At 33.6% G+C, this 57,671-nt stretch carries 51 protein-coding genes (2 of these 51 cut by a window edge); 29 read left to right on the top strand and 22 right to left on the bottom strand.

Features of this window, described 5'->3' with window-relative positions:
• The 6 genes from BUE22_RS21670 to BUE22_RS21645 form a co-directional block, all read right to left on the bottom strand.
• Positions 1–710, bottom strand: the 5' portion of a protein-coding gene (locus tag BUE22_RS21670) for a sugar kinase (protein WP_042566536.1). It extends 313 nt beyond the left edge of the window; only the first 710 of its 1,023 coding nucleotides appear in the window; the start codon lies at positions 708–710; its stop codon lies off the left edge, out of view.
• 158 nt (positions 711–868) lie between these two features.
• Positions 869–2,272 (bottom strand): glucuronate isomerase, encoded by a 1,404-nt coding sequence (gene uxaC, locus BUE22_RS21665; protein ID WP_073398057.1) that lies wholly within the window; start codon positions 2,270–2,272, stop codon positions 869–871.
• Between the two features lie 24 nt (positions 2,273–2,296).
• A complete protein-coding gene (locus BUE22_RS21660; protein ID WP_073398056.1) occupies positions 2,297–3,088 on the bottom strand; it encodes a gluconate 5-dehydrogenase in 792 nt (263 codons plus the stop codon).
• Between the two features lie 4 nt (positions 3,089–3,092).
• Complete coding sequence (gene kduI / locus BUE22_RS21655; protein ID WP_084540310.1) at positions 3,093–3,929, bottom strand: 5-dehydro-4-deoxy-D-glucuronate isomerase; 837 nt, start codon at positions 3,927–3,929, stop codon at positions 3,093–3,095.
• 88 nt (positions 3,930–4,017) lie between these two features.
• Positions 4,018–5,334 carry an MFS transporter gene (locus BUE22_RS21650; protein ID WP_073398054.1) on the bottom strand — a complete coding sequence of 439 codons (1,317 nt, stop codon included), beginning with the start codon at positions 5,332–5,334 and terminating at the stop codon, positions 4,018–4,020.
• A 62-nt stretch (positions 5,335–5,396) separates the two neighbouring features.
• Positions 5,397–6,842: an MFS transporter gene (locus BUE22_RS21645; protein WP_073398053.1), complete on the bottom strand. Its 1,446-nt coding sequence runs from the start codon at positions 6,840–6,842 to the stop codon at positions 5,397–5,399.
• Between the two features lie 455 nt (positions 6,843–7,297).
• Here BUE22_RS21645 and BUE22_RS21640 point away from each other — a divergent pair, with 455 nt between their 5' ends.
• A complete protein-coding gene (locus tag BUE22_RS21640) occupies positions 7,298–8,242 on the top strand; it encodes an alpha/beta hydrolase (RefSeq protein ID WP_243396827.1) in 945 nt (314 codons plus the stop codon).
• A gap of 317 nt (positions 8,243–8,559) precedes the next feature.
• On the opposite strand, the gene BUE22_RS21635 is transcribed toward BUE22_RS21640, so the two are convergent.
• From BUE22_RS21635 to BUE22_RS21625, 3 genes are all read right to left on the bottom strand, one after another.
• Positions 8,560–9,990, bottom strand: a complete 1,431-nt coding sequence (locus BUE22_RS21635) for a PepSY-associated TM helix domain-containing protein (protein ID WP_073398051.1) — start codon at positions 9,988–9,990, stop codon at positions 8,560–8,562.
• Between the two features lie 74 nt (positions 9,991–10,064).
• Complete coding sequence (locus BUE22_RS21630) at positions 10,065–11,294, bottom strand: DUF4374 domain-containing protein (protein WP_073398050.1); 1,230 nt, start codon at positions 11,292–11,294, stop codon at positions 10,065–10,067.
• 28 nt (positions 11,295–11,322) lie between these two features.
• Positions 11,323–13,710: a TonB-dependent receptor gene (locus BUE22_RS21625; RefSeq protein ID WP_073398049.1), complete on the bottom strand. Its 2,388-nt coding sequence runs from the start codon at positions 13,708–13,710 to the stop codon at positions 11,323–11,325.
• A gap of 107 nt (positions 13,711–13,817) precedes the next feature.
• On the opposite strand from BUE22_RS21625, the gene BUE22_RS21620 reads away from it, so the two are divergent.
• The 9 genes from BUE22_RS21620 to BUE22_RS21580 all read left to right on the top strand — a co-directional run bounded on the left by BUE22_RS21620 (position 13,818) and on the right by BUE22_RS21580 (position 24,405).
• Positions 13,818–14,849 (top strand): helix-turn-helix domain-containing protein, encoded by a 1,032-nt coding sequence (locus tag BUE22_RS21620; RefSeq protein ID WP_073398048.1) that lies wholly within the window; start codon positions 13,818–13,820, stop codon positions 14,847–14,849.
• A 944-nt stretch (positions 14,850–15,793) separates the two neighbouring features.
• Complete coding sequence (locus BUE22_RS21615; RefSeq protein ID WP_073398047.1) at positions 15,794–16,108, top strand: hypothetical protein; 315 nt, start codon at positions 15,794–15,796, stop codon at positions 16,106–16,108.
• A 228-nt stretch (positions 16,109–16,336) separates the two neighbouring features.
• Positions 16,337–17,026, top strand: coding sequence for a hydrolase (locus tag BUE22_RS21610; protein WP_042565590.1), 690 nt, complete (start codon positions 16,337–16,339; stop codon positions 17,024–17,026).
• A 235-nt stretch (positions 17,027–17,261) separates the two neighbouring features.
• The gene (locus BUE22_RS21605; RefSeq protein ID WP_073398046.1) at positions 17,262–19,046 is read left to right on the top strand and encodes an amidohydrolase; all 1,785 of its coding nucleotides are present in this window, start codon (positions 17,262–17,264) and stop codon (positions 19,044–19,046) included.
• A 6-nt stretch (positions 19,047–19,052) separates the two neighbouring features.
• Positions 19,053–20,420 carry an alginate export family protein gene (locus BUE22_RS21600; RefSeq protein ID WP_073398045.1) on the top strand — a complete coding sequence of 456 codons (1,368 nt, stop codon included), beginning with the start codon at positions 19,053–19,055 and terminating at the stop codon, positions 20,418–20,420.
• Between the two features lie 53 nt (positions 20,421–20,473).
• The gene (locus BUE22_RS21595; protein ID WP_073398044.1) at positions 20,474–21,034 is read left to right on the top strand and encodes a 2'-5' RNA ligase family protein; all 561 of its coding nucleotides are present in this window, start codon (positions 20,474–20,476) and stop codon (positions 21,032–21,034) included.
• Positions 21,035–21,384: 350 nt separating this feature from the next.
• Positions 21,385–22,308 (top strand): helix-turn-helix domain-containing protein, encoded by a 924-nt coding sequence (locus BUE22_RS21590; RefSeq protein WP_073398043.1) that lies wholly within the window; start codon positions 21,385–21,387, stop codon positions 22,306–22,308.
• A gap of 413 nt (positions 22,309–22,721) precedes the next feature.
• Positions 22,722–23,447 carry an SDR family oxidoreductase gene (locus tag BUE22_RS21585; RefSeq protein ID WP_073398042.1) on the top strand — a complete coding sequence of 242 codons (726 nt, stop codon included), beginning with the start codon at positions 22,722–22,724 and terminating at the stop codon, positions 23,445–23,447.
• A gap of 193 nt (positions 23,448–23,640) precedes the next feature.
• A complete protein-coding gene (locus BUE22_RS21580; protein ID WP_042565596.1) occupies positions 23,641–24,405 on the top strand; it encodes an SDR family NAD(P)-dependent oxidoreductase in 765 nt (254 codons plus the stop codon).
• A gap of 78 nt (positions 24,406–24,483) precedes the next feature.
• Here BUE22_RS21580 and BUE22_RS21575 read toward each other — a convergent pair whose 3' ends face one another.
• The 5 genes from BUE22_RS21575 to BUE22_RS21555 all read right to left on the bottom strand — a co-directional run bounded on the left by BUE22_RS21575 (position 24,484) and on the right by BUE22_RS21555 (position 28,011).
• Positions 24,484–24,954: a hypothetical protein gene (locus BUE22_RS21575; RefSeq protein ID WP_042565597.1), complete on the bottom strand. Its 471-nt coding sequence runs from the start codon at positions 24,952–24,954 to the stop codon at positions 24,484–24,486.
• Positions 24,955–25,174: 220 nt separating this feature from the next.
• Positions 25,175–25,615, bottom strand: coding sequence for a hypothetical protein (locus BUE22_RS21570; RefSeq protein WP_073398041.1), 441 nt, complete (start codon positions 25,613–25,615; stop codon positions 25,175–25,177).
• A 99-nt stretch (positions 25,616–25,714) separates the two neighbouring features.
• Entirely contained in the window at positions 25,715–26,188 is a 474-nt protein-coding gene (locus BUE22_RS21565) for a PepSY-like domain-containing protein (RefSeq protein WP_073398040.1), read from the bottom strand.
• A gap of 87 nt (positions 26,189–26,275) precedes the next feature.
• Positions 26,276–26,974, bottom strand: a complete 699-nt coding sequence (locus BUE22_RS21560; RefSeq protein ID WP_073398039.1) for a LytR/AlgR family response regulator transcription factor — start codon at positions 26,972–26,974, stop codon at positions 26,276–26,278.
• Positions 26,971–28,011 carry a sensor histidine kinase gene (locus BUE22_RS21555; protein ID WP_073398038.1) on the bottom strand — a complete coding sequence of 347 codons (1,041 nt, stop codon included), beginning with the start codon at positions 28,009–28,011 and terminating at the stop codon, positions 26,971–26,973. Before BUE22_RS21555 ends, BUE22_RS21560 begins: the two co-directional genes overlap by 4 nt.
• Positions 28,012–28,176: 165 nt before the next feature.
• Here BUE22_RS21555 and BUE22_RS21550 point away from each other — a divergent pair, with 165 nt between their 5' ends.
• From BUE22_RS21550 to BUE22_RS21525, 6 genes are all read left to right on the top strand, one after another.
• Positions 28,177–29,562, top strand: coding sequence for a TolC family protein (locus tag BUE22_RS21550; RefSeq protein ID WP_073398037.1), 1,386 nt, complete (start codon positions 28,177–28,179; stop codon positions 29,560–29,562).
• A gap of 10 nt (positions 29,563–29,572) precedes the next feature.
• A complete protein-coding gene (locus tag BUE22_RS21545; protein WP_073398036.1) occupies positions 29,573–32,857 on the top strand; it encodes an efflux RND transporter permease subunit in 3,285 nt (1,094 codons plus the stop codon).
• Positions 32,847–33,932 (top strand): efflux RND transporter periplasmic adaptor subunit, encoded by a 1,086-nt coding sequence (locus BUE22_RS21540; RefSeq protein WP_073398035.1) that lies wholly within the window; start codon positions 32,847–32,849, stop codon positions 33,930–33,932. Before BUE22_RS21545 ends, BUE22_RS21540 begins: the two co-directional genes overlap by 11 nt.
• 608 nt (positions 33,933–34,540) lie before the next feature.
• Positions 34,541–34,927 carry a hypothetical protein gene (locus BUE22_RS21535; RefSeq protein ID WP_073398034.1) on the top strand — a complete coding sequence of 129 codons (387 nt, stop codon included), beginning with the start codon at positions 34,541–34,543 and terminating at the stop codon, positions 34,925–34,927.
• A 242-nt stretch (positions 34,928–35,169) separates the two neighbouring features.
• The gene (locus tag BUE22_RS21530; protein WP_073398033.1) at positions 35,170–36,405 is read left to right on the top strand and encodes a restriction endonuclease; all 1,236 of its coding nucleotides are present in this window, start codon (positions 35,170–35,172) and stop codon (positions 36,403–36,405) included.
• A 403-nt stretch (positions 36,406–36,808) separates the two neighbouring features.
• Positions 36,809–37,543, top strand: coding sequence for a hypothetical protein (locus BUE22_RS21525; RefSeq protein ID WP_073398032.1), 735 nt, complete (start codon positions 36,809–36,811; stop codon positions 37,541–37,543).
• A 187-nt stretch (positions 37,544–37,730) separates the two neighbouring features.
• Here BUE22_RS21525 and BUE22_RS21520 read toward each other — a convergent pair whose 3' ends face one another.
• Positions 37,731–38,279, bottom strand: a complete 549-nt coding sequence (locus BUE22_RS21520; RefSeq protein ID WP_073398031.1) for a type 1 glutamine amidotransferase domain-containing protein — start codon at positions 38,277–38,279, stop codon at positions 37,731–37,733.
• 293 nt (positions 38,280–38,572) lie between these two features.
• Between BUE22_RS21520 and BUE22_RS21515 the strand changes: the two genes are divergently transcribed.
• The 5 genes from BUE22_RS21515 to BUE22_RS21495 all read left to right on the top strand — a co-directional run bounded on the left by BUE22_RS21515 (position 38,573) and on the right by BUE22_RS21495 (position 41,611).
• Positions 38,573–38,761, top strand: coding sequence for a hypothetical protein (locus tag BUE22_RS21515; protein ID WP_073398030.1), 189 nt, complete (start codon positions 38,573–38,575; stop codon positions 38,759–38,761).
• A 488-nt stretch (positions 38,762–39,249) separates the two neighbouring features.
• The gene (locus BUE22_RS21510; protein ID WP_073398029.1) at positions 39,250–39,750 is read left to right on the top strand and encodes an SRPBCC family protein; all 501 of its coding nucleotides are present in this window, start codon (positions 39,250–39,252) and stop codon (positions 39,748–39,750) included.
• Between the two features lie 192 nt (positions 39,751–39,942).
• Positions 39,943–40,737 (top strand): helix-turn-helix domain-containing protein, encoded by a 795-nt coding sequence (locus BUE22_RS21505; RefSeq protein WP_073398028.1) that lies wholly within the window; start codon positions 39,943–39,945, stop codon positions 40,735–40,737.
• Positions 40,738–40,823: 86 nt separating this feature from the next.
• Positions 40,824–41,246: a DoxX family membrane protein gene (locus BUE22_RS21500; protein WP_073398027.1), complete on the top strand. Its 423-nt coding sequence runs from the start codon at positions 40,824–40,826 to the stop codon at positions 41,244–41,246.
• A gap of 20 nt (positions 41,247–41,266) precedes the next feature.
• Entirely contained in the window at positions 41,267–41,611 is a 345-nt protein-coding gene (locus BUE22_RS21495) for a dimethylsulfonioproprionate lyase family protein (protein WP_073398026.1), read from the top strand.
• A 156-nt stretch (positions 41,612–41,767) separates the two neighbouring features.
• On the opposite strand, the gene BUE22_RS21490 is transcribed toward BUE22_RS21495, so the two are convergent.
• The 7 genes from BUE22_RS21490 to BUE22_RS21460 form a co-directional block, all read right to left on the bottom strand.
• Positions 41,768–43,186, bottom strand: a complete 1,419-nt coding sequence (locus tag BUE22_RS21490) for a gluconokinase (protein WP_073398090.1) — start codon at positions 43,184–43,186, stop codon at positions 41,768–41,770.
• Positions 43,187–43,191: 5 nt separating this feature from the next.
• Positions 43,192–44,508, bottom strand: a complete 1,317-nt coding sequence (locus BUE22_RS21485; protein ID WP_073398025.1) for a gluconate:H+ symporter — start codon at positions 44,506–44,508, stop codon at positions 43,192–43,194.
• A gap of 54 nt (positions 44,509–44,562) precedes the next feature.
• On the bottom strand, positions 44,563–45,462 hold the full coding sequence (gnd, locus tag BUE22_RS21480; protein WP_073398024.1) for a phosphogluconate dehydrogenase (NAD(+)-dependent, decarboxylating): 900 nt from the start codon (positions 45,460–45,462) through the stop codon (positions 44,563–44,565).
• 115 nt (positions 45,463–45,577) lie between these two features.
• On the bottom strand, positions 45,578–46,018 hold the full coding sequence (locus BUE22_RS21475; RefSeq protein WP_073398023.1) for a cupin domain-containing protein: 441 nt from the start codon (positions 46,016–46,018) through the stop codon (positions 45,578–45,580).
• Positions 46,019–46,063: 45 nt separating this feature from the next.
• Positions 46,064–46,459, bottom strand: coding sequence for a hypothetical protein (locus tag BUE22_RS21470; RefSeq protein WP_042565436.1), 396 nt, complete (start codon positions 46,457–46,459; stop codon positions 46,064–46,066).
• A 21-nt stretch (positions 46,460–46,480) separates the two neighbouring features.
• Entirely contained in the window at positions 46,481–46,660 is a 180-nt protein-coding gene (locus BUE22_RS21465; RefSeq protein ID WP_042565435.1) for a type II toxin-antitoxin system HicA family toxin, read from the bottom strand.
• A 205-nt stretch (positions 46,661–46,865) separates the two neighbouring features.
• Positions 46,866–47,879, bottom strand: a complete 1,014-nt coding sequence (locus tag BUE22_RS21460; protein WP_073398022.1) for a zinc-binding alcohol dehydrogenase family protein — start codon at positions 47,877–47,879, stop codon at positions 46,866–46,868.
• 224 nt (positions 47,880–48,103) lie between these two features.
• Here BUE22_RS21460 and BUE22_RS21455 point away from each other — a divergent pair, with 224 nt between their 5' ends.
• The 8 genes from BUE22_RS21455 to BUE22_RS21420 all read left to right on the top strand — a co-directional run.
• Positions 48,104–48,331 carry a DUF2683 family protein gene (locus BUE22_RS21455; protein WP_073398021.1) on the top strand — a complete coding sequence of 76 codons (228 nt, stop codon included), beginning with the start codon at positions 48,104–48,106 and terminating at the stop codon, positions 48,329–48,331.
• On the top strand, positions 48,321–48,620 hold the full coding sequence (locus BUE22_RS21450) for a type II toxin-antitoxin system RelE/ParE family toxin (RefSeq protein ID WP_073398020.1): 300 nt from the start codon (positions 48,321–48,323) through the stop codon (positions 48,618–48,620). The genes BUE22_RS21455 and BUE22_RS21450 overlap by 11 nt, the downstream gene beginning before the upstream one ends.
• 288 nt (positions 48,621–48,908) lie before the next feature.
• Positions 48,909–49,832 carry an SMP-30/gluconolactonase/LRE family protein gene (locus BUE22_RS21445; RefSeq protein ID WP_073398019.1) on the top strand — a complete coding sequence of 308 codons (924 nt, stop codon included), beginning with the start codon at positions 48,909–48,911 and terminating at the stop codon, positions 49,830–49,832.
• A gap of 515 nt (positions 49,833–50,347) precedes the next feature.
• Positions 50,348–50,941, top strand: coding sequence for a TetR/AcrR family transcriptional regulator (locus BUE22_RS21440; RefSeq protein ID WP_042565432.1), 594 nt, complete (start codon positions 50,348–50,350; stop codon positions 50,939–50,941).
• 322 nt (positions 50,942–51,263) lie between these two features.
• Positions 51,264–52,403, top strand: a complete 1,140-nt coding sequence (locus BUE22_RS21435) for an efflux RND transporter periplasmic adaptor subunit (protein WP_371198031.1) — start codon at positions 51,264–51,266, stop codon at positions 52,401–52,403.
• Positions 52,404–52,414: 11 nt separating this feature from the next.
• Complete coding sequence (locus tag BUE22_RS21430; protein WP_073398017.1) at positions 52,415–55,585, top strand: efflux RND transporter permease subunit; 3,171 nt, start codon at positions 52,415–52,417, stop codon at positions 55,583–55,585.
• A 131-nt stretch (positions 55,586–55,716) separates the two neighbouring features.
• Positions 55,717–57,135, top strand: a complete 1,419-nt coding sequence (locus tag BUE22_RS21425; RefSeq protein ID WP_073398016.1) for a TolC family protein — start codon at positions 55,717–55,719, stop codon at positions 57,133–57,135.
• Positions 57,136–57,669: 534 nt separating this feature from the next.
• Positions 57,670–57,671, top strand: a 2-nt sliver of a protein-coding gene (locus BUE22_RS21420; protein WP_042565429.1) for a DoxX family protein. 379 nt of this gene lie beyond the right edge of the window; only 2 of the gene's 381 nt are visible here; only part of the start codon is in view: it crosses the right edge, with 2 bases visible at positions 57,670–57,671; the stop codon falls past the right edge of the window.

The raw sequence follows: 57,671 nt of genomic DNA, 5'->3' as shown, positions 1-57,671 counted from the left end.
GCAACGGTTTTTAAATTCGGAATCAAATCAAATAACTTCGTATATAAAACCGGAAGTGATTTTTCATCCTGATAATTTGGATTTACTTTCGGAATTCCCAACATAAAATATGCCGTATCAATATCTCCTAAAATAACATTACTATATTGCAGCATTTCTGGCATAACATCGCTTGGCGCTTTGCCATATTGCCACAATTTTGATCTGTAATTTAAGTCGCATGAAATCATTATTCCCATTTTGTGTGCCACTTTAATCGCTTCTAAACAAGCTTCAGCGGCACTTTGAGAAATCGCCGGCGTAATGCCGCTCCAGTGAAACCAGGTAGCACCTTCCAGAACTTTTTCCCAGTCAACCAATCCTTTTTCAATAGTTGCCATTGAACTGTGTGCGCGGTCGTAAACAACGTTACTTCCTCTTGTGCCAGCTCCTGTTTCAAGAAAATAGATTCCTAAACGTTCTCCTCCAAAAATTATATTTTTAGATTCTACATTCATTTTTCGTATTTCTCTCAACGCAGATCCGCCAATTTCGTTTTCAGGCAATCTTGTTACAAACTCAGCATTTAAGCCATAATTTGCCAAAGACACACAAACATTAAACTCACCGCCACCATAAGTAGCTCCAAATGCTGTAGATTGTGCAAAACGCAGGTGTCGCTCTGTCGAAAGACGTAACATAATTTCACCGAATGCAACTATTTTACTCATATTATTTTATTGTTTTTACCAGTAAAAGTTTTTCTTTTTACCATTAAGAAATTAAGAAAATAAAGTTTTAAGATTAATCAAACTTAACACGTATAGTATAAACTCTTTCTTCTTGCTTCTTTATTCTATTCTCTATATTCTATTCTCTATATTCTCAATTAAAATTTGAAATATTCCTTTGCGTTGTTGTATGAAATATCAGCAACCAGTTTTCCAATCCATTCCATATCTGCAGGAAGTTCACCTCTTTGTATTTCATCTCCTAAAAGATTACATAAAATACGTCTGAAATATTCATGTCTTGGGAAAGATAAAAAGCTTCGTGAATCTGTTAGCATTCCAACAAAACAACTAATTAATCCCATGTTTGAAAGCGCATTTAATTGTTTTGTCATTCCGTCTTTCTGATCTAAAAACCACCATCCTGAACCAAACTGAACTTTTCCTCTAACGCTTCCGTCGTTGAAATTTCCAATCATCGTAGCCATAACTTCGTTATCAGCCGGATTTAGGTTATAAATAATCGTTTTTGTCAATTTATCTTTACTGTCTAATGTATTTAAAAACGAAGACAGTTTTTGTGCCTGTGGATAATCTCCAATAGAATCCCAGCCTGTATCAGGTCCTAAAATTCTGTGCATACGCGCATTATTGTTTCTTAAAGCACCTAAGTGAAATTGCTGAACCCAGCCAAATTCGTGATAAGTTTCAGATAAAAACAATAAAATAGCACTTTGAAATTTCAAAGCTTCTTCTGGCGTTATCGTTTGGTTTTCTCTTTTCTTTTTGAAAATTGAATTTATTTCACTTTCTGTAAAGTTTTCAAAATAAATCTGATCTAAACCGTGATCGCTTAATTTACAGCCATTTTGGTTAAAGAATTCGATTCTTTTTCTCAATCCAGTTTGTAAGTCTGCGTAAGTATTAATCGCAATTCCGGATACGTCCCCCAACGTATCCAGATATGCGTTATAGCCATCATTTGAAATAAGGATAGCTTTATCAGGTCTGAATGCCGTACTCATTTTTGTTCCAATCGGGTTTTTAGCCAGTTTCTGGTGAAACTCTAAAGTATCAATTGGGTCTTCTGTAGTACAAACCAATTCAGCGTTTACTTTTTTAAGTAAGTTTTGTGTGCTATATGCTGCAGAATTTATTTTTTCTGAAGTTTCGATATAAATTTTCTCTGCTGATTTTTCATTCAGTAAATCATAAATATCAAAATAACGCGCCAATTCTAAATGTGTCCAGTGGTACAAAGGATTACGCATCGTGTAGGGAACGGTTTTTCCCCAGTTTAAGAACTTATCTTTATCAGAACCATTTCCGGTTACAAACTGTTCGTTGATTCCCAATGTACGCATTGCACGCCATTTGTAGTGATCTCCGTTGATCCAAACCTGCGTAATGTTGTCAAAGATTTTGTCTTCGGCAATAAACTGCGGATTAAGGTGATTGTGGTAATCTATAATGGGCTGATTTTTTGAGTAATTGTGGTATAACTCTTCAGCATATTTATTTTCAAGTAAAAAATTATCGTTTATGAAAGTCTTAGCACTCATGTCTTTTTAATTATAATTGAGAATTTATTCTTCGTTTGACGGTTTACCAATTGTAGCCAGGATTCCTCCATCAACAAATAAAATATGACCGTTAACAAAATCACTTGCTTTTGAAGATAAGAAAATTGCAGCTCCTGCTAAATCGCTTGGATCACCCCATTTAGCAGCCGGAGTTCTGCTGATAATAAAATCATTAAACGGATGTCCGTCAACTCTGATCGGCGCTGTTTGTTCAGTCGCAAAATAACCCGGTCCAATTCCGTTGATCTGAACATTGTATTTAGCCCATTCTGTTGCCATATTTTTAGTCAGCATTTTTAAACCGCCTTTTGCAGCAGCATAAGCACCAACTGTATTACGACCCAATTCGCTCATCATAGAGCAAATGTTGATGATTTTTCCTTGTCTTCTTTCGATCATTCCTTTGGCAACATGCTTGGAAACGATAAATGGAGAAACCAAATCAATATCAATTACTTCTTTAAAATCAGCAACTTCCATATCGATAAGCGGAATTCTTTTGATGATTCCAGCGTTATTAATCAAAATATCTATTGGTCCAACTTCGCTTTCAATTTTAGCAACGGCCGCTTTAACTTCCTGCTCTTCGGTTACATTAAATCTATAACCAACAGCATTAATTCCTTCACTTTTAAGTTCAGCAACAGCATCATCAATTTTTTGTTGAGATGAATTTCCGTTTACTACAATTGTAGCACCGGCTTGTCCTAAACCTTTTGCCATTGCCATTCCCAGTCCGTGTGTACTTCCTGTAATAAGGGCAACTTTTCCTTTTATATCAAATAAGTTTGTCATATTCTTATCTTAAATCAGTGATTTTACAAACATCCATATCTCCATAATCTAAATTTTCACCGGCCATTCCCCAAATAAAACTATAATTTGAAGTTCCTGAACCTGAGTGAATTGACCAAGGCGGAGAAATTACTGCCTGATGATTGTTCATCCAGATATGTCTTGTTTCCTGAGGCTGTCCCATAAAATGACAAACCGCCTGATTTTCCGGAATATCCAAATAGAAATAAACTTCCATTCTACGATCGTGTACGTGTGCCGGCATGGTATTCCAAACACTTCCCGTTTTTAATTCCGTCATTCCCATTTGTAATTGGCAGGTTGTTACAACACTACCGATAATCATTTGGTTTACCGTACGGTGATTTGCCGTTTCCATTGTTCCAAGCTGTAATTTATTTGCTTGTTCCAAGCTTACTTTTACAGTTGGATATGTTGTGTGTGCCGGAGCAGAATTAATATAAAATTTAGCCGGATTTTTGCTGTCATCACTTTTAAAAATCACTTCTTTATTTCCGCTTCCAATGTATAATGCATCTTTAAAACCTAATTCATAAGATGTTCCGTCAACCAAAACAGAACCGCTTCCGCCAACATTTATGATTCCCATTTCTCTTCTTTCCAGAAAATATCCAGCTTTAAGCGGATCGATCGTTTCAAGAGTTAAATCTTTTACAGGAACTGCAGAACCTGCAATATAGCGGTCGTAATGAGAGTACGTTAAAACAATTTCATTCTCCTGCATTAAATCATCAATTAAGAATTCATTTCTCAATTGTTGTGTGTCATATTGTTTAACAGCTTCTGGGCTTGACGCGTATCTTGAACTATATTTTGTCATAATTTTTATTTTAATGTAATCGATTGCACAAAATTATATTTTTATCTTCAAATATCATAATACAAATGAAAAATTATTTGTGTTGATTTTACACTTCTACTTTTTTCATCCTCGGAACTAAAATATGCATAATCAGCCAGGCCAGCAAATACGATGCTCCGCAGATGCAAAACATAATAAAATATCCGGTTTCGATTTTTCCTAATTTGGTATAATAGACGAACATATTTTTTTGAATCAATAAAGTTAGTAAAATTCCGCCAAGGGCACCGAACATACCCCCTATTCCTGTAACTGAAGCTGTTGCCTTTTTAGGAAACATATCTGAAACAGTTGTAAAAATATTAGCACTCCACGCCTGATGTGCAGAAACCGCTAAACCAATTACCAAAATGGCCCACCAAATATTGATTGCTCCTAAATACTGAGAAAACAAAACCGGTAAAACAGCAAAAGCATAAATTAGCATACTGGTTTTACGCGCTTTATAAGCCGGCCATCCCTTATTTATTAGTTTCAACGGCAACCATCCGCCGCCAATGCTTCCTATACTTCCAATAACGTAAACCAAGGCACAAGGCCAGATAATTTGAGTTGCCGAAAGTTTATATTGTTTCATTAAAAAATCGGGCAGCCAGAACAAATAAAACCACCAAACAGGATCTGTCAATAATTTTCCAATGGCAAAAGCCCAAGTCTGGCGAAAGCTAAGCAATTTAAACCATGAAACCTTTTCTGTATCTTCAACTTCAACTATTAGAGCTTTATCTGAGTTTATATATTCTAATTCTGCTTGCGATAAACGTTTTTGCTTTTCGGGAATTTCATAATAGATGAACCATAATACGAGCCATACAAAACCAATTATTCCGGTTAGGATAAAAGCCCATTGCCATCCGTAATTCGCTGCAATAAAAGGCACTGATAAAGGCACAATGATCGCTCCGATATTACTTCCTGAATTAAAAATTCCTGTTGCCAAAGCTCTTTCTTTCTGCGGAAACCATTCGGCTGTGGCTTTAATGGCGGCAGGAAAATTTCCTGCTTCTGTAATTCCTAAAAACACTCTTGCAATTAAAAAACCTCCTGTTCCAGTAGCAAGTGCGTGACCAATAGCTGCTAAACTCCATAAACCTGTTGCAATTGCATACCCAATTTTGGTGCCTAGTTTATCAATAATACCACCTGCAACGAGCATTCCGAGTGCATAGGCAATTTTAAATGCTAATTCAATATTCGAATAATCTATAACCTCCTGTTCCGGTGTCCAATGAAAGGCTTCTGCTAAAAAAGGTCTTAGGTAACTTATTACATTTCGATCTAAATAATTTACAGTTGTAGCAAAAAATACTAAACTGCATATTGTCCAGCGATATTTTCCAATTGCCTGATTAGCTTCATTCATAGGTTTTGGTTGGTTAGGTTAGTTGGTTATTCTATAGCATATAATTTTTAAAGATTGTAATTTTAAAGATTTGTAATAGGGCTGTATTTTGGTACTAATGATTTCATTACAATCCAACCGATTAAGTAACAAACGGCACAGATAGAGAAAATTATAAAATATCCGGCTTCAATTCCCTTAAAACCCATAAAAGCCATTTCTGTTTCTTTTGCATGATCAAATAAAAGTCCTGATCCTTTATTAATTAAAGTTGAACCTAAACCTCCTGCCAAACCACCAATTCCGGTAATAGTTGCAATTGCTTTTTTAGGAAACATATCGCCTACAGTAGTAAAAATATTAGCCGACCATGATTGGTGTGCTGCTCCTGCAATACCAATAATTATTACCGGAATCCAGTAACTTATATATCCTAAAGGCTGTGCAATTAAGGCTAATAACGGAAAGAAGGCAAAAATTAACATTGCTCTCATTCTTCCTTCGTACGGATTCATTCCTTTTTTTTCTACAAAATAAGTTGGCAGCCAACCTCCAATAATAGAAAGTAATGTGATCATGTAAAGCACAAATAATGGTAAAGCAGCTTGTGTAGAATCCATACCGTAAACAGAACTTAAATAAGCTGGTGTCCAGAACAAAAAGAACCACCAAACGCCATCTGTCATGAATTTACCAAAGGCAAAAGCCCAGGTTTGTTTGTATTTAAAACAATCTACAAAGGATACTTTTGTTGTAGTTTCAGGAATATAACCTACAATTTTAGCATCGGCAATATCATCTTGTTGTATATATTCTAATTCTTCGGCGCTAACTCTTGGGTGTCTCTCCGGTTTATCGTACATAAAAACCCAAAATCCCATCCAAACAAAACCAAGCGCTCCAATAATAATGAAAGCCATTTCCCAACCAAATGATTTTGCTATAAAAGGAATCGAAATTGGCGCTGCCAAAGCTCCAACAGTTGCACCGGCATTAAAAATACTGGTAGAAAATGCTCTGTCTTTTTTAGGGAAATATTCTGCAGTTGTTTTGATGGCAGCAGGGAAATTTCCGGCCTCACCAATTGCAAGGATAAAACGGGCAAAAATAAATAAGCTTACACTTACGTTGATGACCATTCCGGTATCATTTATATTTTTAATGATTTCCTTGGCTCCTTCAAAACCTACAAACCAGTTTCCGGTTATGATTCCTGAAGTTGCAATTCCGCAAAATGCATGCAGACACGCACCTACAGACCAAATTCCGATAGCCCAAAGAAATCCTTTTTTAGTATCTAACCAATCCACAAATCTTCCTGCAAACAAAAGAGAAACTGCATAAAAAATAGAGAATAGCGCTGTGATATTCCCGTAATCGTTGTTTGTCCAATGAAATTCAGGAGCTATAAAATCACTCCATGTTAAAGAAAGTACTTGTCTGTCGAGATAATTAATAGTTGTTGCGAAAAATAATAATGCACAAATACTCCAGCGATACTTTCCGGTGTTTTTTTTGATTTGATTCATAATAATGTAATGGTTAGGCTAGTAAAATGTTAAATATTTAAAACTTTTTAATCTCACAAATGTAGTTTGGGTTAGGTCTTCATCTTTAACCACATAACTTCTTTTGTGCAACAAAATTTCAAATAATGTAATCGATTGCACAAATATAGTTTTTAATCTTAATATTCCAAATAAATTATATAAAAAATTATTTTAATACTCTAAATAAACATTTCATATAAAAAAAAGAACTCAAATTTACACATTAAACAATATATATGTTAAAACCGTATATGTAAAATTCATCCGATTTAGGTGTCAAAATAGTACTAAAATCAGTACTTCAAAATCAATTTATAACAACTATTCTTATCGAAAAAGAAATAATACTTTTAAGGATTCTTAAACACTTTAAATCAATAAAAAAATATAAATTTGACTAACACCTTATAATAATCTATTAAAAACTCTATACATTGAAAAAATTAACAGCCTTTATCGTAAAAAACTCATTTTTAAGCTTGATTTTTATTATGGGAATTACAAATTTGTCACAAGCGCAAAACCAGGTTATCCCTCTTTGGAAAGTAATTCCACAAGAAATTAAAGCTCCTGATTATACAGAAAAAGAAGACATTAAAGATGGAAAAGTACAAAGTACAAGTCAGGTTTCAATACCTACTTTAAGTGTTTTTTTACCAAAAGGAATCAAACAAAACCAAACTGCAGTGGTTATTTTTCCTGGTGGCGGATATACACATCTGGCCATTGATAAGGAAGGAACTAAAGTTGCTGAATGGTTTAATGCTCAGGGAATTGTTGCTTTTGTTTTAAAATACAGATTGCCTAACAATTTAATTATGACGAATAAAACTGTTGGTCCATTACAGGATGCACAGGAAGCTATTCGAGTGATAAGACTAAATGCTGCCGTATGGAATATTGACCCAAATAAAATTGGTGTAATGGGATTTTCTGCCGGGGGACATTTGGCTTCGACTTTATCAACTCATTACGATGACAGGGTTTATGAAACTAGTTCAAAAATAAGTGCACGCCCAGATTTTTCACTTCTGATTTATCCTGTAATTTCTATGGAAAATGACATTACACACAAAGGATCTCAAATTAGTTTATTAGGCGAAAACGCTTCACAACAGGATATTGATTCATTTTCTAATGAAAAGAGGGTTACTGCACAAACTCCACCCGCTTTTTTAATACATGCTACAGATGATAGTGTTGTTTTACCAGAAAATAGCATTAATTATTATTTGGCACTTAAAAAAAATGGAGTTACAGCCGAGTTACATTTATATGAAAAAGGAGGTCATGGTTTTGGTTTAGGCGTAAATGATACAAGCAAATTCTGGACAAAAGCCTGTGAGGAATGGCTTAAAAGTAATGGATATAAGAATTAAAGTATTATTTTTTCTCGCAGATTTGGCAGATTGAGCAGATTTCTTTTTAATATCTAATTATCGTGTGTCACCCTGAGCGGAGTCGAAGGGCGCTCCAATTGGAACGTGGGCTTCGACTCCGCTCAGCCTGACAATACAATATAGATATAACGAGCCATCAAAGAATCGAGATGTCAACGTAAAACTTATTTTTTAAAAATGCTTACATTTTTAAACAAATTGTATAAAACCGTTTTAAAACAAAAAGGCAAAACCCATAAAGTTTTGCCTTTTTTAATCAAAAAAAAAAGAAATTAAAAAACAATTGAATTATTATTTTAAGCAGTTAATTCTTTTTCTGCTCTATTTTTTAGTTTAGAAACCGGAATTTCTTTAGTAGCAACTTTAGGTTTTGCGGGTGATTTTTTACCGAATTTCTGTTTTCCCCACCAGATCATAAAACCTGTAATAGGTAAACTTGCTGAGATTAAACTGGCGAAAAAAGCCAAAAATTTTCCTGTAAGTCCAAGCACGCTTCCAACGTGAATATCATAATTCATTCTCCGAATTTTATCCGGTATATTGGCCTCAATATATTTTCCTGAAAAAGGCGTTTTTATAGAGATTTCCTTTAAAGTTTGCTGATCAAAACTATAACGATCCATATTATAGAAAGTATGTTTTTGTTTGTAAACAAAAGCTCCAATTGCATCTGCAGGTTTATCGGGAACAGTAACTAATATTCCGGCTGCCTGAGGATTTTGTTTTGAAAGATTCAATAACACTTTATCAACTGTAGTAATATTAAAAGCTTTAACAATCGTTGTATCTGATTTTGGAGATTCCCTGTTTTCTGTTAATGGTTTTCCGCCGGATGTTACCCAATATAAGGATTTACTCCACCAGCCAAAACTCCACACTAAACCGGTAATCGAAATAAACAAAAGAAAAATCATGCTGTAAAAACCCAATACATTATGTAAATCATAATTTAAGCGTTTAAAACTAGCGGATAACTTGATTTTAAAACTTTTATCTCTTATTGATTTAATCCATTTTGTGGGCCACCACAATACAATACCTGAAATCAATAAAAACACAAAAATCAAAACAGCGACGCCTACAATTGGTCGGCCAATATCGTATGGCAGCCACAAAGCACGATGTCCGTTCAGTATAAATCTAAAGAAATCAGGAGATTCACTTCTTGAAACAGATTTAATGTTTAATACTTCTCCTGTGTAAGGATTCATATAAACACTGGTAAAAATACCGCCTCTTCTTCTTTTAGATTTTTCTTCTTTACCTTTTTCCTTGCCTTTCCCTTTTCCTTTTTCTCTTTCTTTACCTTTTTCGTTGTCGCTTTTTGCAACATCTTTTTGGTTTCTTCCCTTACCTTCTCCTTTTTTATGTTCTGCTTTTCCTTCTCTGTCTTTGCCTTCTTTTTTCTCAGTAAAATAACCTACTATGGCGGCATCTTCTTTTCCTCCAAAAGTTACGCTTGTGGCATGTTTTCCTTTCATTGTTTTATCGGCAATTGTTATCAATTGCGAGGGCAATAAAAAAGCTTGTTCTTGTGGTTTTACAAATCTCCAGTCTTCAATAAAATCTTTTATTTCACTTTCGAAAACATAAATACAGCCTGTAAGACTGACAATAACTACAATTATTCCAGACGCTAATCCTAGCCACAAATGCAGCCAGGCCATAACGCGCTTAAAAAGTGATTTTTTACTTTTTTTCTTATTTGGATTTGAAGAAGAAAACATATTTTGACAAGTATAATTAAGGTAAATAAAAAAAGCCGAAAGCCTTTACAGGAAAGGCTCACGGCTAAAAAAAATTAATATTTTAATTTAGCAATAGCAGTAATTTGTCCACCTTCTACTTTCATACCTCTTGTAGCAACACCTGTTGTACCGTTGATTGTATAAATCCAGTTTCCTTCAGGAGTATTGATACCAATAATAGCAGCGTTACCATCTTCTGTAGTGATATTATAACGGCTTGTTGCAGATGTTAATGTTGCAGGGGCATTTGTTACCCATGTAAATGTCTGGTTGTAAACATCGGCTACAGCCAATTTAACAGCTCCGTTATTTTTACCCGCATTTCCGTACATCAACAATAAAAATTTGCCTTTGGAAATATAACTTGTAGAAGAAATTTTATATCCGCCAGACTTTTCTTCAACATTAAAGAAATAAGACTGATCAAACTCTGTAGTTCCTTTTTTGATTTTTACAATCGCAGATGGTTTTGTAGAAGTCAAAACTGCATTACTAGTAGCAATCGCACCAGAGAAACCGTAAGCATCACCGTTTTCATCCTGAAATAATCCGTTTGTAAAATAAGCTCCCAAATAACTTGTACGGTTATCTTTTATTACTTTTTCTAATTTAAGTTCAGGATAGTTGTAAACGGCAACCCAAGTACTATCAGGGTTTACTGTTCCAAAGTTATCAACTCCGTCTCCTTTAATACTCATATATGGCATGTATACTTTATCACCAACTTGTGTTGCCCAGGTAAAGAAAGCTCTTTCTCCGTTTCCGGCAAGAACTTTAGTATCCTGCTGTGCTTCGCCGGTAATAAGTGAGTTTACTGCATCAATTTTATACATTGAAGCAATAGAAGCACCACTTCTTGGTACTTTAATTGTTAAAATATCCTTGTTTACAGCAGCAAAAACGTGTACAGTTTCTGCCTGAAAATCAGATTTTTTAACCAATTTCCCTTCAGTGTTTAAATTGTAAGTCGTTACAGCTCCGGGATTTCCTTGTCCGTAAAGTAAACTGAAAAAGTTATTTTGAGCAGTGATGTAGTAACGGTAAGTTCCGTCTTGTTCTACCCCGTTTCCAATAGTCGTTATCGATCCTGTAGAAACATCATCTGCTGTCAATAAATAATCTGCAACTCCGGTAGCTCCGGTTGTTGCTGTAATAATATATTTAGTTTTTCCGGTATCGCTTCCGCCACCTGTATCGTTTCCTGATTTATCATCACTGCTGCAAGAGAATGATGTAAAAGCAATTAATGCTGAGAATAAAGCTAAAGTGCTAAATTTTTTCATGTTATTATGGTTTGAATTATTAAATTATTTATTTGGATTTTGAGAAAAAATATCTCAGTTTAATATTGAAAGCCCTACTTGGTTTTTGCAATGAAAAATTGTCGTAAAGTTTATTGTCCAATACATTTTTACACTCTAAAGCAATATTGTATTTTCCATTTGCAAAAGTGTAAACAGCATTTAAGTCGTGATTAAACTGTTCCGGAATATCCAATTTATCATCACTTCCCATACTTGGCCAGTACAAATAATAAGCATGAACATATAGAAGATTATATCCAAGAGAAAGATTATTTCCTTTTTTTAAAAAATCAGGGAAAATATAACTTGCATCTGCATTTCCAAACAAATATGGCATATTTGGAACTCGGTCTTTGTAAACCGGAGATACATAGTCCTGATTCGGTTCGTATTCTGTCATATTGCGAATATTTTGATACGTTGCATTAACACCGGCGGTAAATCTGCTTCGGTACGAATAACGAATCTCTCCATCAATTCCGTGATTGGTAACACGCCCCTGGTTAACATTTGTAGTCATCGTTTGATTATTATTCAATGTTGGACGAATAAAATCAGTTGCATTACGATACAGCAAATTCATATCAAATGTTAAGGCATTTACTTTATTAAAACTAGTTTGGTAAGCAAAACCAATATTAAAATTATCGCTTGTTTCAGGTCTCAAATCAAGGTTTCCTTCCAGATTATCATTGACATTTCCAAAAACTTCATCAGTGGTTGGTAAACGATAACTTTTTTCGAAAGAGCCTTTTACCTGAAGATTTTTTCTTATATAATAGCTCGAAGCGCCTCCAAAGCCATACGAAGAGGTTTTATCTTCATATTGTTGATAAGCAATATCTCCTGCATTTCCACTTGGATTATAACTTCTTGAATATGTTGTTTTTAGAGTATAACCCTTTACAAATACAGAACTGCTCCATTTTTGATTGTAATCAAATTTATACCCGGCACCAACAACATTTTTTTGTATTTTTTTAGGTTGCTGATATACTAGTGATTCCGGAACAAGCTCATCACTTTCTTTTCTGTCAGAATTATTAAAAGTATTATTTAGAGAGAAGGAATGTCTTTCACCCAGACTGTATGTAATGTTTGTCGTGGCAATTGCGTTATTATTTTTAAATATTCTTAAAGTACGGCTACGCTCTGCTCCGTTACCGGCATATTCTTTATAATCTCCAAACCAATTGTATCTTCTAAAAACGGTGTCAATATTTTGTTCCTTACCAAAATTATAATTACCGGTAACATTGACATTTAAGTTTTTGGTAAACAAATCTTTTACCTGGTATTTAAATGTGGGCATTAATGTCGTTCCTCTTTCATGCATTTTCCCAAAAACACTTTTCATTCTGGCTCCAGTCTGAATATCAGCTTTATTTTCACCTGCAGTCAAACCAAACAGCAGCTTATCTGCATATTTTTTTCCAGTAATACCAATGTTTACAATTACGGTTTCATTTTTATAATGGTCGTGAAATTTTCGAACACGCTGATTAGGAAAATAAGCACCTGTATTTAAATCAGCTATATCAACATTAACCCAATAATTATTATCCGAGTAATTTTGAAAAGCATTAATTTCGGCAGTAAAACCACTTTTGGCAGTATATCCGGCATTTAATGTTGAACGGTGCGTATTAAACGACCCAAAAGAATAAGAAGCATCAAGATAAGTACGAGGTTTGCTATTGGTTACAATATTCACGGCACCTCCCAAAGCATCTCCTCCTAACCAAATTGGCACAACACCTTTATAAACTTCTACTCTATCTGCAAGATTTATAGGAATATTATTCATTTGAAAAGAAGATCCAAAATTATCCATAGGTACTCCATCAATAAAAATCTTTACCTGATTACCTGTAAAACCGTTTATAGAAAGCTCTGAACGGGATCCTACACCTCCGGATTCACGAACACGAACTCCCGAAACTCTGTCTAGAGCATGTGCCAAATCGAGCGTAGAATTATGTAGTTTTTTTGCATCAATAGCGGTAACATTATAAGCTTGTTTATTTACTTTTTCAACCTGTGAACGACCTAACACGGTAACACTTTCTAACTCATTCAATTCACTTTCTAACTGAAACTGAGCATTTACATCTTTGTCTGCAACTTCAATACTTTTTTTATAGTTGGAAAAACCAATTGCGGTAATTTTTAAAGTGTATTTTCCCGGCTTAATATTCTTGAAAGTAAAGTTTCCGTTTTCATCAGAAATCAGACTTAAGTCAGTTTTTTCTATAAATATTGTCGCATACGGAATTGTCTGACCAGAATTTTCTTTGACCTGTCCGGAAACCGAAACACCTTGATTTTGCTGGGAAAATGATAAGAACGAAAAGAGAAAAATTATACTTGAAAATAAAAATTTGTGAGTTGTCATATCTTTAATTAGACTAATTATAAATAACTTTGGCACAAAAGTACTCTCAACTGCTCCAAAAAAGTTAGGGAAAAACGGATTATTATTTTGTAAAAACGGATTATATTTTGAAAATCAAATCGACATTATCAGCCTACGAAAAACCAATTATAAAAATTGAAATAAAAGATCATTACGACCCAAAAAGTCATTTATCTGAAGAAAATATACACATCGAAAACGGAGATTTAGAAAATATAAAAAGTACCATTTTAGCGACAGACGGAATGGTTTTAATTGATACTCAGATGTATTTTGAGAAACCACAAACAGAAGTATTTGAAATTAGTGAAGAGTGTATCGTAATGGATTTTATCAATTGCAATAACATTGAAACCGATATTGAGCAGCTGGAAAATGAAAAATATCTTAAAGATAACACACACAATATTTTCTACACCACAAAATTTAAAGGTACTTTTAAAATTCCCGCCTTCGAACAAACCAATTATTTATGCATTATTTTGACAAAAGACTTCTACTATAATATTATAAATGAAGATTGGGAACTGCACAAAAAATTTTCAAAAAACATTCTTCTTAAAAAAGCCACTTATTTAACTTCAAAATATATTGCGTTTACTCCAGCCATTCAATGGATTATATACGAAATTAAAAGCTGTACACGTCAGGGAGCTTTAAAGAAAATGTATATTGAAGCTAAAATTAAAGAATTGCTTATTCATCAGCTTGAAGCGATTATTGAGCAGCCGGTACTTAGCGAAATTGTAAATGAAGACGAATACTCTAAACTACAGCAAGCCAAGCAAATTATTGAAAAAGATTGCGCCCATGCCCCTACTCTTACTGAACTATCCAGAATGATTTCGCTAAACGAATTCAAACTAAAAAAAGGTTTTAAAGCTTGTTTTGGAACTACTGTCAAGAGTTATATTATCAAACTCAGAATGGAAAATGCAAAGGAATTATTTAAAAGTAAGGGATTGACAGTAAGTGAAGTTGCTTATAAATGTGGCTATAAGGATGTTTCACATTTTTCGGCTGCCTTTAAAAGTTTTTATGGCTTTTCTCCGCAAAAAATCAAAATTAACTGGGATATTATCAACTTCTGGATTACCGGAATTCTTTTATTAGCTTAAATAAAAAAGGGTTTTCAAATTAGCTAACGTGTAGCCAATCTAAAAACCCTATAAAAATTAGACAGTATTGTATTTATTTTCAAATTGATACAACGACCACGATCAATGATTTGTCAAATTTTGTCTTAACTAAACTTGTTTTTTCCAAAAAACACTGTAATATAAAAGTAAGAGATATGTAAAAAGTCAAAAACTCACTTATCCTTACTTTCACGGCGCAAAGCTACAAGCTACTTTTTAAAATAGCTTACGGCTTTCCTCATTCTAACATTATTTAAAAAGAAAGTTACTAAGTGGCTAAGGTTCTAAGATGCTAAGATCTTCTTTATTAATATTCTACATTTTTCATTCTTAAGAAATCAACAATTAAAAATTTTAGATTTTTTTCTTGTCCTGGATTAAGTCATCAAGATCTCTTTCACTTATACATTTGTAAAATAAATATGTAGTTCTTAGAAAAATTGATAATTCTTAATTCTTAAAAAGAAATTAAAAACAAAATTTTAGTTCTTGTTCTAGGTTAAGTTATCACACTCTTTTTAACTGCTACATTTGTCAAATAAATTAGTAGTTCTTAGAAAAATTGATGATTCTTAATTCTTAAAAAAGACAATTAAAAACAAAAAATTAGTTCTTGTCCTAGGTTAAGTTATCACCTTCTTTTTAACTGCTACATTTGTCAAATAAATTTGTAGTTCTTAGAAAAATTGATGATTCTTAATTCTTAAAAAAGACAATTAAAACAAAAAATTAGTTCTTGTCCTAGGTTAAGTTATCACCCTCTTTTTAACTGCTACATTTGTAAAATAAATTAGTAGTTCTTAGAAAAATTGGTGATTCTTAATTCTTAAAAAAACAATTAAAATAAAAATTTAAGTTCTTGTTCTAGATTAAGTTATCATAATCTTTTTAACTTCTACATTTGTAAAATAAATTACTGAATCATGAAAATATTAGAATTTTTAATACTCGGAAAAAACGAAGAAATCTTACCAATTTTACTTCGACTTGTAAACGCAAATGAGAATTGGAATGGAGTAAGTTTCAACGATGAAGAAATTGCTCAAAAATATTTTCTAAACAACAAAATCGATATTGTTCTGTTGAGTTCCGGAATCGAAGATCATGTCGAAAAAGAGTTTACTTCTTTTTGTTTAAAACATCAGCCAGAAGTAGAAGTAATTGAACATTTTGGTGGCGGAAGCGGCTTATTAAAATCCGAAATACAACACCGATTATATCTTAAAGGAAAAATTTAGGCACCAAAAATTTCCTTTTCAAAATTCACTAAAAGCTTTAAATATCGTATTCACGAATATCCAATGTTAAATTGACGATATATCGTTAAAATCTTTATTGCCTTTTTTGAAAAACCTTTTAAAATCAACGTTTTAGAAATAAGGCATTCCATTTGAATGTAAGACGTTGAAAATCAAATGCAAAATAATTTTAAAAAAACCATTTATCAACAACAAAATTTAATTATCATGAAAAAATTAATCTTAACAGCAGCTTTATTATTTGTAACTTTTATAGGTTTCGCACAAAAACCAAGTCCGGCATTATTAGATCCAACAAACCATACATTGGTACTTATTGATTATGAAAGCCAAATGGCATTTGCAGTAAGCAACATTCCAATTGATCAGCTTAGAAATAACACAGCTTTAGTTGCAGGTGCTTCAAAAATCTTCAAAGTTCCAACAATTGTTACAACTGTTGCCGAAAAATCATTCAGCGGACCCGTTTTTAAAGAAATCGAAGAATTTTATCCACAAAAAACTTCAAACTACATCGATCGTACTTCAATGAATACCTGGGAAGATGTTCCTGCTCACAAAGCAATTACTGAAAAAGGTAAAAAGAAAATCGTTTTTGGAGGATTATGGACAAGTGTTTGTATCGTAGGACCAACATTATCAGCAATAAACGAAGGTTATGATGTGTATGTTATTACAGATGCAAGTGGCGATGTTTCTAAAGAAGCTCACGAAATGGCTGTAACACGTATGGTTCAGGCAGGTGCTCACCCAATAACTTCATTACAATATTTATTAGAATTACAACGTGACTGGGCACGTCAGGGAACTTATGTAGCCGTTACAGATCTTGTTAAAAAATACGGTGGTGCATACGGTGTTGGTGTACAATACGCTCACGAAATGCTAAAACATTAATTCTTTTTTAATTAAAAATTGGGAATTAAAAATTAAAAATCTCTAAATCTGCGAATCTCCGTGAAAAAATTTAAACATATAGAATATAGATTTTTAAATTTTAAAACGCCACAGAAAACCATTACACTAAACATTTTTAATTTTTAATTCTAAATTTTTAATTAAAATCTACCTAAGAAAGGCTGTGTTAAGTCACAGCCTTTTTTTTACCCAAAATCCAATAAAAACCATTATTATGAAACTGAATATCAGAATATTAGCCTTTTTACTAATCATTTCGTTGCCTATTTTCGCTCAAGGCAAAAAAGCCACACTTATCGTTCATCATGCTGTTATTCACACTTTGGATGATAAAAACACAATTGTTGAAGCTATGGCTGTAGCCGATGGCAAAATTTTGAAAACAGGAAAAAACAGTGAAATTTTAAAATTAAAAGACAAAAAAACCACTGTAATCGATGCAAAAGGAAAAGTAATTATTCCCGGAATATTTGATTCTCATATGCATATTATCCGTGGAGGAAGATTCTTTAATACCGAATTGCGATGGGATGGCGTTCGATCTTTAAAAAGAGCTTTGGCAATGTTGAAAGAACAGGCACAAAGAACTCCAAAAGGACAATGGGTTCGTGTTGTTGGCGGGTGGAATGCTTATCAATTTGAAGAAAAAAGACTACCAACTCTTGAAGAAATAAACGAGGCAACAGGTGATGTTCCAACTTTTGTTCTTCATTTGTATGGACACGCTTATCTTAATAAAGCCGGATTAACAGCTTTAAAAATAGATGCAAATACACCAAACCCAAATGGCGGACTTGTAGAAAAAGATGCCAGCGGAAACCCAACCGGATTATTGGTTGCCGAACCAAATGCGTTCATTTTATACTCGACACTTTCAAAACTTCCTGAGTTATCTCCGGAAGAAAAAATAAACTCAACAAAACAATTCATGACCGAAATGAATCGTCTTGGAGTAACGGCAATTATTGATGCAGGCGGCGGGTTTCAAAACTTTCCTGACGATTATGGCGTAACAAACGGATTATGCAAAGACAGTGATCTTACCATTAGAATGCCTTATTATTTATTTGCCCAAAAAGCAGGAAGCGAACTTAACGATTATACAAAATGGGTAAGCACAGTTGAAATTGGCGAAGGCTGCGACGATCACGATACAGATAAAGTAGAATATCACGCTCAGGGAGCCGGAGAAAACCTGGTAATGAGTGCCGGAGATTTTGAAAACTTTGACAAACCAAGACCGGAATTAAGCCCTGCGATGGAAGGTCAATTGAAAGAAGTTTTGTCATTATTAATTAAAAACAGATGGCCATTTAGAATTCATGCTACTTATAATGAAAGTATTACACGTTTCTTAAACGTTATTGAAGAAATTGATAAAGAAACGCCGCTAAACGGACTTTTATGGTTTTTCGATCACGGAGAAACGGTTTCTGTAGAAAATTTAAAACGTATTAAAGCTTTAAACGGAGGTTTGGCAATTCAGCACAGAATGGCTTATCAGGGAGAAAGTTTTATTAAAAGATATGGAAAAACGGCTGCTGCAAACACCGTTCCGCTAAAAAAGATTCTTGAAATGGGAATCAAAGTTGGAATGGGAACCGACGGAACTCGTGTTGCCAGCTACAATCCGTGGGTAGGTTTGTATTGGTTAACAACCGGAAAAACTCTAGGCGGTTTAAAATATATGAATGACGAAAATATTCAGGACAGAACTGCTGCTCTTAAATTATTTACTTACGGAAGTGCTCAATTAATTAATTTAGAAAAAGACCGCGGAATGCTTACCGCAAATAAACTGGCTGATTTCGCAATTCTTTCTGACGATTATTTCAACACGCCGGAAGAAAAAATCTTAAACATCGAATCAGAACTTACTGTTGTAAACGGAAAAGTGGTGTATGCCGATAATGATTTTAGAACATTTGCACAACCAACTCCAAAAGCAATTCCGGAGTGGAGTCCGGTAAACTATTTTGGAGGATATCAAAAAAACTAAATTACTATGAAAACGTTATTCCGATTATTGTTGCTTTTGGGAATTATTTTTTCTGCAAATGCACAGCAAAGACCAGTTTTTCAAAAGCTGCGATATGACGATGATTTGACTTATTTAAAAGATTCTACCAGAGATTGGTACGAAAAAATCAAATATATTCCACTGAGCCAAAACAGTAATTATTATGCTACTATTGGCGGCGAAGCAAGATTGCAATATACTTATACCATAAATGATAAATGGGGCGATGACTCTGATGAAGGCGACGGTTATGTACTTTCCCGTTATCTGCTTCATGCTGATATTCATTTGGGAATTTTCAGAACATTTGTTGAATTGCAAAGCAGTTTAGCCAACAGTAAAACAGATCCAAGTCCGGTTGATGAAAATGAACTGGACTTTCACCAGGCATTTCTGGACATTGATTTTATTAAAAATGAAAACGAACGTTTTACATTGCGTTCCGGAAGACAGGAAATGTCGTATGGTTCGCAGCGTTTAATAGCAGTTCGCGAAGGTCCAAACAGTCGTCTTGCTTTTGATGCTGTCAAATTATTTTACAAAAAAAACAACTGGCAAACAGATGCATTTTATACACATCCAATTGCCAATAAAACAGGAACTTTCAACGATGAATTTAATGAAAATGCCCAATTCTGGGGAAGTTATACTGTAGTTCATAAAGTGCCTTTTATCCAGAATATCGATTTATATTATTTAGGATTATGGAAAAAAAGAGCCGTTTTTGACGATGCCATTGGCGAAGAAAATCGTCAGTCTGTCGGAACAAGAATCTGGAAAAACAAAGGAAACTGGAAATATGATTTTGAAGGATTATACCAATTCGGAAACCTAAATCAAAAAACAATCTCAGCCTGGACACTTTCCTCTTTTGCCTGTTATACTTTTTCAGAAGTAAAATTTAATCCCGAAATCGGACTTAAAACAGAAATTATTTCAGGAGATAAAAATTCAGATGATAATCATTTACAAACCTTTAATCCCTTATACCCAAGAGGCGCCTATTTTGGATTAGTTGCCCTTATTGGTCCGTCAAATTTAATTGATATTCATCCTTCGATTAATTTTACTTTAACTGAAAAATTAGGTCTCGGATTTGATTGTGATATTTTCTGGAGACAAACTATAAGTGATGGCCTATATGCGCCAAATATGCAATTGTTGTATTCCGGAAAAGAAACTACAGAACGTTTTATAGGCTCACAATTCATCTCTAATTTAGATTATACTGCCAATGATTTTCTGTCTTTTACATTAGAAAGCGGTTGGTTTAATGCAGGTTCATTCTTAAAAGAAGTTGGTACAGGAAAAGATTATTTTTATGCAGCTTTGACGGCTCAATTTAAATTCTGATTTGAAAGAATCATTCAATTTAAATTCTAAATTTGTGTAAACCAAATCACAAAATGGAAAAGAAATATTCGGTTGCCATTTATCCTTCGCAAGAAGTAATTGATGCTGTCAAAACGATGAAGGATTATTTAAAAAGCAAAATAGATTGGTATAACAGCTGCAATTCAGTCGCACATATTACAATTTGCGAATTTACTATTGATGAAACTCAAATCGAAAAATACAAACAAAAGCTTTTTAAGATTTGCGATACGTTTACATCTTTTCAGGTAAATTTAGATCATTTTGGATTTTATGTAAATGGCGCTTTTTTCATCGCACCAAATGAACATTCAGCCAATCATCTAAAGCCGATCATGAAAAAAACTCAGGAAGCTTTAAAACCTTTAAAACTCAAAAAAAGCGACGATCCACATATGTCTATTGGTCGAAAATTAATTCCCGAAAATCTTAAAATTGCTTCACAGCTTTTTACCACAATTAATATTGATTTTTTGTGCTGTGAAATTGTTTTACGAGAATTTGATCCTATAAAAAAACAGTTTTTTGTTATTGATACCTTTTCTTTTAATGGCAATTCACAACCAGAATTAATTCAGGGAAGTTTGTTTTGAGTTTGCCACGAAGAGACCAAGACACAAAAATTAAAAAACACAATATATAAACATAGCCAACGGTTTCAACCGTTGGAGCACAATACATTCACAATACATTCACAATACATTTTTAGAATACGTTTCAATAATACGTTTCAATAATACGTTTCAATAATACGTTTCCCACGGTTGAAACCGTGGGCTATATCAAAATAGCTATAAAACCTTAAATCTTCTTTTTATTTTTCTTTCTTTATAATTACAAAAATCAAAATCCCAACAAAATAAACTTTGTGCCTTAGTGCCTTCGTGGCAAAAAACCATCCTGCAAATATTTTTCGTATATTTGAATTTTACAATTCACCCTTATGAAAACTCTGGATTCATTTTATCAGGATATTACCGAAGGTTCAACCGTTGAACCAAATTCTTTATTACCCAACGACATAAAAAAAGAAATCGGTCATTTTAATATTTTCGACATCAAAGAACTTTTGGAAAGAATGCAGGGAAAATCGTTTATGCCTTATGACAGAAGGGCTTATTATAAAATAAGTTTGATTCGAGGCAAAAACAGATCTGAATATGCTGATAAAATAATCGAAATCGAAAAACAGGGATTATTATTTGCTACACCAAAAATTCCGTATAATTATGTTCCGCAGGATACCAATCAGGCTGGGCAATTTTGTGTTTTTACCAGTGAATTTCTTTCGAAAAATAAAAGCGGAATTGATCTCGATGAACTTCCAATTTTTGCTTCAGACGGATATCCTGTTTTTCAGCTTACAGATGAAGAAGTTTTAGAAGTCGAATTGATTTTCAATAAAATACAAAAAGAAATCAATTCTGATTATGTTTATAAATACGATCTAATTCGAAATTATGTTGCTGAATTAATTCACTTCGGACAAAAATTACAACCCATAACAGCACTTTATTCTAAACATAATTCAGCAGCGAGAGTTTCCTCATTATTTGCAGAATTACTTGAAAGACAATTCCCTATAGAATCTCCGCATCAGCGATTAGAACTACGAACGGCCAAAGATTTTGCAGAAAGATTATCCGTTCATGTCAACCATTTAAATAAGGTTTTAAAAGAAAATACAGGAAAAACAACCACAGAATTAATCAGTAACCGATTAACAAACGAAGCCAAAATTCTTTTAAAACAAACGGATTGGAATATTTCTGAAATTGCGTATTCACTTGGTTTTGAAGAACTGGCACATTTTTCTAACTTCTTTAAAAAGCAAACAACCATTACGCCTCTGGCTTTTCGCACCTAATTTTAGATTGTAGAGTTTAGATTTTAGATTTATGTCAAATCGTTATCACAACGCATGTCCTCCTGAGCGAAGTCTAAGGACACACACTGTATAGATTCAGCATGAGATCCTTCGACTTCGCTCAGGAAGACACAAATTGAGAAAAAAATCCGCGATAATCCGTGTCTTCGCAAAGCGAACCCGCGTTATCCGCGTTCAATTACACGCTTGTAAACTTTAGTTGATATATGAGTAAGATTGCTTCGTATCTCGCAATGACTAAACCTGATTTTTAAAATTGGAATTTGGAATTTAAAAAATTGGAATTTAATTTTCCTCTGATTTGAATTTCGCAAACATCGGTTTGATATTTACAACTCCCCATTTCTACTTCACTCCTACCTTTGTCTTAATTAATTTAAAGATCAGAAAAAATGGAATTATCAAACAACAAAATTTTAATAACCGGTGGCGCAAGCGGCATCGGACTTGGATTGACACAAAGATTTATTGAAGAAAAGAACACCGTAATTATTTGTGGAAGAAGAGAATCAGTTTTAAATGAAGTAAAAGCAAAATTTCCAACCGTAATTACAAAGGTTTGTGATTTATCGAGCGAAAAAGAACGAATTGCTCTTTATGAATGGATTTCTGAAAACCACAGCGATTTGAATGTTTTGGTAAATAATGCAGGAATTCAAAATTGGATTTCTGTTGATGACGCAAATTTCTTCGAAAGTGCAAAAAATGAACTTGCTACTAATATAGAAGCTCCGTTACATTTAACTTCGCTTTTCATCAATTTAAAATCACTTTCAACAGTTATGAACGTAACTTCGGGATTGGCATTTTCACCATTTGCAAAAGTTCCGGTTTATTCGGCAACCAAAGCATTTTTCCGTTCGTTTACCCTATCGCTTCGTCATTTATTGAAAGCAAAAAACATTGAAGTAATCGAAATTATTCCGCCTGCATTAAATACAGATCTTGGCGGAGTTGGTTTACACAACGCGCATCCAAGTGTAGCTGATTTCATTGTTTCTATTTTTGAGCAGTTAAAACAAGGCAAAAACGAATTGACTTTCGGAACCAGCGAAACAAGATTAAACGCAAGTGTCCCGGAATTAAAAGCACATTTTGAAGCATTGCATTCAAATTAATAAAAACGCAAATACTCAAACACATAGAAACATAGAAAGATAGATTAGCTAAAATTATGTGTTAGAAACTAGTTTCTTTTTACAATGTTTTTAACTCAAAATAAAATCTATGTTTCTATGTGTTCAATTTTTTTTCACGCAGATTTAGCAGATCAGCAGATTTTTAATTCTTAATTTTTAATTCATTATCAAAATGGCAGTAAATACAAAAATCGCTTTAGTAACAGGCGGAAGCAGAGGTTTAGGAAAAAACATGGCAATTGCAATTGCTAAAAAAGGAATCGATGTAATCATTACATACAACAGCAAAAAAGAAGAAGCTGACGCAGTTGTAAAAGAAATCGAAAGTTTAGGACAAAATGCAGCGGCACTTCAATTAAATGTTGCCGATTCAGGAACTTTTGATTCTTTTTTCGAAAATATTTCAGTAACTTTAAAAAACATTTTTAAAACTGATAAATTTGATTTTCTTGTAAACAACGCCGGAATAGGAATTCATAATTCTTTCGTTGGAACAACTGAAGCAGAATTTGATCAATTAACTAATATTCAGTTTAAAGGACCATTTTTCCTGACTCAAAAAGCTCTTAACGTAATGAATGATGGAGGTGGAATTGTAAATATTTCAACCGGTTTGGCAAGATTTTCATTTCCTGGTTACGCGGCTTATGCTTCTATGAAAGGTGCAATCGAAACTTTAACAAAATATCAGGCAAAAGAATTAGGTACAAGAAAAATTAGAGCCAATGTTGTTGCTCCGGGCGCTATTGAAACTGATTTTGGAGGTGGAGTTGTTCGTGATAACGAACAAATGAACCAACAAATTGCTTCAGTTACTGCGTTAGGAAGAGTTGGTTTACCAGAAGATATTGGCGGAGTCGTTGCTTTTTTATGTAGCGAAGAAGCACGCTGGATAAATGCACAACGCATTGAAGTTTCTGGCGGAATGATGTTATAATTTAACTAAGTCCACGATCGGTTAAGCCCGGCAAGTTTTAAAACTTGTCGGGTTTGCTATTAAAAATCAAATTGATTTCTACAGAAAGTGTATCTCTATTCTTTTAACATATTCTCCATTTTTATCGAAGATAATATTGTACAGTTTTTTATCTTTTTTTGCTACTGCAACGTACGTTTCATTATTTTTATCATCAATCATATAAAAAATCTTACCAACAGACTTGACTTTTCCCTTATCCGGATAATTTTTCTTCAAATAATTTTGAGATTTTAAAGGCAATTTGACAATTGCAGTTTGTGTTTTTAAGGATTTGAAAACTCCATTGCTATCATAAAGCACAATTGCCTTACTTTTTTTGTCATCAGTAAACTCTCCCTCAAAATAAACATCCTCATCTTTACCATACTCAATAGACCAAACAACAGTTTTTTTCGGATATTGACTTTCAAAAGATTTCGTTACATTTTCCGGCGGTACTATAATAGCATCTTGTGCTATTAAAAAATTACAATATAAAAAAGTCACGAATAATAGAATGTTTCTCATTTAATACATATTATAAGTTAAAGACTACAAATTAAATAATTAAAACTAATACTATCCTAATGAAAAGGAAATAAGTTTTTACATTTTATCTGTTGACTGATTTTCAGATATTGACTTCCATATATTTTTATAAAACAAAACCCAACGGATTTTAAAAATCTGTCGGGTTTGTCTTTTCAATATAATTGAATTAGTAAGCAACCTTTAATTTATGTTAGATTTACATCTGAACTTCTCCTTCTTTATTAAAAACAATATCATAAAATTTGATATTATTTTGTCCCTCGACTTTGTATGTTGTTTTATTTTGAGCATCAATCACAAGTAAAATTTGCCTTGCAGGCTTAGCCGGATATTCTTTTTTAAGATAAAGCTGTGCTTTAAAAGGTAATTGATCTATCTGAATTTGTGTTTTATAAGCTTTAAAAACTCCTTTGCCATCGTAAACGGCGTATGCTTTAGTTGTCGCTGTTTCGTTAAATTTTGCTTTAAATTTTATATCATCTTTCTGATCACCATATTCTACCGTCCAAAGTGCTATTTTTTTAGGATATTGTTTTTCAAATGCCATTTTTACATTAGCAGGTGGTAAAACACCATTTTTTTGCCCCATTACTAAACTACTAATTAAAAAAGCTGCGGCCAAGTAAAAATTTTTCATGTTTATAAATTGATTTTATTCTGGCAATAAAAATACATCTTTTTATAACATGAAAGATAAATCTTACAAAAATTAACTTTTTTAACTTTTTATAAATTTTTAATCTTTTTGAATACTAACATCAAAACCACCATTTTTATCGAAGATAACATCATAAAATTTTGAGTTATTTTCAACACCAACCTCATATGTTGTTTTGTTTTTATCGTCAACAACAACTGCAATTTCATGAATAGCTTTTGCAGGATAATTTTTCTTTAGGTAAGCCTGTGCTTTCTGTGGCAGCTGACTGTACGGAATCTGCAATTCATAAGCTTTTAAATATCCTAAATTATCATAAACTGCGAGTGCCTTCGTGTTTTTATCGGCATTAAATTTAGCTTCGTATCTAATTTCATCATTATCATCGCCAACATATTCTAATGACCAAACTGGCACTTTGTTGGGGTATTGTTTTTCAAAATTAAACCTTACTTTTTCAGGTGGAGTAATTTCTCCCGTGGGCATAATTCCATTTTGTGCCATCAAAAAACTGCTGCAAAAACATGCGAAAGCAAAAATTATGTTTTTCATGATTTCAATACTTTAATTAAACAACCTTTAAATTACGTACTAAAACTACTACTTTTAAATGAATTTAAAATGAAATCTATAAATTTTTTATTTCTTTAGTCGATCAGATAATTCTCTTTTATATGTAATACCAATTGGCAATTTTTCTTTTCTGATAACAACAAAATCCTTCTCAGTTTCATCAATTTTATCGAGCGCAACAATATATGATTTATGAATACGCATGAAATTTTTCTCCGGAAGGCATTTTTCAAATTCACTTGTTGTGATAGACGCCAAATACGTTCGTTTAGTGGTATGCAGTTTCACATAATTTCCAAAACTCTGTGCAAACAAAAGCTGATCTAACTCAATATCAACAAAATAACCATCTACTTTTACACTTACAGAATTGACAATTACTTCATCTTCTTTTGCTTTTACATTCTCTGTTCCAAAGAAACGATCCACGGCTTTTAAAAATCTTGGAAAATAAATCGGTTTCAATAAATAATCGATCACGCCATAATCATAACTTTCCAAAGCAAATTCAGAATACGCTGTTGTTAAAATAGTTTTAGGATGTGTTGGAATAATCTTTAGCAATTCCATTCCTGAAATTTCCGGCATATTTATGTCCAAAAACATCAAATCAACTTTATTTTCACGAAGATAATCCATTGCTTCAATGCCGTTATACCCTTGAAAAACCAATTCTAATTGCGGATTTTGCTTGATATAATTCGCCAGAACGTAATGCGCAGCCGGCTCATCATCAACAATTATACATTTTTTTGGCTCTTTCATTCTACAAACTTTTTCAGTTGCAATTTCAAATCTACGATATATGTATTTTTATTGTCCTGAATATTCAATTTATAGTCTTTTCCATAAATCAAATTCAAACGTTCGATGGTGTTTTTTAATCCAATTTTAGTCGAAACTACATCGGTTTTTTTATCCGGAATTGAATTTACAACGTGCAAATGCAGCAAACCATTTTCTACCGTAACAATGATTCGAACAAAACATTTTTCGATAGCGCAGGTTCCGTGTTTAAAGGCATTTTCGATAAAGGCGATTAATAACATTGGTGAAACTTTATAGGCGTTTTCATTGTCAATTTTACAATCGTATGTAATATCACAACGATATCCAACTCTTTCTTTTTCAAGCTGTACATAACTGTTTATAAATTCCAGTTCATCTTCAAGAGATACACATTTTTTACTGTTACTTTCAAGCTGATAGCGCATCAATTGCGAGACTTTCATGATCAAATCGGGCGTTCTTTCGGGAAATTCCAAACTAATGCCATAAAGCGTATTAAAGGTATTGAATAAAAAATGAGGATTCAATTGTCCTTTCAAAGAATTCAACTGCATTTCATTAAACAGCAAAGCTTCATCGGTTTGTTTTCTATGAATTCTGTAGAATTTAAACACAATAATCGGACTCAAAATACAAACCAAAGTTCCCAATACACTTGCCAATTGATAAACATAACTTCGCTGGTGCGAGTTTTGGTACAAGCGACAATTACGAAACATTTCGAGCATCATAATTTCGTATAAAACGATGGAAAAAACGAAAACTCCAAATAACGTTAATAATATATAAGTTACCGGACGGCGGGTTTTGAATAAGATTGGAAGAAGGAAAAATCGGTTAAACTGGGCATGCATATACAAAATGAAGTAAAAAAAAATGCCCATAGATATGGAAGTAAAAGAACTAAATAACATCCAGTCATTTTTTAACGTATAGATTGTAAATGAAAAGGCAACAACGGCAATTTCCTGCCACCATTTGTTGTCCAATATGTTATCAAATTTTTTATTCATTTTTAATACTTAAATAGTTTACAAAGTACGGACAAATATTTAATTTCTTTTTCCAAAAAATGACGAATTGAATTTGTCATTTTTTAGTGCAGTACATCATTTAAGATGACATTTATCAGCGTAAGACAAATAATTTTGTTCTATAATTTGATACCACGAACTTTTATGTATTTCAAAAAAATTACCTTATTATTTTTCTTGATTTTTGCATCAATCGGTTACTCACAAAACTTGTCTTTAAAAGATGCCATTAAAACGGGTCTTGAAAATTACGGTTCGATAAAAGCAAAAACCAACTACACAAGCGCTTCGCGAGAGACTCTCAAGCAATCTAAACGCGATTATTTACCTAATCTAAACTTGTCTGCCCAGCAAGATTATGGAACTGTAAATGGACAAAACGGACCTTTGTATGGTTTTGGAGGTCTTGGCGTTGCTTCGTCAGGATTACCACTTCCGGAACAAAACTGGAACTCTGCTTTTGGAGCTTTGTATTTAGTGAACATGAACTGGGATTTTTTCACTTTTGGAAAAGCAAAAGAAAAAATCAATTTGGCTAAAGTTGATCTTAAAGCCAAAGAAAATGACTTAAAACAGGAAATGTTTCAACAGGAAATCAAAATTTCTGCTGCCTATTTAAATTTATTGGCAAGCCAAAGATTACTGATTTCGCAGCAAAAGAATTTAGATCGCGCCGAAGTTTTCAAAAGAACAGCCGTTGTACGTGTTAAAAACGGATTATTGGCCGGAGTCGATTCTACATTGGCTACAGCCGAAGTTTCAAAAGCTAAAATCGCTTTAAATCTGGCAAAAAACTTTGTAAAAGAACAAAACAACAAATTGGTTGATTTAATGGGCGTTGCGCCACAGGATTTTGTTACCGATACTTTATTTGTAAGCAATATTCCGAAAGCACTTTTAGTAGAAGAAAAAACTACTGATAGCCTTCATCCTTTATTGCAATTATATAAAACGAGAATTGATTACAGCAATCAGCAGGTTAAATTATACAAGCGATTTTATTACCCAACGATGACAGCTTTTGGTGTTTTACAAACCAGAGCTTCAGGGTTTGATTCTGCATACGCAACAGATCAAACAGCTTACACAAGAAATTATTGGGATGGTGTAAATCCGGATCGTTCGAATTATTTAGTCGGAATAGGAATTAGCTGGAACCTGACAACACCATTTAGAATGAGCAAACAAGTAAGCGCTCAGAAATTTGTTTCGCAAGGTTTGCAGGAAGAATACAATCAGGCTGACAGGGAATTAAAATCGCAATTGAATTTTGCTGATGATAAAATAAAAATTACACTGGAAAATTATGCCGAAGCACCAATTCAGGTAAATGCAGCCCAGAAAGCGTACTTGCAAAAATCCACTTTATACAAAAACGGTTTGACAGATTTGACTGATTTAACGCAAATTATGTACACTTTAAACCGTGCCGAAATCGATCGTGATATCGTCAATAATAATGTATGGCAATCGTATTTGCTAAAAGTAGCCGCTACGGGCAATTTCGACTTATTTATAAATGAATTTTAATTAGAGCCTAATGAATTTAATACGTTTCGCACTCCGCAAACCCATCTCCATATTAGTATTGGTTGCGGGTCTATTTTTCTTCGGAATTGGTGCCATACAGGACATTAAGGTAGATATTCTGCCAAAAATGAACTTGCCGGTTATCTATATCGCGCATCCGTTTGGAGGTTATACGCCAGACCAGATGGAAGCTTATTTTGCTAAAACTTACGTCAACATTTTACCCTTTGCAAATGGTGTAAAATCGGTTGAAACCAAAAATATTCAGGGGTTAATGATCATGAAATTAACCTATTACGAAAATACAAATATGGCGCAGGCTGCAGCCGAATTAAGTTCACTTTCGAACAGAATTCAGGCGGCATTTCCACCCGGAACCCAGCCTCCGTTTATCATTCGTTTTGATGCTTCTTCTTTGCCAATTGGTCAATTGGTTTTGAGCAGTAAAATCAGATCAAATAATGAATTGCAGGATTTGGCCAACGTTTATGTTCGTGCTTCTTTTACTTCAATTCCGGGTTTACTTTCTCCGGCACCTTTCGGCGGAAGCCCGAGAACTATTGAGGTTAACGTAGATCCTGATTTATTGCGTTCGCATAATATGACGCCGGATCAAATTGTAGAAGCGATTCGTATCAACAACCAAACGGCTCCTTCAGGAAATGTTAGAATGGGCGATATCAACTACATTACGCCAACAAATAATACGATTAAAGAAGTTAAAGATTTTGAAAATATTCCGTTGTTTAAAGGAAGCGTTCAAAACTTAAAATTAGGTGATGTTGCGACTGTAAAAGATGGTGCCGATATTACGGCCGGTTATGCTTTGGTAAACGGAAAACGTTCGGTTTACATTAGTATTGCAAAAGCCGGAGATGCATCGACCTGGGATGTCGTTCAGAAATTGAAAGCAGAATTGCCTAAAATTCAAAGTACACTTCCTGAAGATGTACAATTATCATACGAGTTTGACCAGTCGGTTTATGTAATTAATTCCGTAAAAAGTTTAATTACTGAGGGAATTATCGGTGCAGTTTTAACCGGATTAATGGTTTTATTATTCTTAGGAGACAGACGTGCAGCTTTAATTGTAATTTTGACGATTCCAATTTCGATTATTTCAGGAGTTTTATTCCTTAAATTATTCGGACAAACGATCAACTTAATGTCTTTAAGCGGACTGGCTTTGGCAATTGGAATTTTGGTGGATGAAAGTACCGTAACAATCGAAAATATTCACCAGCATCTCGATATGGGTAAACCCAAGGCACTCGCCATTTGGGATGCCTGTCAGGAAATTGCATTACCAAAATTATTGATCCTTCTTTGTATTTTGGCGGTATTTGCACCTGCATTTACCATGGTTGGTATTCCGGGAGCGTTGTTCTTGCCTTTGGCTTTAGCAATTGGATTCTCAATGGTTATTTCGTTTTTACTTTCTCAGACTTTTGTGCCCGTAATGGCAAACTGGTTAATGAAAGGTCATGCAAAACACGAACATGGACCTGAAATTACAGATGATGAAGCAGAATTTAATGATTGCGGTCTAACGCCGGAATCTGAAAAAGATCTGATTACACAGAAAAAAGCCTACGTTGAAAGAGACGATACTGATAAAAACGGAAAAATTGGCGCTTTTGAGCGATTCAGAATTCGTTTTATGAGAACTTTAGATCGATTGTTCCCTCATAAAAAAGCAACAAGTATAATTTATCTGGTTTGCGCCACACTTCTTGCGGTAACTTTTATCACTTTTATTGGAAAAGATGTTTTCCCGAAAGTAAACTCAAGTCAGTTTCAATTAAGAATGCGTGCTCCCGACGGAACCCGTTTGGAACGTACAGAAGAAAAAGCAATTATTGTTTTGAAAGAATTACAAAAAATGGTGGGTAAAGAACATATCGGAATTTCGTCTGTATATGTTGGTCAGCACCCGTCGCTGTTCTCGATTAACCCGATTTATTTGTTCATGGCAGGTTCGCATGAAGCTGTTTTCCAGGTGAGTTTAAAAGAATATCACGTGGATATGGATGACTTTAAAGACGATTTTAGAGCGCGAATTAAAAAGGTTTTACCTGACGTTAAACTTTCTTTTGAGCCAATCGAATTGACAGATAAAGTTTTGAGCCAGGGATCTCCTACTCCAATTGAAGTTCGTATTGCCGGAAAAGATAAAAAACGAAATGAATTATACGCCAATCAAATTGTGGAGAAACTGAAAAAAATATCTTATTTCAGAGACGTACAAATTGGTCAGCCAATTCATTATCCAGCCATGAATATCGATATTGACAGAACTCGTGCAGCCGAACTAGGTGTTGACATGAACGACATATCACGATCATTGGTTGCATCGACCTCATCATCGAGATATACAGAGAAAAATACCTGGGTCGACGAAAGAGCCGGATTATCATACAATGTTCAGGTACAAGTGCCTTTGAACAAAATGAAAAGTAAAACAGATATTGGAGAAATTCCGGTATTAAAAAATTCGCTTCGTCCGGTTTTAAGTGACGTTGCCAAAATTACACCGGCTTATGTAAGCGGTGAAAATGACAATTTAGGGGCTATGCCATACATTACCGTTACAGCCAACATTAGCCAGACCGATTTAGGTACGGCAGTAAAAGATGTGGATGCAACAATTAGTTCATTAGGAGAATTGCCGCGTGGTTTGTTCATAACTCCAATTGGATTAAGTAAAGTATTGAGCGAAACATTAAGCAGTTTACAAGTTGGATTATTGGTTGCCATTTTTGTAATCTTCTTAATGTTAGCCGCTAATTTTCAATCGTTCAAGGTTTCATTGGTTATTTTAACCACAGTTCCGGCGGTAGTTTTAGGAGCGTTATTAATGCTGACTATTACGGGTTCAACGTTAAACTTACAATCGTATATGGGAATCATTATGTCGGTTGGAGTTTCGATTGCCAATGCCGTTTTACTGGTCACAAATGCTGAACAGTTGCGCAAGAAAAATGGAAACGCCTTAGAATCTGCGCGAGAAGCTGCTGCGTTGCGTCTTCGTCCGATTATCATGACTTCTGTTGCGATGATTGCGGGAATGCTGCCTATGGCAATTGGTCATGGCGAAGGAGGAGATCAGGTTTCACCATTAGGTAGAGCCGTAATTGGCGGGTTATTATTTTCGACATTTGCCGTATTATTAATCCTGCCACTTATCTTTGCGTGGGCACAAGAAAAAACAACAACACAATCTGTTTCTTTAGATCCTGAAGACGAAGAAAGCATCCATTATATCTCATCATTAAAATCGAAAAATGAAAAATAAAATACAATTTAGCGCGCTGTTTTTTGCAGCACTATTTTTCCTTAACAGTTGTAATTCTAAAAAAGAAGAAACTGTTACGGCAGAAATCGAACCTAAAACAGAAACGTTTCTTTTAGAGAAAGAAAAACTAACTACCGAATTGCGTTTACCAGCAGAATTAACCGGTTTTCAACAAGTAGATTTATATGCTAAAGTAAGCAGTTTTGTAAAATTACTTAAAGTAGATATTGGTACCAAAGTAAAAAAAGGACAGCTTTTAATTGTTTTGGAAGCCCCTGAAATCAGTTCGCAATTGGCTGCAGCCGAATCAAGACTGAAATCGATGGAAGCCATTTACACCACAAGCAAAAGTACCTACAACCGTTTGTATGAAACCAGCAAAGTGGAAGGAACGATTTCTAAAAATGATTTAGAAATGGCAAGTGGAAAGAAAAACTCTGATTACGCACAATATCAGGCGGCAATTGCGGCTCATAAAGAAGTTTCGATTATGAGAGGTTATCTTGAAATTCGTGCTCCGTTTGATGGTGTTGTAGCAGCAAGAAACGTGAATTTAGGAACGTTTGTTGGTCCAGCCGGAAAAGGTTCTGATTTGCCTTTATTGACGATTCAGCAGCAGGATAAATTGCGTTTGGCGGTTTCAGTTCCGGAACTTTACACAGGATATTTACACGCTGGTGACGAAATGACTTTTAATGTAAAATCATTGCCTGAAAATTTTAAAGCTAAAATTACCAGAATGTCCGGAGCTTTAGATTTAAAACTACGTTCTGAGCGTGTTGAAATGGATGTTGTAAATACCAAAAAAGATCTTTTACCAGGAATGGTAGCCGAAGTTCTATTACCGCTTAACGCAAAAGACAGCACGTTTGTAATTCCAAAATCGGCTTTGGTGAGTTCATCAGAAGGTTTGTATGTTATCAAAGTCCTAAACAAAAAAGCAACAAGAGTTGAAGTGAAAAAAGGAAGAGAAATCGACGATAAAATTGAAATTTTCGGTGATCTAAACCGTAAAGATAAACTGGTAAAAATTGCCAGCGAAGAAACTAAAGAAGGCGATATCATAAACGAATAACCTGCGTTTAGCTTTCTCTAGTAGTTTACCAAAAACTGTACGCAATTATTAAATGCGGCATTTTAAATCAGAAATGGTTTAATATGCAAATCTATTTGCCTTGAGGGCAGCACTCTGATAAAAGTGCTGCCCTTTTTTTTGTTTTATTTTTATGTTTCAATTTCACAGAGATTCGCAAAGATAACGCGAAGATTCGCTGAGTTTTTTTCTCATTTCTTGTTATTCCCGATTGTCACCCTGAGCGAAGTCGAAGGCTTATGAAACCTAAATTTCAATCTCGTAAACAATACAAGCTGCAAAATTTTTATCCTCATTTTTTGTCATTCCGAGGCACGAGAAATCTTCGCAAGCAGCTCAACAAAGATTGATGATTTTGCATGTAGAGTTTGTTGCGGAGATTTCTCGTGCCTCGAAATGACAGACTTTGTGGTTATATTCTATTTACAAATAAAATTCTACTGAAAATCAGTAAAAGTTTTTCCTATATTAGCTAAATAAACGTAAACCAAAATCAGGTAAACCAAAGCTATTTTATAAATGATATAAAATAATTTATAAGTCATCTAAACAATCCTTGCTAAAAAACAACATGCTACTCATTAAGAAATATGTTAGATAACAAAAAAAACATTCAAGAATTTTATATCGATTTGAAAAACAAATTTCCGAAGATAGCAGAATTGAAAACTTGGAATAAATATAACTGGAGCGTTGAAGGTTATGAAAATTCGATGATAATGTCTGATTTAGCAAAAGAGATAATATTTTGGACATCAGAACATAAATTAGAAGATTCGCGAAATTTTTTTCATTATCTCGAATTATGTTTAAATGTCTATGATGAGAGAGTTACATCGTTTATCTATACAGACTTTTTGGTTACAATTATGGAAGCAGAAAACAAAGAAACAAGAGAATTAATTAAAAAAATGATGTTGTCTAAAACAAAAGAATTTTACCAACTATTGTTTCAATTTTACAGCGAATCTGAATAATCCGAAATGCTTTATAACTACATAGAGTATCAATATTGTGATTTAGATTGCGTTCACGAGCGAGACGCTCGCGGCAGCTGGAGAAATAATAAATAAAAATCCTTTATACATTTTATAAGAAAAAATAAATATATTTGGTAAAGGGATATTACTAATCAAGTCTTATCATTAATAATTAAACTTACATGACTTTGTTAAGTTTGTTTTTATTATAAATAAATCCTCCTCAATTATTGTACAAAATGATAAAAAAAATTTCCTTTAAAGAAGCCGCAATAAAAATATTAAAGGAAGCTGAAGAACCGCTTTCTGCAAAAGAGATTACTAAAATTGCATTGGAAGAAAACATGATTGAAAGCTCAGGTGCAACACCTGAAGCTACAATGGCTGCACAATTGTATACTGACACTGGAAAATTTAAAAAAGTAGGTAAAGGGTTATTTGCATTACTAAGACAAACTGAATCTGCAAAATCACCATTGATTGCAATTCAAAATCAAAATAATCTCGTTAAACAAAAACTTATTGAAAAAATTCAGGAAATGGATCCTTTTCAATTTGAATTTCTTGTAGCAGAACTTTTGAGAAAAATTGGTTACGAAAATGTCGATGTCACAAAGCGTAGTGGAGATAAAGGAATAGATATTATTGGTAATTTGACTGTTGGTGGTTTAACAAACGTTAAAACTGTGATTCAAGTTAAACGTTACAAAACTGGAAATAATATTTCAGGAAAGTACATTACACAATTACGAGGAAGTGCAGAAGTTGATCAACGTGGTTTAATTATCACCACATCTGATTTCACCAAAGATGCACGAGATGAATCAAGAGCAATAAATAAAATGCCTGTTGCCCTAGTAAATGGACAAAAACTCATTGATTTACTTTTTCAGTACAAAGTTGGAGTCAAAGAAGATATTGTAAGTGTTTTTTCAATCAATTCTGAGCTTTTTGAAAATGAACTTATTGACTCACCATCAAAAGGAATTGGAAATAAAAGTAGAGCAATTTGGCCTCTTCCTGGTGGAATTTATTCATATATAGAAACATTAAATCAGTTAATGGATCGAATATCTGACAAAAAAAGCTCAAGAGAGGATTTAATTAACTGGTTTGTAGATTCATTTGAAAATGTTACTTCAAAAAAGACTGCTAACGGATACTTAAATGTTCCAAAAAATATGGGCTTAATTGATTTTTTGAATGGCAATTGTGTTCTAACCTCTGACGGACAACAATATCACACTACAAGAAATTTGCAATTCCTATTTGAAACTATTTCTAAAAACATTGTTGCATTTGAAGAAATATATCAATTTTTAATTGAACCAAAATCAGAACAAGATATACTAGAATATGTAGTTGAGAATTTTGATGTTAATTGGAGTACTTTGGCTCAAGTCAATTTCCGATTACTCTGGTTAATAAACCTTGGTAAAATAGAACGAACAACTGATGGTTATAAAGCAAAATAACTAAATAAAAAACAAGATTGTGGATCTGTAGAGTTCTGTCTTTTGAAAATAGAATCCCTCACTGACACGAGCGTCTCGCTAGTGAATAAAGAATGGTAATTATCTAAAAATAAAAAAAAATATTCTATGATGTTTAAAAAAAGATATTTACAACTGTTAAATGGATATTTTTGATATAGATTGCATTCACGAGAGAAACGCTGGTGCTAGCTGGGAAGTTTTCATACTTTTTATACATTTCGATTTATCTATACCAATTATTTTATTTTATTATTGGAACGTTTACAAACTCAGGAGACTTCTCTCAGAATGCATAAAATAAATAATTTTATATATTATAAAAATAAAGAACATTACATTAATAGATATATTTTATATCACAATTTTAAAGCACTGATTAAATATGACATTTGAATCATTAATAAATAATTTAAAACATTTTGTTTTTATAGCCGTTCCCTTATCCTTAGCAATGACTTATACAGGAGTTTTTTTCTTCTATATTAACTTCAACGTAGATATTAGCACATATTTAGGTTTTGAAGATTTAACAATTATCTATTCAAAATACACAATTATTTCATTACTCTATTTATTTTTTATATTTATTGTATTAAGGAAGCTTTTTGAAGAAAAAGAACAGGAAGGTTTCTGGGATAAGACAATTATGTCAACAACCTTTAAAAGAAAAATTATACCTACCATAATTATCATATTGTTCATTATATTTATTATGGTTTTTAATGAAACATTACGAATATTATTTTCTATTGTACTAATTTCTATTCTTTTGGTCAGTGTTATAGGTTTCTCAGCTAATAATTTATTCAATCCTAATGACTATCCATTAGAAAAGCATAAAAGAGAGGAAGATTTACTAGGATTTATTTCAGCTTTATTATTTTTTATTTTAATAATTCCTGTTGCTGTTGGATTTAACTGTAAAAATTTTATAACTAGAGAAAGTGTTATTGTTCATCTAGAAAATGATAAAATTATAGATGCACAAGAAGATTCTAATTTACAATTTATTGGGAAAACTTCTTCATTTGTTTTTATTCTAGATTCAATCAACAAAAAAACAATGGTTTTTCCAATTGACAAAATTATAGAGATTGAATATTGTAATACTAAATAAAAACTAAATTAATTTCACTCCGCTCTTCGAAGTCTCTAGAAAACCAAAATATATTTAAAAGTTTATGTGCTGTACGAAGTCGGGAGACTTCGTACAGCATAAATAATTAAACTAACAATCACAAAAAAAATGCAAGACCAAAATTGATCTTGCATTTTTTATAACCTGATAAATCTAAAAACATCTTTTACACTGTCTGACGCTCGTGTTTTCCTTCTTTAATTTCTTCCACCATTTTTTTATTAAAAGCGGGTAAATCATTCGGGTTTCGGCTGGTCACTAATCCATTGTCTACGACTACTTCTGAATCTTCCCATTGTGCTCCGGCATTTATCAAATCGTTTTTAACAGAGAAGAACGAAGTTACTTTTCGACCTTCTAAAACATCAGCATCTACCAGAATTTGAGGGCCATGACAAATAGCCGCTACTGGTTTTTTACTTTCAAAAAAGGAACGTACAAAATTTACTGCAGCTTCTTCTCTTCTCAATGAATCAGGATTTAAAACTCCTCCCGGAAGAACCAAAGCATCGTAATCTGCTTCATTTGCCTGATTTAATACTACATCAACATTATATTCGTTGCTCCAATTACCGTCTTTCCAGGCTTTGATAGTTCCTGATTTCAAACTGATGATATCTGCATTCCAACCTTGCTCTTCCAAATAGGCTTTAGGAGATGATAATTCTGATTCTTCAAAACCGTTTGTTGCTAATATGGCTATATTCTTTTTCATAATTTTAAATATTTAATCGTTATAAATTTTGATTTAGTTAAAATTAGTAATTTCAGATAGCCTGCGAAAAGAGAGCATGTTAAACCTTTCTTTAATAAAAGTTAATTAATTGAATTTCAGATTTTTATTAAAAATTAAATCGAAATTATATAAAATTCATGTTAATTTAGTTTACTATTTTATAGGATTTAAAGCTATTTATCTTTTTAAAAAATTGTATTGAAAGCTGGTAATTAATCAACAACAAATTTAATTAACTTCGTGTTACTTAATAATTGGCTTAATTCAACTTTATGATCAAAATAAATTATAAAATTCAATTTGCTTTATTTATCATTTGCGTATTCTTTATAGGTTTAGGTATATTCGAAATCTTAACCGAAGGATTAAAAACCGGAACAGCTCTTTTTTGGCAGATTTCCGCTTTTGTTCCGTTTGTGACTTCAGCCATTATTTTTGGTTATAATTTATATTCCAGATAATAAGATATCTAATTAAAAAATTAGGTTCCATAAGCCTTCTCCCGAAGCCTCGGGACGCTCAGGGTGACAATAGAATTTATCAAAAACAAAACTTTGCGCCTTAGCGACTTTGCGCGATTACTTTTTCAAGCTTTTAAACAAAAAAACTTTGTGAATCTCTGTGCTCGCCTTCGCGTAATTTTGCGAAACAAAACCAGTAATAATTCATAGTAATATCCTCAACACCAACCACTCTAAATTATTTCTAATAAAAATAATCACTAAAAAATTTGCGAAACCAAATAGTTGCACATATATTTGCAACCGATTAGTTTCTTAATTAATTATTTAAAAATAAAAATTATGACACTTATTAAGTCCCAGAAGCGTAAAGTTTTCTAATTTAGATTTTCTTGCAAGATTTTATTTGCAAATTCGCACGAATATTATAAAAAAACTTTTTAACCACTTGACGACATATTATTAACTATAAAAAAAACAGAGAAAAAATGAAAAGCGATTTATTATTTGATTTTACTGTAGACAAACCATCAAAAACAGTAGTCATAACAAGAGAATTTAATGCCGAATTACCTTTGGTTTGGGATGCTTTTACGAAAGCAGAAATTCTGGATCAATGGGTTGCGCCAAAACCATTTTCAGCGAAAACAAAATACATGAATTTTGAAGTTGGCGGAAGGCGATTCTACGCTATGGTAAGTCCAGAAGGACAAGAACGCTGGTCGGTTCAGGAATATACTTCGATTACGCCGAAAACGAATTTTAAAATGTATAATACTTTTGCAGACGAAAATGAAAACCGTCAATTACCGGGTTCTGACTGGGATTATGTTTTTAGCGAACAAGACGGAATTACAACGGTCAATATTACCATTTTCAACGAATCTTTGGAACGCATGGAGAAAATGATTGAAATGGGCTTTGTACAAGGCTTTAAAATGACCATTGATAACTTAGAAATGGTGTTGGAGAATTTATCGCAACGATAATAATATTATAAAGTTTTTTTCACGCAGATTTTTAAAAGATTGAAGCAGATATACGCAGATTATAATTTACTAAAAATAAATCTGCTTAAATCTGCCTGATCTGCGTGAAAAAATCTTTACTCCTCGCCTTTGCGAGATTATTTTTTAAACCTTTGAAATAAATCTTATTTTTGATTAAGAATTATCTTCAATATGATTTCTATAAAAACATTTGATCAGGCTGCAGATTTACAAAATCCGAGACGTGTCTTGAAATACGTTCTTGTTTTTTGCACCTCAGGTTCTACAACTATTTCTGTAGATGAAAATGAATTTATATTAACCCAAAATTCTGTTATTACGATAACTTCCGGACAAATTCATTACTTCAAAGATATTCAAAACGCAACCGGATTTGTTTTAGAATTTACCTATAATTTTTTCTGTAAAGATGATACTGATATGGAATTGATTTTCCATAACGGATTGTTTTGTCATTTCGCCATGAATGAAATGATTCTGGTCGATAACAGCCAAATTATTATCAAACAATTAAAAGAAATAAGCAAAGAATTAACCGAGACGCCTTATCAATATCTTATTTCTATTCACAGCCGAATCGAATTAATACTGATTGAAATTAATCGTACCAAAATCAATCGCGGCGACGAGATTTACAAACCAGATGCATTGTTTCTACATTTTCTGGAAACTGTTTTAAAGAACTTCGAAAAAAATCTTTCAGTAAACGAAATAGCTGCTCTCATTGGTACAACCGAAGCCAAACTAAACGAACTTTCTAAATTACACACCAACAAAACGGCACAAAATGTAGTCTTCGGATTGATTATTTCTGAAGCAAAACGTTTGTTTAATTATGAGAAATTATCGGTAAAAGAAGTCGCCTATGCTTTAGGATTTAATGATCCGTTTTATTTTTCTAACTTCTTCAAAAAACACACTAATATCTCTCCAAAATCATATAAAGAAAAAGTTCCGCATTTATAATTACATGCTTTTTCTTAGATTCTCTATTCTTTCGCGTTAGCACTTATTACATCTTTGTACCTGTAATAATTGCTAATCAAAAACACATGAAAAGATATCAGGATTTTGCAGTCTTGCTTTTGCGACTCGCATTATCAGTGGGATTTATTTCTGCCGTTTCGAGTCGGTTAGGTTTATGGGGAAATTACTCCTCTGGCTGGGAAAATTTTCTGGCTTACGCCGAAAAAGTAAACTCCTTTGCTCCAAAAAGTTGTATTCCCTCAGTTGCTATTACTGTGACTATTGCCGAAACACTTTTGGGAATACTTTTATTAATCGGTTTTAAAACCAGATTGTCCGCAATTGCCACTTCCCTTTTGATTTTATTGTTTGCCTTTGCCATGACGTATTCTTTTGGAATAAAAGATCCGTTAGATTATTCGGTATTTGTGTTTTCTATGGCGGCTTTTCTGTTGTCGACTGCAGAGCAATATAAGTGGAGTTTAGATGAAATGATTTCGAAAAAGTAACAAATTAAAATTCAATAAAAATGGAAAAACAAATCACAAAAACCAGTGAAATAAATTGGAAACCTTTAATCGAAGAAGGTGTAAAAACAGACGGAATCTCTGTAAAAGCTTTATACTACGACGATGTTGCCAAAAGACCTACAGCCTTTTTATCTAAATTTGAACCGGGAGCTTCATACCCAAATCACAGTCATCCCGCAGGAGAAGAAATCTTTGTTCTCGAAGGCGAAGTGCGCTCCGGAAAAGATGAACTTAAAAAAGGCGATTATTTGTACATGCCACCGGGAAGCACACATTCTGTGTTTTCTAAAACCGGATGTATATTGTTGTTTAAAGTGCCGGAGGAAGTCGTTATTTTGAAATGATATGTAAATAGTCTGAAGTCTTGATTTTATAGCACATGTTGAAATAATCTCGCAAAGACGCTAAGTCGCAAAGAAATTTAAAAAAAGAAAGCTTTGCGACTCTGCGACTTTGCGAGAGTGTTTTTATTAATAAATACTTTAAATCTTTATAACATCTCACAAATCTTTCAATATTGGATATACTTTTTTAAACTTCTTAAAAGCATTTTCATAAACCTCTTTATGGTCTGTATTTGGATAAAAAATCTTTCCGGTTTTGTTTTCGATTACGATATTAATACCAATAGATTTCATTCCAATTAGTACAGCGCCCCAGGCAGAACCTTCAATGGTTTGAGAAGTTTCTACCGTCATTTGAAAAATATCGGCCACCATTTGAAGCCAGAGTTCACTTTTTCCAAATCCGCCACTGGCCATGACTTTGGTCTGTTTTCTTCTTTCAGTATCGGGAATTAAAATTTCGGTTATCTGAAACAATCCAAACAAAATACCTTCTAAAGTCGCCCTTACCAAATGCGCCTGCGTATGGGTAATTTGCATTCCTAGAATTGATCCTTGTGCAGCAGCATCCCAAATTGGTGCTCTTTCGCCCAATAAATAAGGTACAAAAAGCAATCCATCTGATCCGGCAGGAATTTTTTCTGCTTCTGCAAAAAGAACTTCAAAAGACTGATTCGTTTTTAGCAAAGTTTCCCTAAGCCATTGCAGAATAATAGCGCCGTTATTTACCGCACCCAAAGTAAGATATTGATTATCCATCAAATGATAACATTGCGTTCGCATTTGTTCGTCAAGATAGGGTTTGTCTATTGGCAAACGCACGGCTCCGCTTGTACCGATGGTTAAGGCAATACAACCTTTGTTCATTGCTCCTGTTCCTAAATTTGCCAAAGCGCCGTCGCCTCCTCCAATTATATATAAAAAATCGTCTGAAATTCCTTTGCATTGATGCGTTACTTCGCAAACTGTAGATAATTGATCGGGGTTCAAACTTAAAAAATCTAAAATTTCTTCATCCCATTTTAGAGTATGAATATTCAATAATCCCGTACCGGATGCCATTGAAGTATCTGTATAATATTCATTGGTAAGGTGATGCCAAACGTATTCTTTAATACTAATGAATTTATAGGTTTTGGAAAAAATATCCGAATCAAATTCCTTAAACCATGCAATTTTTGTCATGGGCGAAAAAGGATGAATCGGGATTCCGGTTTTTTGATAAAAATATTTTCCTTTTTCAGATTTTTTGAGTTTTGCTGCAATTGTGTGAGCTCTGTTATCAGCCCATAAAATTGCCTCTGTTAAGGGTTTTCCGGTTTCATCGATAGCAATAATACTTTGCATCGCCGAGCTAAAACTGATAAACTCCGGCTGAATTCCTTTTGTAATTTCGGTAATGCAATCTTTAACCGTTTGCAAAATTTGTTCGGGATTTTGAACACTCCAATCCGGTTTTGGATGATACATTGGGTAGGCCATTGAAACCTCTTTGATTACATTTCCCTGTTTGTCAAAACAAATGGCTTTTGTGGCTGTGGTTCCAATATCGATACCTATATAAAATGATTCCATGTTTTTTATTTGATCCATAAATTGAGTACCAAAACGCCAATTAATCCCATTACACCAATAATGGTTTCCATTACCGTCCAAGTTTTAAAAGTATCAGAAATGCTGATGCCAAAATATTCCTTAAACATCCAGAATCCGGTATCGTTGACGTGAGAACACATTAAACTTCCTGCGCCAATAGACAATACCATTAATTCGGGACTGGCGCCCGAAGCTAATACTAAAGGCTGTACAATTCCTGCTGCGGTTAATCCTGCAACAGTTGCAGAGCCTAAAGCAATACGAATAATTGTGGCAATTAACCAGCCTAAAAACAAGGGAGAAAGAGAGGATTTTTCGAAAAATATACTTAAATCATTTCCCATTCCGCTGTCTATTAAAACTTGTTTAAAAGCACCTCCGGCACCAATTATCAAAATAATCATCGTCGCAGAACTCATGGCACTACCCGATTTATCCATAATATCCTGCATTTTTCTTCCTCGAAAAATTCCTAAAGAAAATACCGCAAAAAGCACGGCAATTAGCATTGAAGTGGTTGGATTTCCTATGAAAAGTAAAATGGGTCGTATTGAACCTTCCGACAAAATTAATTCACTAAAAGTCGCTGTTGCCATTAAAAAAACAGGAACTAATGCCGTTAAAATGCTAATTTGAAAAGAAGGCATTTCGGCTTCTGTAAAAGTTTTACTTTCGAATAATCCTTTTGGAGGAAACGCCTGGATTTTTTTTAAGAATTCAGGAAAAACGATTCCAGCTGCAAAAAGTGCTGGCAACGCTACCAAAAGTCCGTAAAGTAATGTTTTACCAATATTGGCTTTAAAAATAACCGCAATTGCTGTTGGTCCGGGATGCGGCGGCAAAAAACCGTGCGTTATCGAAAGTGCCGAAGCCATTGCGATTCCCAGATAAATAATGGGCTGTTTGGTACTTTTAGCAACGGCAAAAACCATCGGAATTAAAATAATAAAACCCGCATTATAAAACATCGAAATTCCTACTGAAAAACCCGTAATAACCATTGCCCATTTGATATGCCTGATACCAAAAGAATCAATCATTACGGAGCTTATTCTTTGAGCCGCACCACTGTCTGAAAGTAAGTTACCCAGAATAACTCCAAATGCAATAATTAAAATTAATGATCCAAGTGTACTTCCAATTCCGGATTGAATTGAATTTATTAAATCCGGAAAAGGCATTTGCTTTGCTATTCCCACAAAAAAAGCGGCAATAATTAAAGCGATAAAGGCATTGAGTTTAACACCGGAAATAAGAAGCAATAATAAAAGAATACTGGCAATCAGAATCAGTAAAGACATGGATTTGAATGTGATAAATGATTAATAACTGTATTCGAAATAGCTAAATAACTTTTATTCGCTTTTTTCTACAGCGTGTCCGCCAAACTCATTTCGAAGTGCTGCTACCACTTTTCCAGAAAACGTATCTGACATTTGAGAACGGTAACGCATCATGATAGAAAGGGCGATCACAGGAGTTGGAACGCCTAAATCTAAAGCTGTTTCTAAAGTCCATTTTCCTTCACCAGATGAATGCATAATTCCTTTTATTCCGTCTAGTCTTTCGTCTTTAGAAAAAGCATTTTCAGTAAGTTCCATCAACCAGCTGCGAACGACAGAACCGTGATTGAACAATTTAGCCGTTTTTTGGAAATCGATATCAAATTCTGAATGTTCAAAAACCTCAAATCCTTCTGCAATAGACTGCATCATTCCGTACTCGATACCATTGTGAACCATTTTAGTAAAATGTCCGCTTCCGGCAGCTCCGGTATATAAAAATCCGTTTTCTACAGAAATGTCCTGGAAAACTTTTGTTACATAATCAAACACATCGGCATCTCCGCCAATCATGGTACAGGCTCCATTTAAAGCTCCAGAAGTTCCGCCAGAAGTTCCACAATCTAAAAAATCAATTCCATGTTCTTTTAGTTGTGCATAACGGCGTTTTGAATCGTTGTAATTCGAATTTCCGCCGTCAATAATAATATCGCTTTTTGACAAATATGGCAATAAAGAAGTTATAACAGCATCTACGATTTCGCCAGCAGGAACCATTAGCCAAATCACTCTTCTGTCTGTAAGCTTTTTGCAAAGTTCTTCAACAGAAAAGGCGGTTTCAATTCCTTCCTGACCAATTTTTGAAACAAAATCGGAGTTCACATCCTGTGCAACAACAACATAATTGTTTCTTTTTAAATTCAAGGCGAGATTAAATCCCATTTTTCCTAATCCTATTATTCCTACTTGCATGTGTGTTTTTTTATTATTTGATTCGTAAAAATATTACTTTCCGTGCTTTTAATTGTTTCAATTTTGATTTAATATGTTAAATAAAATTGACCCCAAACTATTTTATTGGTGGTTCTTACTTCAGATCTTTTTTAATAACAAGATATTTCAAATCGGTTTTTCCAACATTACTAATGCCGTGCTCCATATTTGACGGACAATAAAAACTGGTATTTGGTCCGGCAGTTGTGGTTTTTCCATCCAAATAAAATTGAGCCGTTCCTTCAAGAATATAAAAAAATTCTTCTTCGACGTGATGATGCGGTGCGTGTGTAGATTTTCCGGGTTCAACAATACTCATTTTGAGTGTGTTTTCCTGAGTGAAATTTTTATCACCAAACCAATACTGGTATCCTACTTTGGTTTTTGTAGCTTTTTCTAAATCAAAATGATTGACACAATTTTCAATGGTATATTTTATCTCTGTTGGCGTTGTTTCTTTTTTTACTTCCTGAGAATGTATGGTTTGTGTCATTAAAGTTACGATCGCAACTTTAATTGTGGTTGATAGTTTCATGGCTTTTTTATTGTAATAATACAAAAAAATGAAATCTATAAAAATTTACAATTCTACTGCTAAAAGTTCCTTTCCCAGATTATGTAAAGCATTTTCTATTTTTAAACGCTGCTCTAATCTTGGGTTTCTGTGACCTGATGCGTAATGTTGAATTTGTTTTTGATTTATACCTGTAATCCTTTCTAGTGCTGAGTTGGTAAATATGCCTTTATAATAATTTAATAAACTTGCAGTATCAAATTTATAAAGTAGTTCATATTCCTTATCCAGAAAACCTGGCTTATTATCTCCATTTAATTCTTTTAAAGTTTCAATACAATCTAATATATCTTGTTTGCATTCCTGAACTGTATCGCCACCACCAACAATTGCTTTCTCATTTTCTGCATAACCCCAAAAACCATCTTCGTTTCTTTCGATAATAATTTTAATTGTTTTCATATTTATCAACTTTTAGATAGGCTACAACTCCATCTCTTTTCTTAATTTTTGCTCTAATCCTTTTCCAATTTCTTTTGCTCCATGATTAGGAATCACAACTTGTTTACCATCCTTTTCATAAATCTCATGACTTCCTTTTCCTTGTCTTAAGAATACCCAGCCATTTCGCATAGCTTCCCTAATAAATTCTCTTGACTTCATTAAAAACGATTTTACAAAGATAGTAAAATTACTATCTTAAATAATTAAAAAAATAAATTTTGTGATGTATTAATTTTTTAAAATCACAAAACAAAAGTAAGAAAATATTTATATTTAGCGATTAGGTAATTTTGTAAAAATCTTTTTATTATCAATAAAAAAGCAAGCCTTATCAGCTTGCTTTCTTCTTTCTTAAATTTTCTGCTTAAATTCTAATTGCAATTTTACCAATAGTACTTCCCGATTCTAGCAACTTGTGCGCTTCTTTAAAATTAGAAACCGTTAAACCATTCAGAGTTGTTTTTAAAGTCGATTGAATCGTGCCATTGTCTAATAAATGGGCTAATTTGTTTAAAATATAATGTTGCGCTATCATATCTTCTGTTTGAAACACGGAGCGTGTAAACATTGACTCCCAGTGGAAACTGACACTTTTGCCTTTTAATTGACGAAGATTCACATTTTCGACAGGATCACTTATGCAGCCAATATGCCCCTGAGGTTTTATCAACTCTACAAATGCATTCCAATATTGATTAGCATCAACAAAATCTAATATAAAATCAACTTGTTGAAAACCGGCATCCCGAACTTCTTCTATCAAATTTTTATGATTGACTACAAAATCGGCGCCTTGCTGTTTACACCACTCTATCGATTCAGGGCGTGAAGCTGTTGCTATTACAGTTAAGCCTGCCACTTTTTTGGCCAGTTGAATGGCAATTGAGCCTACACCACCTGCTCCGCCAATTATCAAAATAGTTTTCCCTTTATCTTTTTCTGCGTCAATTCTGATTCTGTCAAATAATATTTCCCAGGCTGTCAAACCTGTTAACGGCATTGCAGCGGCTTGTTCTATCGAAAGTGATTTTGGCTTCCTGCCCACAATGCGTTCATCAATAAGCTGATATTCTGCATTACTGCCTGGTTTAGTAATATCTCCTGCATAATAAACTTCGTCACCCACTTTAAATAAACTTACCTGATCGCCAATGGCTTCTACAATTCCTACGGCATCCCAACCTATAATTTTTGGCGTTTCTAAAACCGTTTCTTTGGCACTATTCTGGCGCATTTTAAAATCTACCGGATTCACCGAAACAGCTTGAACTTTAACTAATAAATTATGCTCTTTGGGAGTTGGTTTTGGAGTTTCAAATGCTATAAAACTATCTTCTTTTTCTATTGATAATGAGGTTTTAAATCCTATTGCTTTCATCTTTTTATGTTTTGATTTAAACTAATAATACAAAGGTATTCAGAACAATGAAATTGATATTTGTACAAATTGACTATGATTTTGTATATGTTTGGCAGTATTAAATAAATGTCTTTTTTTAGACTGACAAAATTTAAAATCCGTTTACAAAAAAACTATAATGATTAACATGGAAATTAGACTTTTATCTTAACTTTGTTATCAACTTTAGTAAATAAATAATCATGCAGGCAATTAACATCACAGCGTATACAGAAGATGCTTCTCAAATTGAAGCTGTAAAAGCTTTTATGAAAGCACTAAAGATAAAATTTGAGATCGCAAATTTAAAACCGTACGAGCTATCTGCTGAACAACAGCAAATTTTAGACAGCCAAATTAACTTAGATAAAAGTCTGTATACAAATGCTGAGTCAATTTATAAGGATTTAAAAAAGAAGCATGAGTTATAAGATTATCGTTTCACCTATTGCATTAAAGAATATTGAAGAAGCTGTTGAATATTATGTTTTAAAAGTAAATAAAAAAGTTGCTTTAGATTTTTTGAACGATTATAAAAAAACTTATAAAGCTTTGCAAATAAACCCTTTTTATCAAGTACATGATAATAATTATCACTTTTTTCCTTTTAAGAAATTTCCTTATATAGCTTTTTTTATTATTGATGAAGCTTCAAAAACTGTATTTTTGAATGCTGTTTTTCATACCTCTCAAAATCCCAATAAATATCCTGTAAAATAAATGGGCAGTAGAAATAGGAATCTATTGAAATCTTATAAAAACTAAACCTCTTTCCTAGCCCCGATAGAAGCGGCATCCTTTTTCTGGCTTCTTTAGCAAGGAAAAGATGCAAGCGGATAGCGGGACAAGTCGTCTTAAAAAACATAATTCTTCTGCTCCTAAAAAAGAATAACCCAAATTCTACTTAGGAATTTTACTTATGAACACTAAGAAATTAACACGAGAACCATAAAACAAACTATATTAGCCTTTCATTTTTTCAAAAAGCAACCTTTAAACCTTTTCACTATGAACCAACTCCAACTTAAAATAAAATCACCTCTAATATTTTTAATCACTTTTTCTTTTACAAATTTCATATACGCTCAGCTATCAGAAGGCAACAACCATAACTTAATTGCAAAAGGCGCCTTTCTCACAAAACTATCAGATCAATACAGTTTTACAGAAGGACCTGCCGCAGATAAAAAAGGTAATATTTATTTTACAGATCAGCCTAATAACAGAATTATGAAATGGTCGGTTAATGGAGAACTTTCTGTTTTTATGGAAAATGCAGGAAGAGCTAACGGTTTGTATTTTGATCACGAAGGCAACCTTTTGGCTTGTGCCGATGAAAAAAATGAAATTTGGAAAATAGACCAAAACAAAAATACTACTGTGTTGGTAAATGACTTTGAAGGAAAAAAGCTGAATGGTCCTAATGATCTCTGGGTTGATCCCAAAGGTGGTATCTATTTTACAGATCCTTTTTACAAAAGAGATTACTGGAAACATACCTCCAAAGAAATAGAGAAAGAATGTGTTTACTATTTATCTCCAGATAAATCTAAAATTATTAACGTTGACGATGATCTTATAAAACCTAATGGCATAATTGGAACTTCGGATGGAAAAACCTTATACGTAGCGGATATAGCAGCAAACAAAACGTATTCTTATCCCATCAACAGTGATGGGTCTCTAGGCAAAAAAACGCTGTTTACTGAATCAGGTTCAGACGGAATGACAAGAGACGAGTCCGGAAACATTTACTTAACCGGAAAAGGAGTTACTGTATTTAATCCGAAGGGAGAAAAAATAGCCCATATTGATGTTCAGGAACCTTGGACAGCCAATGTTTGTTTTGGAGGAAAAAAATTTAAAACATTATTTATTACCGCCGGTAAAAGTGTTTACACGTTAGAAATGAACGTTCGGGGAATGAAATAATCAATGGATATTGTGCCAAATACTTGTGTTATTCTTTACACTTTGGGAAACCAAACCTTATCAATAAACTGGACTAAAGTCCAGTCCTACAATATGAATCATTCCTCCGGAATTTTATAATCTGTGCCGATAATCATTAGAATGATTTTTTAAAAATCAAAAAAAGAGCCTTCGGCTCGACCAATTTTGTAGAGCTGGACTTTAGTCCAGTTTAAAGGGACGAATATTTATAAGATGACATTGGTTTGATCATAAAATTTCAGCAGTTTTTATCAACTTTATTTATGTTTTTTGACTTTGACGACGTTTTTGCAAAATAAGAGCTCTTAAAAAACTTTAAAAAAGAAATCAATTTTGATAAAAACAAAAATATATAAGGATTAAAAACCTTTAGAAAGCCTTATTTTTCGGCATCTATATCACGATAAGAAAATATTATGACTAATTTATTTCATTATTAGAAAAACGGTGTTACATTTGCCTAACAGTGTTAAACAATTTAATACTTAAATAAAATGGCAAGTAAAGATCGAATTTTAAGACAAAAAGAAGAGACAAGAAGTAACATTCTTGAAGCTGCTTATGCTATCGTCAAAGAAGAAGGATGGCAGGGTCTTAGTATGCGAAAGATTGCTGATAAAATTGAATACACCGCTCCTATTATTTATGAATATTTCTCTAATAAAGAAGCTATTTTAACTGAATTGACCGGAAAAGGTTTTATAAAACTAGCTAAGGAACTTCAAAATGCCAAAGCCAAATTTGAAAAACCAGAAGATCAAATCGAAGCAATGTGGATGGCATATTGGGATTTTGCCTTTACAGATACCGAGATGTATCAGGTAATGTTTGGTGTACAAATGAACTGTTGTTCTCAGCAATGTTCGGCTGCTGAAGCCCCATATAAACTGTTTACGGCGGTGATTGCTGAAATTATGAAAGACAGTAATCCGAGTCCGGAAGTTATTAAACAAAAATATTTTACTTTCTTTTCTGTTATTCACGGCTTAATCGCGATTAACATCATTAACAGAAGTGAAGTAATGGAAACTATCAACAATCAAATCCTGAAAGATGCGATTGGTGGAATCATAAAATCAATACAATAAAAAAAATTTCATTTTAACTTAACAGTGATAAATGATTTAATGGGTAAATTTGCAAATCCTTTTTTTTTACAATTTTACTTAACGACGTTAGAAAATTTAATTAACGTAATTTAAAGGCTTTTTTAACCCTTTACTTAACACTGATAAATAATTTAATACCGATTTATGAAACATAATTCGAATGCATTATTATATGGCTTTTTGCATCGATTTACTTAACAACGTTAGAAAATTTAATAGACTTAAATACATGAATTTACAGAATACCACAAATAAAATTTTTAAAAACGAGAATGTCCAACAAATTAAAACCAATATTAAAATGAAAAATGTAATTATAACCAGCTTTATTCTTGCGCTAGTACTAAGTAGTTGTGCAGATAAACAACAGGCTCCAGCTCCTGCAGCACCGCTTTTGCCTGTTTTAGCTATCCAGAATTCAAATGCTGTTACTGATGCTGAATATCCTGCTTCGATACAAGGAACTGTTGATGTAGAAATTCGCCCTCAGGTAAGCGGAAACCTTGATCGCGTTTTGGTTGATGAAGGTGCTTATGTAAATAAAGGTCAGACTTTATTCAAAATAAACGAACGTCCGTTTCGTGAGCAGTTAAACAATGCTTTGGCAAGTCTTCACGCTTCTGAAGCTGCTTTAATCAACGCACAGTTAGAAGTTGATAAATTAACTCCTCTTGTACAAAACAAAGTAGTTTCTGATTATCAGTTAAAAACGGCTAAAGCTTCTCAAAAAATTGCTGCTGCCAATATAGAACAAGCAAGAGCAATGGTAGAATCTGCTAAAATTAATTTAGGATATACAAATGTGACAGCCCCAGTGAGTGGTTATATTGGAAGATTGCCTAAAAAACAAGGAAGTTTAGTTTCTGCATCTGATATTGAGCCTTTAACTAAATTATCTGATGTACATGAAGTTTTTGTTTATTTCTCTTTGGGTGAAACTGATTTCATCAAATTTAAATCTCAATACGCAGGAAACACACTTGGTGATAAAATTAAAAAATTACCTCCTGTAACTTTAATTTTGGCTGATAATAGCGATTATGGCAAATCAGGAAAAATTGATATGGTCGATGGTCAATTTGATAAAACTACGGGTGCAATTACTTTAAGAGCAACTTTCCCTAATGCAAGCGGAACTTTACGTTCTGGAAATACAGGAAAAATTCGTTTAGGAATTAACCATGACGATGCAATCCTTGTTCCGCAATCAGCAACTATTGAAATGCAGGATAAAGTATTTGTTTTCACCTTAAACAAAGAAAATAAAGTAAACAAAATGCCTATCACAATTATTGGTAAAAGCGGTACAAACTATCTTATTAGTGATGGTGTAAAATCTGGTGATCAAATTGTTTTAAGCGGAATTGACAAACTTCAGGAAGGTCAGGTTATCCAGCCTCAAAAAGCAACAGCAGTTGCGCAAATCATTACTAAAAAATAATTTTTACGAAAATGTTCAAAATATTTATACAAAGACCTGTACTGGCAACTGTTATCTCCATTTTATTGGTGATACTCGGTGTACTTGGACTTACAAAATTGCCTTTACAACAGTTTCCTGATATTGCACCGCCATCGGTTTTGGTAACGGCTGTTTATCCGGGAGCGAATGCAGAAACGGTTTTACGTTCTGTTGCACCATCGCTGGAAGAATCTATAAATGGTGTTGAAAACATGACGTACATGAGTTCTACTGCCAGTAATGATGGTACTCTTGCTATTACTGTTTTCTTTAAATTAGGTACAGATGCCGATCAGGCTGCTGTAAACGTGCAAAACAGAGTTGCTCAGGCAACTAGTCAATTGCCTGCAGAGGTTGTTCAGCAAGGTGTAATCACGGCAAAACAACAAAACAGTTTTATCATGGCAATTGGTATGTATACCGAAGATGAGTCAAAATACGATCAGACTTTTGTTGCCAATTATGCTCAAATTAATATTATTCCTGAAATTAAACGTATTCCGGGTGTAGGTTCTGCCAGTATTTTTGGTGGAGTTAAAGATTACTCGATGAGAGTTTGGTTGAACCCAACTCAAATGTCGACTTATAATGTTACGCCAAACGAAGTTATGGCAGCTATTCAGGACAAAAGTTTAGAGGCTGCTCCGGGTAAATTTGGAGAAAGAAGTAAAGAAGTTTTTGAATACGTAATTAAATACAAAGGAAAACTTACCAAACCAGAAGATTATCAAAATATTGCAATTCGTTCTAACGCTGATGGTTCTATTCTTCGTTTAAAAGATGTTGCCAGAGTTGAACTTGGTTCGTATTCTTATAACAGTTTAACACGTTTAAATGGTAAAAAAGGAATCGTAATTGGAGTAATTCAGTTAGCAGGTTCTAACTCAAATGATATTCAGGTTGCGATAAATAAATTGATGATTAAAGCATCAAAAGATTTTCCAACGGGTATCAAACACAATATTTTCTATAGCACAAAAGTATCTTTAGATCAATCGATCGATCAGGTAAAACACACTTTATTAGAAGCTTTTATCTTGGTATTTATTGTGGTATTTATCTTCCTGCAAGATTTTAGATCAACATTAATCCCGGCTATTGCTGTACCTGTAGCAATTTTAGGAACGTTCTTCTTCATGCAATTATTCGGATTTTCGATCAACCTTTTAACGCTTTTCGCATTAATTCTGGCGATTGGTATTGTGGTCGATGATGCAATTGTGGTCGTCGAGGCCGTGCATGCGAAAATGGAGCACAAACATTTGTCTCCAAAAGTAGCAACACATGAAGCAATGCACGAAATAACGGGTGCTATTATCTCGATTACGCTGGTAATGGCTGCTGTATTCCTGCCGGTTGGTTTTATGGAAGGCTCAACAGGAGTTTTCTATCGTCAGTTTGCTTTTACGATGGCAATTGCAATTGTAATTTCAGCCGTAAACGCTTTAACATTGAGCCCTGCCCTTGCCGCTTTATTCTTAAAGGATAATCACGCAGCAAATGCAGATGGAAGTGCTCCTTATGTGAAACAAGGATTTAAACAAAAATTCTTTAACGGATTCAACAAAAGTTTTGATTCATTGACAAACCGTTATGTTGGCGGATTAAAATTCTTAATTCGTAACAAATGGGTTAGTTTAGGAGGTTTAGCTTTAATTACTTTTGCAACCGTAGTAATGGTTAAAACTACACCTTCAGGATTTATTCCAACAGAAGATCAGGGATTTATCGCGATTGCAGTAAATACTCCTTCCGGAACATCTCTTGACGGAACTCAAAAAGTAATGACAGAAGCTGAAAACACATTAAGAGGTCTTGATGCATCACGATTTGTAACCGCAATTTCCGGTTTCAACTTATTGACAAACTCTACAAGTCCATCTTCTGCAGTAGTTTTCGTATTGCTTAAACCAAATGAAGAACGTGGAAAAGTAAAAAATATTGATGAAATTATGAACGAAGTTCGTGGCAAATTAGGCGCGATTTCAGGAGGAAGTTTCTTCGTATTTAGTTTCCCAACCGTTCCTGGATTTAGTAACGTTGAAGCTTTAGATTTAGTTCTTCAGGATAAAACCGGAGGTAAACTGGACAAGTTTAGTGGAATTTCTCAAAACTTTATCGGAGAATTGATGAAACGACCTGAAATTGCTGTAGCCTTTACTTCTTTCAAAGCCGATTATCCTCAATTACAATTGGATATTAATGATGCAAAAGCAGATCAATTGGGTGTAAAAGTAAAAGACATTCTGCAAACCATGCAGGCGTACTTTGGTAGCGCACAAGCTTCTGATTTCAACAGATTTGGTAAATATTACAGAGTTGTTGTTCAGGCAGATATTGCAGACAGAGCAGATCCATCAGCGATTGATCGTGTCTTTGTAAAAAATAAAGATGGCGAAATGGTTCCGTTAAATACTTTAGTAAAACTAAGCCGTATTTATGGTTCTGAAACCGCTTCGAGATACAATTTATTTAACTCAATTGGTATAAATGCGATTCCGAAACCTGGATTTAGTTCCGGAGATGCCATTAAAGCAATTGAAGAAGTGGCAGCACAACAATTGCCTGCAGGTTATGGATTTGAATTTTCTGGACAAACCCGCGAAGAAATTTCTTCAGGAGGTCAATCGGCAACAATTTTCCTATTGTGTTTGATATTCATTTATTTCCTACTTGCTGCACAGTATGAAAGTTACATCTTGCCATTAGCAGTAATTCTTTCAATCCCTGCAGGTATTTTTGGAGTTTTCGTAGCCATCGGTTTAACCGGAATCGAAAACAACATTTATGTTCAGGTTGCATTGGTAATGCTTATTGGACTACTCGCTAAAAATGCCATTTTGATTGTTGAATTTGCCGTGCAGAAACGAAAATCAGGTCAGGCATTAGTAAAAGCTTCCATAGACGCTGCAAAATTACGTTTACGTCCAATTATCATGACATCGCTGGCTTTCGTAGTAGGATTAATTCCGATGATGAGCGCCACAGGACCTTCTGCTCAGGGTAACCACTCTATTAGTATTGGTGCCGCCGGAGGTATGATTTCGGGAGTAATTCTTGGGTTGTTAATCATCCCGGTTTTATTTATCGTATTCCAACATTTACAAGAAAAGGTTTCCGGAAAACCGGTAGCCGTAATTCATAACGAAGAAGAAAAATAAAGAATGGAAAATTATATAACGACAATCCTGGTGACCATCATTATTGGCATCGCCTATATATCGTACAAAATCGCTAAAGATCTGGATAACAGAAAAGATACTTGTACAGAAATTTAATGACAACATATAAAATGAAAAAGTATATAACCAAAATCGTGATGGTCGCCATTTTGATCACCACAATAATATCCTGTAAGGTTTCGAAGGATATTGAAACTCCAAAAGATGCATTTCCTGAAAATTTCAGGAATGCATCAACTTCAACAGATACAACGAGTATTGCCGATGTGGAGTGGAAAAATTTCTTTACAGAGAAAGATGTTATTCAATTGATTGATAGTGCTGTGGCAAGAAATAATGATTTGCAAATCGCTACCAAAAATATCGAAATTGCTCAATACAGATTCACACAATCAAAATGGGGAAATGTTCCTCAGGTGAATTTATTTGTGAATGCAAGTACGAGCAATCCGTCTGACAATAGTTTTACGGGAATGAATTTAAATCAGGCTTTGGGTCAAAAACACATCGATGATTATTCTGCAGGAGCTTCACTTTCGTGGGAAGCTGATATTTGGGGAAAAATCCGCAATCAGAAAAAAGGCGCTTATGCAGGTTATCTTCAGTCTGAAGAAGTTAGAAAAGCATTGCAGACTAATATTGTAGCCAATGTTTCAAAAGGATATTATAATCTTTTGATGTTGGATGCACAATTAGAAATTGCAAAACAAAACGTAAAATTAAATGATAGTACAACTACCATCATCAAATTAAAATATGATGCCGGACAAGTAACATCATTAGCAATTCAACAATCTGAAGCTCAAAAATTAAACTCAGCGCAATTGATTCCGTTATTGGAACAAAACATTGCCATTCAGGAAAATGCTTTAAGTGTATTGACAGGATCTTTTCCTAACTCAAAAGAAAGAACTACCCGTTTGAGTTCAATTGAAGTTAAAAACAATAACGCAATCGGAATTCCGTCTAGTTTAGTAAGCAGAAGACCCGATGTAAAAAGTGCTGAATTGGCTTTAAAAGTTGCCAATGCAAATGTTGGAATCACAAAAGCTGACTTGTATCCTGCACTAAAAATTACTGCTCAGGGCGGAGTTAACTCATTCGAAACCAGCAGTTGGTTTAACATTCCCGCTTCATTGTTCGGAACTGTTGCCGGAGGTTTAACACAGCCTTTATTCAACAATAAAAGAGTAAGAACGCAATATAATATCGCTGTTGCGGAAAGAGAAAAAGCAGTTTTAACTTTCAGACAATCGGTTTTAGTTGCTGTAAGCGAAGTTGCTGATGCTTTGGTAAGAGTGGAAAAATTAGAGCAACAGGAAACTTTTCTGCAAGAGCGTGTAAAAACATTGCAGCAAGCTATTAAAAATTCGAATCTGCTATTCAAAAACGGAATGGCTGAATACCTTGAAGTACTTTCTGCTCAGGCAAACTTACTTCAAAGCGAATTAGAATTAGCTGATATTAAAAGACAACAACTTTCTGCCAATACCGAGTTATATCGCGCTTTAGGCGGAGGCTGGAGATAATACCCGTTTTTAATTATTTATTTGAGATTACGCTGCAAGACTTCGGTTTTGCAGCGTTTTTTTTTGTTTTGCCACTAAGGCACTAAGACACAAAGTTTTTTGAACGCGGATGACGCGGATTCGCAAGCGAAAACACGGATTGTCGCGGATTTTTTTACTCTCATTTATGTCTTCCTGAGCGTGCCGAGGCTTCGGGACGCTTAGTCTGACAATCTTTGAGATTACTTTACTTAAAAAAGTTTCACGCAGATTTTACAGATTTAAGCAGATTCAAAATTGATCTTTCTTCTATCATCTTTATTCTATCATCTTTATTCTATCATCTTTATTCTATTCTCTATTTTCTATTCTCTATTTTCTTTTCTCTTTCTTCTTTCTTCTTTCCTCCAATCTAAAAATCTAAACTCTAAAATCTAAAATCAAACATCTGTCCCAAATGACCCTAAAATAGTCGCAAATACCTATTCATTATAAAAAATAACATTGGTAGATTTGTATTAAGTAATTAACTAATAACTATTTAAATATTAACCAAT

This window comes from Flavobacterium pectinovorum, assembly GCF_900142715.1.
GTDB lineage: Bacteria > Bacteroidota > Bacteroidia > Flavobacteriales > Flavobacteriaceae > Flavobacterium > Flavobacterium pectinovorum.
The sequence above is the reverse complement of the archived record's forward strand: the minus strand, read 5'-3'. Positions and strand labels throughout refer to the sequence as shown.

What these genes read in the sequence shown, in the direction of transcription:
- uxaC (WP_073398057.1), bottom strand. Translation starts at nt 2,272, where the DNA reads ATGAGTGCTAAGACTTTCATAAACGATAATTTTTTACTTGAAAATAAA.
- BUE22_RS21515 (WP_073398030.1), top strand. Translation starts at nt 38,573, where the DNA reads ATGATCAAAATAAATTATAAAATTCAATTTGCTTTATTTATCATTTGC.
- BUE22_RS21660 (WP_073398056.1), bottom strand. Translation starts at nt 3,088, where the DNA reads ATGACAAACTTATTTGATATAAAAGGAAAAGTTGCCCTTATTACAGGA.
- BUE22_RS21465 (WP_042565435.1), bottom strand. Translation starts at nt 46,660, where the DNA reads ATGAAGTCAAGAGAATTTATTAGGGAAGCTATGCGAAATGGCTGGGTA.
- BUE22_RS21475 (WP_073398023.1), bottom strand. Translation starts at nt 46,018, where the DNA reads ATGAAACTATCAACCACAATTAAAGTTGCGATCGTAACTTTAATGACA.
- BUE22_RS21425 (WP_073398016.1), top strand. Translation starts at nt 55,717, where the DNA reads ATGAAAAAGTATATAACCAAAATCGTGATGGTCGCCATTTTGATCACC.
- BUE22_RS21525 (WP_073398032.1), top strand. Translation starts at nt 36,809, where the DNA reads ATGACATTTGAATCATTAATAAATAATTTAAAACATTTTGTTTTTATA.
- BUE22_RS21610 (WP_042565590.1), top strand. Translation starts at nt 16,337, where the DNA reads ATGAAAAAATTAATCTTAACAGCAGCTTTATTATTTGTAACTTTTATA.
- BUE22_RS21645 (WP_073398053.1), bottom strand. Translation starts at nt 6,842, where the DNA reads ATGAATCAAATCAAAAAAAACACCGGAAAGTATCGCTGGAGTATTTGT.
- BUE22_RS21460 (WP_073398022.1), bottom strand. Translation starts at nt 47,879, where the DNA reads ATGAAAGCAATAGGATTTAAAACCTCATTATCAATAGAAAAAGAAGAT.
- BUE22_RS21565 (WP_073398040.1), bottom strand. Translation starts at nt 26,188, where the DNA reads ATGAAAAACATAATTTTTGCTTTCGCATGTTTTTGCAGCAGTTTTTTG.
- BUE22_RS21500 (WP_073398027.1), top strand. Translation starts at nt 40,824, where the DNA reads ATGAAAAGATATCAGGATTTTGCAGTCTTGCTTTTGCGACTCGCATTA.
- BUE22_RS21455 (WP_073398021.1), top strand. Translation starts at nt 48,104, where the DNA reads ATGCAGGCAATTAACATCACAGCGTATACAGAAGATGCTTCTCAAATT.
- BUE22_RS21550 (WP_073398037.1), top strand. Translation starts at nt 28,177, where the DNA reads ATGTATTTCAAAAAAATTACCTTATTATTTTTCTTGATTTTTGCATCA.
- BUE22_RS21580 (WP_042565596.1), top strand. Translation starts at nt 23,641, where the DNA reads ATGGCAGTAAATACAAAAATCGCTTTAGTAACAGGCGGAAGCAGAGGT.
- BUE22_RS21520 (WP_073398031.1), bottom strand. Translation starts at nt 38,279, where the DNA reads ATGAAAAAGAATATAGCCATATTAGCAACAAACGGTTTTGAAGAATCA.
- kduI (WP_084540310.1), bottom strand. Translation starts at nt 3,929, where the DNA reads ATGACAAAATATAGTTCAAGATACGCGTCAAGCCCAGAAGCTGTTAAA.
- BUE22_RS21570 (WP_073398041.1), bottom strand. Translation starts at nt 25,615, where the DNA reads ATGAAAAATTTTTACTTGGCCGCAGCTTTTTTAATTAGTAGTTTAGTA.
- BUE22_RS21600 (WP_073398045.1), top strand. Translation starts at nt 19,053, where the DNA reads ATGAAAACGTTATTCCGATTATTGTTGCTTTTGGGAATTATTTTTTCT.
- BUE22_RS21470 (WP_042565436.1), bottom strand. Translation starts at nt 46,459, where the DNA reads ATGAAAACAATTAAAATTATTATCGAAAGAAACGAAGATGGTTTTTGG.
- BUE22_RS21605 (WP_073398046.1), top strand. Translation starts at nt 17,262, where the DNA reads ATGAAACTGAATATCAGAATATTAGCCTTTTTACTAATCATTTCGTTG.
- BUE22_RS21445 (WP_073398019.1), top strand. Translation starts at nt 48,909, where the DNA reads ATGAACCAACTCCAACTTAAAATAAAATCACCTCTAATATTTTTAATC.
- BUE22_RS21650 (WP_073398054.1), bottom strand. Translation starts at nt 5,334, where the DNA reads ATGAATGAAGCTAATCAGGCAATTGGAAAATATCGCTGGACAATATGC.
- BUE22_RS21585 (WP_073398042.1), top strand. Translation starts at nt 22,722, where the DNA reads ATGGAATTATCAAACAACAAAATTTTAATAACCGGTGGCGCAAGCGGC.
- BUE22_RS21485 (WP_073398025.1), bottom strand. Translation starts at nt 44,508, where the DNA reads ATGTCTTTACTGATTCTGATTGCCAGTATTCTTTTATTATTGCTTCTT.
- BUE22_RS21615 (WP_073398047.1), top strand. Translation starts at nt 15,794, where the DNA reads ATGAAAATATTAGAATTTTTAATACTCGGAAAAAACGAAGAAATCTTA.
- BUE22_RS21440 (WP_042565432.1), top strand. Translation starts at nt 50,348, where the DNA reads ATGGCAAGTAAAGATCGAATTTTAAGACAAAAAGAAGAGACAAGAAGT.
- BUE22_RS21625 (WP_073398049.1), bottom strand. Translation starts at nt 13,710, where the DNA reads ATGACAACTCACAAATTTTTATTTTCAAGTATAATTTTTCTCTTTTCG.
- BUE22_RS21495 (WP_073398026.1), top strand. Translation starts at nt 41,267, where the DNA reads ATGGAAAAACAAATCACAAAAACCAGTGAAATAAATTGGAAACCTTTA.
- BUE22_RS21510 (WP_073398029.1), top strand. Translation starts at nt 39,250, where the DNA reads ATGAAAAGCGATTTATTATTTGATTTTACTGTAGACAAACCATCAAAA.
- BUE22_RS21560 (WP_073398039.1), bottom strand. Translation starts at nt 26,974, where the DNA reads ATGAAAGAGCCAAAAAAATGTATAATTGTTGATGATGAGCCGGCTGCG.
- BUE22_RS21575 (WP_042565597.1), bottom strand. Translation starts at nt 24,954, where the DNA reads ATGAGAAACATTCTATTATTCGTGACTTTTTTATATTGTAATTTTTTA.
- BUE22_RS21540 (WP_073398035.1), top strand. Translation starts at nt 32,847, where the DNA reads ATGAAAAATAAAATACAATTTAGCGCGCTGTTTTTTGCAGCACTATTT.
- BUE22_RS21430 (WP_073398017.1), top strand. Translation starts at nt 52,415, where the DNA reads ATGTTCAAAATATTTATACAAAGACCTGTACTGGCAACTGTTATCTCC.
- BUE22_RS21555 (WP_073398038.1), bottom strand. Translation starts at nt 28,011, where the DNA reads ATGAATAAAAAATTTGATAACATATTGGACAACAAATGGTGGCAGGAA.
- BUE22_RS21595 (WP_073398044.1), top strand. Translation starts at nt 20,474, where the DNA reads ATGGAAAAGAAATATTCGGTTGCCATTTATCCTTCGCAAGAAGTAATT.
- BUE22_RS21505 (WP_073398028.1), top strand. Translation starts at nt 39,943, where the DNA reads ATGATTTCTATAAAAACATTTGATCAGGCTGCAGATTTACAAAATCCG.
- BUE22_RS21630 (WP_073398050.1), bottom strand. Translation starts at nt 11,294, where the DNA reads ATGAAAAAATTTAGCACTTTAGCTTTATTCTCAGCATTAATTGCTTTT.
- BUE22_RS21545 (WP_073398036.1), top strand. Translation starts at nt 29,573, where the DNA reads ATGAATTTAATACGTTTCGCACTCCGCAAACCCATCTCCATATTAGTA.
- BUE22_RS21435 (WP_371198031.1), top strand. Translation starts at nt 51,264, where the DNA reads ATGAAAAATGTAATTATAACCAGCTTTATTCTTGCGCTAGTACTAAGT.
- BUE22_RS21530 (WP_073398033.1), top strand. Translation starts at nt 35,170, where the DNA reads ATGATAAAAAAAATTTCCTTTAAAGAAGCCGCAATAAAAATATTAAAG.
- gnd (WP_073398024.1), bottom strand. Translation starts at nt 45,462, where the DNA reads ATGCAAGTAGGAATAATAGGATTAGGAAAAATGGGATTTAATCTCGCC.
- BUE22_RS21590 (WP_073398043.1), top strand. Translation starts at nt 21,385, where the DNA reads ATGAAAACTCTGGATTCATTTTATCAGGATATTACCGAAGGTTCAACC.
- BUE22_RS21635 (WP_073398051.1), bottom strand. Translation starts at nt 9,990, where the DNA reads ATGTTTTCTTCTTCAAATCCAAATAAGAAAAAAAGTAAAAAATCACTT.
- BUE22_RS21535 (WP_073398034.1), top strand. Translation starts at nt 34,541, where the DNA reads ATGTTAGATAACAAAAAAAACATTCAAGAATTTTATATCGATTTGAAA.
- BUE22_RS21490 (WP_073398090.1), bottom strand. Translation starts at nt 43,186, where the DNA reads ATGGAATCATTTTATATAGGTATCGATATTGGAACCACAGCCACAAAA.
- BUE22_RS21450 (WP_073398020.1), top strand. Translation starts at nt 48,321, where the DNA reads ATGAGTTATAAGATTATCGTTTCACCTATTGCATTAAAGAATATTGAA.